Genomic DNA, 57671 nt, shown 5'->3' on the forward strand with positions numbered 1-57671 from the left:
CTTGCTGGTCTCCGGCCACCCCAGCAATTGGGACATTCTGACCGAAGAAGTGGTAATCAACTGTATTAGCATATACTTCAGAAGATGGGCGAACTTCAGGAAGCATTGACTTAGGAACATTCAGCATTTCAAGCAACTCATCGTCCCATTTCAAGTCATATATGTTATACATCATCGTACGAGAAGCATTTGTATAATCCGTCACGTGTGCTTTTCCGCCTGATAGTTTCCAGATCAACCAGGAATCGATTGTACCAAAGAGAAGATCCCCATTCTCAGCCTTCTCGCGTGCACCATCAACATTATCCAGAATCCATTTAACTTTCGTTCCAGAAAAGTAAGCATCGATTAGAAGACCAGTTTTATCTCGAACCATCTCTCCATAACCCTGTTCTTTTAATTCATTGACGATTCCGGCTGTTTGGCGAGACTGCCATACAACTGCATGATAAATTGGCTTACCAGTATTCTTATCCCAAACTACTGTTGTTTCACGTTGATTTGTAATCCCGATGGCTTCAATATCTTTCGCAGACAACTCAGAAGTGGACGAAAGTACTTGAGCCATTACCGAAAGAATTGAGCTCCAGATTTCTTGAGCATCGTGCTCAACCCAACCAGCCTTAGGAAAATACTGCTTAAATTCTTTTTGAGCAACGTTTACAATTTCACCTTTCTTATTAAACAAAATGGCACGTGAACTCGTAGTTCCTTGGTCTAATGATAGAATGAACTTCTCTGACATAATAATTCCTCCCTAAATATAGTTATGAAGATTAATTTTTAGCCTCTGAAGAAGAGTGAACAGAATCTTGAAGTTTATCACTAAGCTGATACAGCACAATAAATAAAATGGCTGTAATCACTGTAGCTATCCAGAAAATCATACCATAACTTGCTTCTGTTACCGCTTTAAAAAGAATGGCTCCATACATTCCCCCACACACTGGCCCTATAACTGGAATCCATGCATATTGCCAATTCGAATCACCTTTACCTGGAATAGGTAAGAAAAAGTGTGCGATTCTTGGACCAAGATCACGAGCAGGGTTAATGGCGTAACCAGTCGTACCGCCTAGTGATAGACCAATCGCTACAATGAGAAAACCAACGATGAATGGATTCAGTCCATCTGTAAATTCATTAGAACCAATCGCTAGTAACCCAATTAACAGCATAGCCGTCCCAATAAACTCACTTAAAAAGTTGCTGAACGTATGCGGTATAGCAGGGTCAGTAGAAAATACAGCTAATTTAAGCGCTTTATCATCTTCTCTACGAAAATGAGGTAGAAAATGAAAATACACAATACATCCACCGAGAAATGCACCAATCATTTGCGCCGCTATGTAGCTCGGTACATCGCTCCATGGAAAATCGCCAACGGAAGCTAGTCCTAATGTTACAGCTGGATTGAGGTGAGCCCCACTAACTTGTCCAACAGCATAAACACCCATCGCAACACCAAGTCCCCAACCGAGGGCTACAACGATCCATCCACCTCCCTGAGCTTTAGAATCTTTTAAGTTAACGTTTGCAACAACGCCACCACCAAAAATAATTAAAATCATAGTTCCTAATATTTCACCAATAAATGGGGTCAATTTAATCACCTTCCTTTGATTTTAGCTAAAACTCTTCTTTGAGTCTATTCCCTCTTTCTGTCGTTCTAAAAGGGAAATTAAAAAAAACCACAACAATCGATCTTATCAATTGATAAGATATGCGTGTGGTTCTCCTCATCTCAGGCACGAGCTATTAACTTATCTACTATTAAACCAAAACAATGTAAGCGATGTCAAGTTGTTTAATCAGGTTGAAAATGTTTCCATAAGTCTTTCTTCGAGGTCGTTACAGCAGCAGCACCACCACTTAACGCCGCTTCCACATCCTCTACTGAACGAATAAATCCTCCTGCGAAAATGGGTACTTTAATTTGTTCATGTAGCTCTTCAAAAACCTGTGGAATGATACCAGGCAATACCTCGACACAGTCTGGCTTCGTATTCCTAACCATACTGTAACTAGTATCAAGAGCCATTGAATCAAGCATAAATAAACGCTGTACAGAAAGAATACCTCTACGTTTAGCTACGGAAAGAACGCTCGATCTTGTAGAAATTAATCCAGCAGGCTTTACTTCCTGACAGAGAAATTCTGCACCGTGTTCATCATTCCTTAACCCTTGAACTAAATCAGCATGAAGAAGAATCTTTTTCCCTGCTCGATTCCCTTCCTTTATCACCGATTTCAACTGACCAATGTGCGTATCTAAAAGCACGATATATGTATACTTACTGTTCAATAATGTTTCAAAATCACGCATCTTCCTAACAGCAGGCAAAATGCTCTGGTTATGAAATGACATGCACACCCCTCCTTTTCTTATTATCTTACCAGAAAAAGCACTTCCGAATGCGACGAAAAACACGCCCTCACAAGAGGGCGTGCTTTTAGGCTTTATTACGAATAGGTTCGATAATCACTTTATCAATTAACAAGTTCAACAAACCTATAATAAGCGCAGCAAGAATGGCCATCATAAAACCATTAATTACGAAAGCTTCTCCCATTAAAAAGGCCGTTATCATAAGCGTAATAGCATTAATGACAATGAGAAACAGACCCAGAGTGACAATCGTAACGGGAAGCGTAAGTAAAATTAAAATCGGCTTCACAAAAACATTCACAATTGCAAGGAGCACGCTTGCCAGTATAGCCGACCCGATTCCTTGAAGGTAAAAACCTTCAAAATATCCTGCTACGACCATTAATACTATACTGTTGACGAGTAAGCTTACAATCCAGTGGCGCATCACGATTCCTCCTTACAATTGACCTTAATAGTATAAACTGTTAATTACACCTTATTCGAGCCATTAAAGATACGACACTGAAATCGAACCAGCAGTCGAATTGGCTTCAATTCGATAATTATGTTCTGATTCTTCTTCTGTTCTAAACTTCTTCAATCGGTGAGAAATTTCTTTCTTCTCGCGAATAATACTCATATGATCAAGGTCAGTCGTAATCGCTCCAATCGTCGATTTTAGATCACCTTTAATATTCATACCCTTCGGCACAACAATTTGAATCGTACCGTTTACTGTTTTAAGGTCTGCACTTCCGCTTACTGGATTGGTAAGAGTATGACGAATAGCTCCGTTCATTGATTGCGCATCCGCTTCAACAAATGTCCCATCAATTGTAATTGGGCCGTTTGCTGTCTCGAGCTCACAAACTTCTCCATTTGTATCTTCTACAGAAATTGCGCCGTTTCCGGTCTCAGCTTCAAGCACTTTCACCGTAGATTTTCGAATGCCAATTTTACCATTCCCTGTTTTTAACTTCGCTTTCGCAGAGTTCATTCCTTCACCGGTAACGTCACCATTGAAGGTCGTTATCCATACACCTTGATATTCTTTTGCAGGAACATAAATAACTAAATTCACTTTCACATCGGCACGTTCTGATTTAAAAGTTACTTTATCATTATCAACGGAAAAGTACGTTTCACGGAGAAGCTTATCCATGGCATCTTTCTGATTAGACACTCTGTAAACATTAGCGCGACAATCAATTTTTACTTCGTTGCGGTCCCAAGTCTGAAATGTAATTTCCCCATTTCGAACATGAACATCAAGTGTATCCGTCGAAACCTCTGATTGTTCAAAAACATGGGAAACCTCTTCAGAAGAACCAAAGTTGAAATCAAGATCCATATCCTTTACTTTTTGAATGAGCGACTCAACGAATTGACCTACTCTATATGCTGGAGCCGACCGATCTGCGTTAGAATCTGAAGACTTCTCTTGCTTCGTTTCTTCGGATTTTTCGTTTGTGCCAAGAGCTTTTAACAGTTTCGCACCCTCATCAGCTGATATTTTACCGTCTTCAATCATTTTCAAAATCATTCTACGTTCTTCATTCATTCAAAACATCTCCTTTTTTAAATTCGTGTGAACCCCTGTACGATTACCAGCGGAGAACCTGAATACCTTTGACAATGTTCCAAACAAACACAATGACATTTAGTAAACTAAACAATAGAAAACCTAAAATGATCACAACTCCTATATCCATCATAAAAACAGCCACTAACGCAAGAAGGATAGTGAGGAATGGAAGGAGATGAGAAACAATCGAGCGCTTCGCATGGTAAGAAACTTCTTCATCCTTCACCACAAAATAAACGATGATTGGGAAAAGAAACGGTGCGAAAAAAACGCTAAAATAACAAAGGGAGGACATCACTTTCTCAACAGACATAATTGCTTCCCCTTTCAATATTCTCTAACTATCTATACGATTCGTCAAAAAGAAAGTTTCAAAAATGAAAAAGAAAAACGAAAAGACAGCGATCGCTGTCTTTTCCAATTATACTGACTGTGTTTGTTCTAATCTTTTCTTCATCCGATTCTTATCACGCTCTAGAATTGGGGCAAGGTAACTTCCCGTATAGGAACGCTCTTCTTTTACAATTTTTTCCGGTGTGCCGGTTGCAATGATTTCACCACCACCGTCGCCACCTTCAGGTCCAAGATCAATGAGGTAATCAGCGGTTTTGATGACATCTAGATTATGCTCAATAATGAGGACAGAATCACCGTTTTCAACAAGTCTCTGTAAAACTTCCAGTAACCTTGAAATATCGTCTACATGTAATCCCGTAGTCGGTTCATCAAGAATATATAGGGTTTTACCCGTTGAACGTTTGTAAAGTTGTGAAGCTAGCTTCACACGCTGTGCTTCACCACCGGATACGGTTGTTGCAGGCTGACCTAATTTAATATAGCTTAACCCGACATCATAAAGCGTTTGTAGCTTACGATTAATCTTTGGAATGTTTTTAAAGAAATCTAGACCATCTTCTACCGTCATCTCAAGAATATCGGCAATATTCATACCCTTGTATTCAATTTCAAGCGTTTCACGATTATAGCGTTTGCCATGACATACTTCACACGGCACATAAACGTCTGGCAAGAAGTGCATTTCAATTTTAATAATCCCATCACCACGACAGGCTTCACAACGTCCACCTTTGACGTTAAAGCTGAATCGTCCCTTCTTATACCCGCGAACTTTCGCTTCATTTGTTTGTGCAAAAACATCACGAATGTCATCAAAAACTCCTGTATATGTTGCAGGATTTGAACGTGGCGTGCGGCCAATTGGAGACTGATCGATATCAATGACTTTATCCACATTCTCGAGTCCATTTATTTTCTTATGCTCACCTGGTTTATCCTTTGCTTTATGGAGTTTCTGAGCAAGTGCCTTATATAAAATTTCATTAATAAGTGTACTTTTACCAGAGCCAGATACACCCGTTACACAGGTGAATAATCCAATTGGAATCTTCGCCTTAGTGTTTTTTAGATTATTTTCTTTTGCGCCTACTATTTCAATATATCGACCGTCTGGTTTTCGACGCTCACTCGGAACAGGGATAAATTTCTTGCCTGATAAATATTCCCCTGTTAAAGAATCCTCGTCATCCATTATTTCAGCAGGCGAGCCTTCTGACGTAATGTATCCACCGTGGGCTCCTGCACCAGGTCCTATATCAATAATATGATCTGCCGCTAACATCGTATCTTCATCATGCTCCACAACGATAAGTGTATTTCCAAGATCCCGCATGTTCTGAAGGGTTGATATTAAACGATCGTTGTCACGCTGATGTAGTCCGATAGACGGTTCATCCAAAATATACAGTACACCCATTAATCTTGATCCTACCTGGGTTGCAAGTCTAATCCGCTGCGCTTCACCTCCGGATAATGTACCAGCTGATCGGTTAAGCGTTAAATAATCCAAACCAACATTGACAAGGAAGCCAAGTCGATCCTGGATTTCTCGTAAAATCATTTTTCCGATTGTAGCTTCTTTTGCAGTTAAATCCAACTGATCAAAAAAGCCAGCAGCATCTTTAATCGCATACTCCGTTGCTTCGCCAATATGTTTCCCATTAATTAAGACTGAGCGAGCTTCTTTCTTTAATCGATAACCTTTACAAGTTGGACAAGGTTTTTGTGCCATATAGGCTTCCATTTGCTCACGGATATAATCAGAACTAGTTTCACGATAGCGTCGTTCAACGTTTGGAATAACTCCTTCAAAAGGAACGTTATTTTCACGAACCTGCCCAAAATCATTTTCATAACGGAAGTAAACTTTTTCCCCATCGCTACCATAAAGCACTTTATCGAGCTGTGCTCTAGGAATTTTGTCTACTGGGGTATCCATATCAATTCCAAAATGATTACAAACACTTTGAAGTAGCTGCGGGTAGTAATTGGAACTTACCGGCTCCCAAGGTGCAATGGCATGTTCTCGAAGGGATTTGTCCCAATCCGGTATGACTAGGTCAAGATCCACTTCAAGTTTCAGTCCTAAGCCGTCACAAGAAGGGCAAGCACCAAATGGACTGTTAAAAGAAAATAATCTCGGCTCCAATTCCCCGATTGAAAAACCACAGTACGGACAGGAATGATGTTGATTGAAAAGAAGCTCTTCCTGCCCCATCACATCTACGATCACCTGGCCACCACCAAGATTAAGGGCGGTTTCAAGTGAATCTGCTAATCTTGATTGAACGCCTTCTTTCACTACAATACGATCAATCACAACTTCAATGGAATGTTTCTTGTTTTTTTCTAGCGAGATCTCATCCGCAACTTCCAACATCTCTCCATCTACTCGTACGCGAACATAGCCTTGCTTCTTAATATCTTCTAATACTTTCACATGCTCACCTTTACGACCTGAAACGACTGGGGATAGAATTTGGAGCTTAGTTCGCTCTTCATAAGTCAGTATCCGATCAACCATTTGCTCGATCGTCTGTGACGTAATTTCTACGCCATGACGTGGACAAACAGGACGTCCGATTCTTGCAAATAGAAGACGGAGGTAGTCATAAATCTCGGTTACCGTTCCAACCGTTGAACGAGGGTTACGACTTGTTGTCTTTTGATCAATGGAAATGGCGGGAGACAGACCTTCAATAGCATCTACATCCGGCTTATCCATCTGTCCAAGGAATTGTCTTGCATATGCTGATAACGATTCAACATACCGTCTCTGTCCTTCTGCATAAATCGTATCAAATGCTAGAGATGATTTCCCTGATCCTGACAAGCCTGTTACAACAACAAGCTTATCTCTTGGGATCGATACATCTATATTTTTTAAATTATGGGCTCTGGCCCCTTTGACGACGATCTCATCGTTTGCCATCTGTTCGTCATCCTTCCGCTTTAAGCTCTAATAGTAGGTCACGAAGTTCTGCAGCACGTTCGAAATTCAGTTCTCGTGCAGCTTCCTTCATTTCAGTTTCCACATTTTCAATCACTTTAGCACGCTCTTGCTTCGTCATCTTACCTTGCTTAGGAATCTTGTATTCTTCTCCATCTTCAGCTGCAACCGTTGCTCTTATACCTTCACGCACTTTCTTTTGAATTGTTGTAGGCGTAATGCCGTATTTTTCGTTGTATTCTTGTTGAATTTCTCTTCTACGACTCGTTTCATTCATTGCCACTTCCATTGAATTGGTGATTTTATCAGCATACAAGATAACATGACCACCTGAATTTCGAGCAGCACGTCCGATTGTTTGAATTAAAGAACGCTCAGATCGTAAGAACCCTTCCTTATCTGCATCTAAAATTGTAACAAGAGATACTTCTGGGATGTCGAGACCTTCCCTTAGAAGGTTAATACCAACAAGAACATCAAATACACCTAATCGGAGATCACGAATAATTTCAATTCTTTCGAGAGTCTTTATTTCAGAGTGAAGGTATCGTACCTTTACCCCCATTTCAAGCAAATAATCCGTTAAATCCTCTGACATCTTTTTCGTGAGCGTCGTCACAAGTACCCGTTCATTACGTGCAGACCGCTGATTGATTTCATCTAATAGGTCATCAATCTGACCTTCGATTGGACGAATTTCAATCGTCGGATCAAGAAGACCGGTTGGGCGAATAATTTGTTCGACGACTTTGGTTGAATGCTCTTCTTCATAGGTCCCTGGCGTTGCAGATACATAAACAAATTGATGAGCCTTCTCTTCAAATTCTTCAAAGCGAAGAGGGCGATTGTCTTTTGCTGATGGTAAGCGGAAGCCATGATCCACTAGCACACCTTTTCTTGCCTGGTCTCCATTGTACATTCCTCTTACTTGGGGAAGCGTAACGTGAGATTCATCAACCATAATTAAGAAATCATCTGGAAAGTAGTCCATTAATGTATATGGCGTTGCTCCTGCTTCTCTTAGTGTCAAATGTCTAGAATAGTTTTCAATTCCTGAACAAAAGCCCATTTCAGCCATCATTTCAATATCGTATCTCGTTCGCTGTTCAAGACGCTGAGCTTCAAGAAGTTTGCCTTCTTCATTTAAAATCTTCAGTCTCTCTTCAAGCTCAGCTTCAATTCGCTGTATCGCGATTTTTAACTTTTCTTCACGGGTAACGAAGTGTGAAGCCGGGAATATAGCCACGTGCTCTCTTTCTCCAAGAATTTCACCTGTTAGGGAATTCACTTCAGTAATTCGATCAATTTCATCTCCAAAAAATTCGACGCGAATACAGTGTTCATCTCGTGAGACAGGGAAAATTTCCACAACGTCTCCTCTAACGCGGAACGTACCACGTGTGAAATTAATATCATTCCGGGAATATTGAATATCGACCATATCGCGCAACAGTTGATCACGATCTTTTTCCATTCCTTTTCGAATTGAAAGTACTAGACTTCTGTATTCCTCTGGATTACCAAGACCATAAATACAAGAAACACTTGCTACAATAATGACGTCATTACGCTCAAACAAACTTGATGTTGCAGAATGTCGTAGTTTATCTATTTCGTCATTAATACTTGCATCTTTTTCGATGAATGTATCCGATTGAGGTATGTACGCTTCTGGTTGATAATAATCATAATAGCTCACAAAATATTCCACAGCGTTATGCGGAAAGTACTCCTTAAATTCACTATATAATTGACCAGCAAGCGTTTTATTGTGCGCAATAATGAGGGTCGGTTTATTCACCTCTTGTATCACGTTAGACATTGTGAACGTTTTACCAGTTCCTGTTGCGCCGAGCAACGTTTGATGGCGTTCATTATTATGAACACCTTGTACAAGTTTCTTAATGGCTTCAGGCTGGTCGCCTTGAGGCTCATAATCAGATACCAACTCGAACTTTTTTTCCACCATCTTCGCCTCCGTTCCTATCATCCATGTCACTTATTATATCACAGAATATGGTTTAAACTTCAATTAAAGCGAACTGATATTCGCATTTTATTTTCAAGGTTATCTTTCTCTTCATACAAAACTATTGTATGCTGTTAAAGGTTGATTCACAGTGTAGCGGAATTCACGCAGTACTAAGTTTTACTACAAAGGAGTTTTAACATTGCTGCTTTTATGGGCTTTACCACTTGGCCTCTCAATCGGTGCTGTCTCAGGATTTTTTGGCGTAGGCGGGGGATTTCTCCTCACACCTATTCTTTTGTTACTTGGTTATTCACCTGCAACAGCAATCACCATTAGCCTTCTTTATAGCATGAGCACTTCGATTTCTGGATCTTTGAAGTATATTCAAAGTAAAAGAATTCTATGGAAAGTGACTCTTTTTCTATCGATTAGTGGCATGATCGGAACACAGGTTGCTAAACCACTTGTCTTATATTTGGAAGAGAGCAAAATCGATGGTCCAGTTATCTCAATCTTATATATCGTTCTTCTCGCATACTTTTCCATATCCATGCTTTCCAAAGGACAAACTATAGATGAAGAAAATGTTTCTATTTCTGTTTCCCCTCTTCGAACAATTTTAATCGGCTTACTAGGCGGATTTATTTCTTCTACTCTTGGAGTGGGGGGCGGTTTTGTCATGGTACCACTATTAATTCATGTACTACGTCTTCCGCCACGACTTGCAGTGGGTACATCTTTAACTTCCATCTTCTTCATTGTATTGACCGGTTTCTTCTCATATATTCAAACGGTTACCATTCCGATCACCCTTGCCATTCTCTTAGTGATTGGAGCGATCATTGGAGCTAGAATCGGAGCAGGAATGACAGATTCTTTCACTGAAACCACATTAAAAAATCTTCTTGGCATTCTTTACTTTTTTACGTTAGTTAGTATTCTATTACAGCTATTCCATCAGTCGATTTCAGGCCTACTCATTCTATTTCTCTATATTATTTGCCTAATGTGTCTCTTCATTTACCAGTATTGGACGAAAAAGAAGCGCCTATTCTTTTTAAAATAGGCGCTACTTCATTTTTTTCTTATTTTGTTTTTGTGTTTTCATTGAAAAATAAAATCCAACAAGCGCTGACAAAATCGTTAAGACAATCAAATGTATCGGATGATCGATTCCACCAAACACAGCCCACATAAATAAAATCGTTAACCCGAAACTAACGTAAGTATTATATGTAACTCGCGTAAACACGACCATGATAATTGCCGGAACGAATAAAGCAATTAATATTCCTTGCATACTGGTAAGTTCCCCTCTCTAATCACAACTTCTCCCCCCATCTTACAACAAGTTAGGGAGAGAATGCTATGATCAGAAAAGAAAACTCATCATTGTAAAGTCGTTTCTTATCACATAGGATAAGAAACGACTTTACAATGTAGTAAACTGAGCTGCATCCCAGGGCTTTGGAGTTCCAAATTCACGAGCTAGCTTTCTACTTTCACCTTTGCGACCTTTACGAATCTCTTTTCGTTCAACAGCTGTTTCATTCAAGAATTTCTCCTCTTCTGTTTCAGGGTAAACACCTGGTACCTCAACTGGATTTCCTTCTTCATCAAGGGCTACAAATGTTAACAGCGCAGTCGCACATACGTGACGTTCACCAGTGAACATTTTCTCTGCAATTGCTTTAACAAAAACCTCCATTGATGTTTTGTGTGTCCACGTCACCATGGATTCAAGACAAACAATGTCTCCTTGATTAATCGGATGAAGAAAATCCACTGAATCAGTTGATGCTGTTACACAGGGTCTTCTTGAATGACGAGTTGCTGAAATAAGAGCAACGTCATCAATGAAGGCCATCAGTTGACCCCCAAATAATGTTCCATGAATATTTGTATGAGTCGGATTGACTACGGTTGCTTTAGCCGTTCTTGACTCATTGGTAGACTTCATATTTGTATCTTCGAATACATTGTCCATTCTAATCACCTTTACTTTCTTAATGGCTCTGCTAATACACTGGGTTCTAGATTTATACCCTAATCGAGTAAATCTGTGTTGTTAGTAACAAATGACAAAATTCAACCCTTTATAGCTTATTTACTATATTTAAATCCTTTTTCACTAATCCGAGTAATAGGATAATCTTTTGACTCTGCGAGCATTTCAAGGATATTAAAAAGGGATGACTTTGAAATAGTGATTCTATAATGCTTCTCTAGTAGATCTGTCAGGTAAAGCGGCCCCATCGCCACTTGAGAACGTTCAAGGGTTTCTACGATTTCGGAAATTGGAGCTCTTGTAACGACAGACGCGCTACCGTGCATTTGATTCATAATTGTCTCACGCTCTATTTCAAACTTTTGAAGCAACTTCATTTCTCTTTCATTAAGATCCATTAATTGTTGCTGCAACTGCTTTTCTCCAGTCATTGCGACATGCTCCTTTACGTTAAGAATGATCAAAGTGTAGCAAGCGTTTTGCTAACATACAAGACATAGAAAATCACTGTAAACGCAATCATCCAAGGGATGAAACGGTTTTCTAACTTCCATATATTTCTTGAATAGAACCTATAACTAAATGGCATAGAAACAAGTACAACTTTATTGTTGAAATAGGTTTAATTCTATAAGTGACAAAGAGAAACATAACTTTTGCTATTTAACGAAAAATAGCATAACAAAAAAGAAGAAAGCCTCAGCCTTCTTCTAACGATTCGTTTATTATTGTGCTTCCTCTTGCTCCTCAAAACGATTTTCTTTTACAAATAGCAAACCAAGCTCATGATGAGTATTATTATAAAGCGCTTTTTGCTCAAACCTAACTTCTCCATTAACATCAAGCACTTCCATTTTACAAAAAGCGGCATTACGTTGAAGAGCCGTATAAAAATCTACACCTTTTCCTAAAGGTAGCCCATTCACCTTAGAAATGACTTCGCCAACTTGTAAGTTCATTTGATCTGCAGGTGAGCCAGGGAGAATTCCGAGAATAACAAGTCCTTTATTTCGTTCATTGAAATAGGCAGGCTTATTTTTACCTCGATGAAGAAGTAAAATACCAGCTCGTCCAAGAATCACTAGAATGATTGCAACTAATGCAATCCATTTATTACTCAAAAAGTAACTCATTAGACCAATTAAGACCGTCGCTCCCCCGAGAAGAGCAACCTGCCTACCATTACTCTTCATCTCTGGAAGGGGTAATGCATGGTGTATAAGCTTTCGAAAGCCAATTGGATATGGCAATAAGATAAAGGCATAGGTGCCAGCACCAAAATCAAGAAGAGGCCACCATGTAAATGATTCAACCTGACCGACTGGAAGGAAGAGGAATAGTGGTAAAAGCCATAGTCTTTGGACTTCATGGGCCCCCACTAACTTTCCACGTTTACTTTCTACGAGTCTTGGTGACGTCTGTTTCCCGGCATTCATCGTAATGAATAACCCTTCCATGAATACTAGAAAGCCAACTAAAATAGCGAGTGCAATCGGCGATGCATTCCCGATCCCCTCTTGCATCGTATTGAGAGTATCGTTACCGAGATCGATTGGAGTATAAAAAAACGTTGCTAGTGTAGGTAAGATGAACACAAAAGCAGGTGATAAAAAACGAATTTGTCCTGTTACTAAAAGCAAAAATGCTCCGAGACTCATTGCTACGGTGGTACTGAAAGGAATCGTTAAACCAAGCAAAAGATTAAGTATCAGAAAAGCGGCTCCAATCAATAATCCAGGTATGATAGCAAATGGAACATCGTCCAAAACATCATGTACTCTTGTGTGAAAATCTCTTCTATCACGTTTTACTCGTGAAAGGCCGAGCATAAATGCTCCAATAATCGTAATATACGTGAGGGGATGAAGGAAAAAACTAATAATTCCCTTAAGTATTGAAAGGCCAAAAGTGTCCATTTTATATTCCTCCATGCTTGTTAGCAGTTACTAAATGACTGGCTATGTTATATGAATGTTCCGCTCTGTCATGAGAGAATTATCGAAAATACCCTAACATTGCCAAATAATCATGAGACAACCAATCTAGTTTACCTCATTTTGAAAATGTCTTCTACTTGTTCAACGTGCTTATCATGGTCGAAAAAAATTCCGCAGGATTTCCTGCGGAATAGCTTCGACATCAACAGTTCATTTCCTTCTTGAAATTATTTAGCAAGGAGCTCCACCGCTGTCTTAAGCTGCACATCGTTATCAGGATTGCGAATGGAATCAATAATTTTTTCCTGAAGTTTCTGCGCAGTTTTTTCATCTATTTTCCCAGTAATATTTATATCATTCGAACGTTGGAAAGCTTTTACTGCTGTAACTGTTTTATCACTAAAATAACCGTCTTTGCGTCCCGGTTCAAAACCAAGGCCTTTGAGCATGATTTGCGCAGACTCTACTTGCTCGCTGTTCTGATCAAATTCTAACGTCTTTTCAGTAGATAATGGATTTACATAGAAGTAATCAGGCTGCTTTGCTTCAACCGTTGGCTCAATTCCTTCTTTATGAATCCAGTTGCCATCTGGTGTTAACCATTTAAACATTGTCAGTTTAATATTACTGCCATCTCCAAGGTCTAGCGTTGATTGAACCGTTCCTTTACCAAATGACGTTTCACCGACCAAATCATAATCGCCTGCTTCTTTAAGCGCTCCGGCAAGAATTTCTGCAGCAGATGCACTCCCACGATCAATAAGTCCTACGACAGGATAATCTTTTTTCTCTTCAAGAGTAGAAACAGAACGCTGCTTCTCTCCTTCACGATCTTCAATTTGAACGTAAGGTTTGTCATTAGGAATCAGTTCTTCCGCCATATCCGAAACAACATTTAACAGGCCTCCTGGATTATTACGAACGTCAAGTACCAAACCATCAATGTCCTGTTTTTCTAATTTAGTCAACTCTTCTGAGAAGCTTTTAGCTGTATCCTCTGAGAATGAAGTGATTTGCAAGACACCGATTGTTTTTCCGTTTTCTTCTACCGTACTTGCACGGACCGTTTCGATAGGAATCTCATCACGAGTCACTTCTACCTTCATAGTCTCTGAAGCGCCTGGGCGTTGAACGCCGAGCGTGACAACCGTGCCTTTCTCCCCACGAATCTTTAATACGGCATCATACAAATCAAGTCCTTCTGTGCTTTCACCGTCGATCGTCATGATTTTATCATTCGGACGGAGGCCTGCTTTCTCAGCAGGTGAATCTTTATAAGGTGACACTATCGTTACTCTTCCCTCAGTCATATTCACTTCCGCCCCGATTCCCTCAAAGGAAGAACCAAGTGATTGGCTAAATTGCTCGGCTGTTTTAGGGTCCATATAGACTGAGTAGGGATCTTCAAGAGTATCTACCATTCCTTTAATAGCTCCATCTAACAACTCTTTTTGATCGACATCATTTACATAGCGATCCTGGATTAATTCATAAGCTTTGTTAATTTTCGTTAGCTCTTCTGTCTCTATTTCATTACCGGAACCAAGAGTTAAAGATTGAGTGCTCCCTTCAGGCTCGTCCTGTAATAAAGTGAAGGCCGCGTATGTACCACCTGAACCGATTACGAGGGCGATCACGACAAGTAAAGCGACAACTTTCCCCTGTATCTTCATTGTACTCACCTCTTCTAATTTGAAGGAAAAGGCACCCCATCATAACGATGCGATGCCTTTTCATCTTATTGTACTATATGATTCAGTTGTTTTCATTATGTTTCCATCTCAAATTGTGAGGGGGAAAGCCCATTGAAGCGAGGCTCATCTAATTATCGAATGTAATTCATTGGGTCAACAGCATTTGACTTACTAGAGTTCCATGAACCTTTGTGAATTTCAAAGTGTAAATGTTGTCCAGTTGAATGACCAGTATTCCCCATTGTACCAAGGTAAGTTCCCTGACTTACTGACTGACCTGTAGAAACTGCGCGATTTTGCAAATGAGCATACACTGTTGTGTACATTTGACCATTGATACTATGCGTCAAGAATACTACATTACCATATGAATCTGAATGATAAGATCTTAATACTGTTCCATCTGCAGCAGCTGATACTGGGTTTTGACCACCTTGAGCAATATCAATTCCTGCGTGGAACGTTCCCCAGCGGCGGCCTAATCCAGATGTAATTGGACCAGCAGCAGGCTTAATGAATGTTGCGTTACTAGAAGGCGCTGGTGCTGGCTCAGGAGTTGGCGCCGGTGCTGAATTTGAACTGCTTGAACTATTTGAACTGCTAGACTTGCTTGAGCTTGCCGCTGCTTCCTTTTTCGCTTGTGCTTCAGCTTCAGCTTTTTCTTTTGCCGCTTTAGCTGCGGCTTTACGCTCTTCTTCAGCTTTACGAGCTGCTTCTTCAGCACGCTTAATCTCTTGCTTTACTGCTTTTTCTTGAGCTGCTAGAAGTTCAGCAGTTTCATTTAAGTCCATCATATGATTATGAAGATCGCCTTCTTCTTCTTCAAGGGACTTCATTAGCTTATCTTTTTGAGCTTTTTTAGAATCAAGCTCTTTTTTAAGATCTTCAAGCTCTGCTTTATTCTCTTCAAGAGAGGCAAGTTTCTCTTCTACTTGAGCTTTCTTTTCTTCTACTGCCTGCTTGTCCGCTTTATGCTCTTCAAGAATCTTTTTGTCTTGATCAGCGATTGTATTAAGAGCAAGAACGCGTTCTACTAGATCACCAAAATCAGTAGCACCAAGTAAAACTTCCATGTAATCAACTGTTCCGCCACCGTTTTGTTGCATAGAGCGAATGCGATCTTTCAATAACTTATCACGCTCAGCAATACGGTCTTCTAAAGCGCTAATTTCTTCTTTCAACTGATCAATTTCAGCATTTGTATCTTTAATTTCCTTCTCTTTCACTGAAATCTTCTCATCCGTTTCAGCTACTTCTTTGTTTAACTGTTCAATTTCTGCTCGAACATCTTCTTGCTCTGCTTTCACGTCCGCAAGTTCAGATTCCTTTTGCTCAAGCTCTTCCTGGTTTGAAGACTGCTTTTCTTTGACATTATTAAGTTGATCATCAAGATTTGCGGCTTCAGTCGTTTGTGGAAGTGCTGCAGTTGTTAGTCCGCTTAAACCTAGAGTCAATGTTAGAGCCGTTGCTAATATTTTACGCTTCAATCTTTGTTCCTCCCCCAAAATAGATGAATCTATTTATCTCTTAATTTTCATTTTAAACTTTTAAGAATTTACGCATTGATGTAAGACTTCCCCATACTCCGATAATCACACCGAGGATAATTAACAACCCTGATAGCTGGTAAACAAACGGTGTTACCGGTAGTAAATCGATGAATAAAGTTGGGAAACGATTTGCTATTAATTCAATTAAATAGTAATAGCCGTAGATTAGAATTCCAATTGGGATAATCGAGCCGAAAATTCCAATTAGGATACCCTCTACTAGGAATGGCCATCGAATGAACCAGTTCGTTGCTCCCACTAGCTTCATAATTTCAATTTCATGACTTCTGGCAACAATTGTTAGTTTAATAGTATTAGAAATGAGGAACATGGCTGTAAATAGTAATCCAACCACAAGGGCCAGTCCAACATTTCGTGCGATCTCAAGAACTTTAAAAAGTCTGTTCACCGTATCTTCTGCAAACTCAACATCTTGTACATTTTCTAGCTGCTTAATCTCTTCAGCAACTGCCGTTACATTCTTAGGATCTTTGGTTTTGACCAGGAATGCGTCACTTAAAGGATTTTCTTCTCTTAATGACTCGAACACTTCACCTTCATCCCCAAGGTTATCAATTAAATTATCCAATCCTTCTTCTTTAGATTGATAAGTAACAGATTCCACTTCAGAAATGTTCTCGATCCTAGACTTAAGTTCATCTTGCTGTTCTTGCTGAGCCGTTAAATCAATAAATGCGCTGATTTCAACATCACTTTCAAGCTGATCACCAAAAGCATTTAAATTAAGAAGCAATGCGAGACAAACGCCGACTAAAAGTAGTGTAACGGTAACCGCAGAAATCGAAGCGAAGGTCATCCAGCCATTTCGACCAAGATTTTTGAAACCTTCTTTTCCGTGGCGACCAAACGTTTTAATTTTCATACCCGTACTCACCTCTTGCTTCATCACGGGTAACTATACCGCCATCAATTGCAATAACACGTTTTCTGAATGTATTCACAATATCCTTATTATGGGTTGCCATAATAACAGTTGTACCGCGATTGTTGATTTGATCTAGTAAATCCATAATGCCCCATGCAGTTTCTGGATCCAGATTCCCGGTAGGCTCATCTGTTAGCAGAATGTGAGGGTTATTGACGATCGCTCTTGCTATTGAAACCCTCTGCTGTTCCCCACCTGAAAGTTCGTCTGGTAAGAACCTTGCTTTGTTTTTCAAATTAACGAGACTTAGCGTTTCCATGACTCGCTTGCGCGTATTTGCTTTACTTTCCTCGATGACTTCAAGAGCAAAAGCGACGTTCTCATAAACGGTTAATCTTGGCAAAAGTTTAAAGTCCTGAAAAACAACGCCGATTTCGCGACGTAGCTTAGGGATGTACTTACTCTTCAATTTGCCAACATCTTTTCCATTAATTACGATTTTTCCACTTGTAGGCTTTTCTTCCCGATACATCATTCTCATAAATGTTGACTTACCGGCGCCACTTGGTCCTACTATGTAGACAAATTCACCTTTATCAATTGTAATATCGATACCGTTTATGGCTTTGATTCCATTGTCGTATGTTTTCCAAACATCTTTCATTTCGATCAAACTGTACCACTTCCTACTTGCTTAAATTCTCGATGCAAATTCTTAGGAGTTAGTTTTATTATTGGTGTTTTTATTTTTGATTAGTTCCTTTACATCTGAAGATATTATAACAAACAAATTCGCTATTTTAAGACAAATTTTTATTACATTTTTATTTCAAGACTCTCTTGATCTGACATCTTCTGCAATAATACATTAATAACTAATAGATTATTACACAATTATCTATGCTTAACTTTGTCAAGAAGGGAAATACAAGAGATACCCTCTCTCCTTCGTAATATTACATCCTCCTTTTTCCAAGTTTATAATCAAAAATACGACAATAAAAAAAGCACTATTCAGTGCTTCTTCTCTACTTATTTCATATCCGCTAGCCAGCTTGCTACGTTTTCTTCCACTTCCGTATCTCCACGTAAAATATTCCCAGGCATTTGCCCTTTCCCGTTTTGAATGACAGAGAGAATCTCATCTTTCGATAACCGTGAGCCTACATTTGAAAGTTGTGGCCCTACTTTCCCCTCAAGGTTGTCTCCATGACAGCTTAAGCAATTCGTTTGATATGTAGCTTCTGCGGCATTAGCATCATATTCACCAGAAGCTTGGCCTGCATTCCCATTTTCTAAGTTACCTTCTTTTGAAGAGCCCTCATTCTTGCTATTTTCATTATTACTCGCACCACATGCAGCTAAACTAAAAATCAGAACAACTACAAACAGAAACCCCATCCACTTCTTCATTATCTTCACTCCTCATATATACTGCCACCCATTGGACAAAGTAAAACCCTCACCTCTAATGGAGCTCACTTTCATTTACAATAGCCGGCTTACTCTCTTTTAAAACCTTCTCCTAGCACTTCAGTGGCGTTGGATACAATCACAAATGCTGAAGGATCAACCCCCTTCACGAGCTCTTTTAGCTTTGTAACCTCATTTTGCGCAACAACAACCATTAAGATGGGACGCTTATCATTGGTGTATCCACCCTGACCTGAAATTCTTGTCACACCTCGATCTATTACAGTGATGATTCCTTCACGCAGTTCTTCTTCTTTATCTGAAATAATAAGAGCCATTTTCGAGTAGCCCAATCCTAGTTGAACAACATCAATTGTTTTACCTGTTAGATACATAGCAATAAGGGCATAAAGTGCTTCTTCTAGGCTGAACACAAACGCTGAAGCAACGACAATTAAGCCATCAATCATAAATACACACGTTCCGAGCGAAACTCCTGTATACTTGTTTACAATTTGTGCAGCAAGGTCCGTACCTCCAGTAGAGGCCTTTCCCCTGAATACAATTCCAAGGCCAATCCCAACTCCAAGACCACCGAAAAGGGCACCTAATAACGGATCTGTTGTCGCTGGTTCTACGTTCTCTGTCAATTTTACGACAAAAGGTAAGAAGAGAGTTCCGACCAAGGTTTTTGGACCATACTTTTTCCCCAGAAAGATTAAACCACTTATAAACAATGGAATATTAAAAGCCCACTGGACATATGCCGGTTTCCAATCAAAGACTCCTTTTGTAATGGTACTGATCCCGCTTACCCCACCAGAAGCTATGCTATTAGGGAGTAGGAAAAGGTTAAAGGCAATCGCCACAAGGGCGGATCCTACCATAACGCTTAAATATTCAAGTATCTTATGTGCTGGTGAAACCTTTCTTGCTGTAAATTTCGCTAACGTTGCTATCATAACTGCATTCACTCACTTACCTCTATGATTTAAGTCACTGCTCATTTCTAAGCAAAAGCCTTCAGTAGTATATCATCGGGCATATGGGGTGTAAACCGCATTGTAGCAGCGCGTTATCAAGTTGAAGCACTTCTTTCTCCCTTTATACTTTGCCCCATTTATGACAGAAACATGAAGAAGCGATTGGTGATCACAAAGGGTAAACGACCGAAAAGTAAACAACGTACACTAACATAGCCTTTAAATAAAAAAAGCCGACCTGATTCTACAGGTAGGCTTGAAGTTAGTTTCAATCATTTAAACGAGAACGGAGAAAAGCATCAATAAATGGATCGAGATCGCCATCCATGACAGATTGAGTGTTCCCAACTTCCATATTTGTACGATGATCTTTTACCATACTATATGGATGGAAAACATAAGATCGAATTTGACTACCCCAGCCAATTTCTTTCTGCTCGCCTCGGATCTCATCGAGCTCTGCTTCTTGTTCTTCAATTTTCAATTGATATAGCTTTGCTTTCAACATTTTCATGGCCTGTTCTCGGTTTTTAATCTGAGAACGTTCTCCCTGACAACTAACAACTACTTTAGTAGGAAGGTGAGTGATTCGAACGGCAGAGTCAGTCGTATTAATGTGCTGACCACCAGCACCACTCGCACGATACGTATCGATCTTCAAATCTTCTGTGCGAATGTCAATCTCAATTTCATCATTAAATTCAGGCATTACTTCGCAAGAAACAAAAGAAGTATGACGTCTGCCGCTTGAGTCAAATGGTGAGATACGAACAAGGCGGTGGACGCCTTTTTCTGCTTTTAAATACCCATAAGCATTATGACCTTTAAAGTTTAACGTAACACTTTTCACACCAGCTTCATCACCAGGGAGGTAATCAAGCGTTTCAACTTTAAATCCTTTTTTCTCACCATAACGCGTATACATTCTAAGAAGCATCGATGCCCAGTCTTGTGATTCTGTACCACCAGCACCCGGGTGAAGTTCAAGAATCGCATTATTTTTATCATGCTCTTCGCTTAGAAGAAGCGTAAGTTCAAATTGATTGACTGCTTTTTTTAGATCTTTAATTTCTACTTCAAGATCTTCAAATAACTCCTGATCGTTTTCTTCTTTCACAAGTTCATAAGAAACTTCCAAGTTCTCATATTCTTCTTGAAGAGAATCGAACTCATTAACAGCTTCTTTTAGAGAATTTGATTCATTGATCACTTTTTGAGCGGCATTTTGATCATTCCAGAAATCTGGATCAGTCATTTGAATGTCTAATTCATCGATACGGGCTCTTTTATTTTCGAGGTCAAAGAGACCCCCTAAAGTCGTTTAATCGTGTTTCAATTGTGTTTAGTTCGCTTCTAATTTCATGCATTTCCATCGTCTGCACCTCAAGTTTTTCGTTATTTTACATAGAATAAGCAGGTGTTCAGCTTTGAACACCTGCCCGGCATTATTCTGCTTTGCCGTGACAATTCTTATATTTCTTGCCACTACCACAAGGACAAGGATCATTTCGTCCAATATCCTGCTTTTTCTTAACAGGTTTTGGCTTCGAGCTTCCTTCTTCTTTTGGATTAACGGCTTTGCCTTCTGCTACTTTTTCTCGCTTTAGATTACTTTCAATCTGAGCTCTCATAATATAGGTAGAGACTTCTTCTTCTATCTCTGTAACCATGTCCTCGAACATTTCAAATCCTTCAAATTGATACTCGCGTAAAGGATCATTTTGTCCGTAAGCGCGCAAGTGAATTCCCTGACGGAGCTGATCCATTGCATCAATGTGATCCATCCATTTACGATCAACACTGCGCAGAAGAATAACTTTTTCGAATTCACGCATGCGTTCCGGTTCGAATGCAGCTTCTTTTTCATCGTAATTTACTTTCATTTTCTCAACAAGAAGTTCTACGATTTCTTCCTTATCAAGGCCTTTGATATCTTTCACTGTTACCTGGCCTTCTTGAAGGAAGATACCTTTCGCGTGATCAATAATTGCTTGATGATCCCACTCTTCTTGAATATCCTCATCACCTGTATGAGCATCAACGATACGTGTAATAACAGAAGTCAGCATCGTTTCGACAATTTCACGTAAATTATCTGATTCAAGTACTTCTGCACGTTGAGCATAAATGATCTCGCGCTGTTGTCTCATCACATCATCATATTGAAGAAGCTGCTTACGAGCATCATAGTTATTACCTTCGACGCGTTTTTGTGCTGACTCCACTGCTCTTGATACAAGCTTGGATTCAATCGGCTGATCCTCTTCCATCCCGAGACGGTTCATCATGTTCATCATATTATCCGAGCCAAACCTTCTCATTAGCTCATCTTCCATAGAAATATAGAACCTTGATTCACCTGGGTCCCCTTGACGTCCTGAACGTCCGCGAAGCTGGTTATCTATTCTTCGGCTTTCATGACGTTCCGTACCTAAGATAAAGAGGCCTCCAAGATCAAGTACACCTGTTCCTAATTTAATATCTGTACCACGTCCAGCCATGTTTGTCGCAATCGTTACCGCACCTTTTTGACCAGCAGATTCAATAATTTCCGCTTCACGAGCATGGTTTTTGGCGTTTAGTATATTGTGAGGAATTCCGCGTTTCTTTAGGAATTGCGAAATCAACTCAGATGTTTCTACCGCCACTGTACCAACAAGAATGGGTTGTCCATGCTTATGACGCTCTTCAATTTCTCTAGAGAGTGCCTGGAATTTACCGTTAGTGGATTTATAAACGAGATCAGGATAGTCCATACGAGCAATTGGCTTATTCGTAGGAATCGCAATAACGTTCATATTGTAGATATTCCGGAATTCTTCTTCCTCGGTTTTGGCTGTACCTGTCATACCAGAAAGCTTTTCATACATTCTAAAATAGTTTTGGAATGTAATCGTAGCTAGCGTCATACTTTCACGTTGGATTACAAGACCTTCCTTCGCTTCAATCGCTTGATGAAGTCCATCGCTATAGCGACGTCCCGCCATTAAACGTCCAGTAAATGAATCAACGATTACAACTTCCTCATCTTGAACAACATAGTCCATATCGAGTTGCATGATAAAATTAGCTTTCATCGCCTGATTAATATGGTGGTTTAGTTGTACATGTTTGTAATCATATAAATTCTCAATAGCGAAGAATTTTTCTGCTTTCGTAATCCCATCTTCCGTTAATTGAACGTTCTTTGTTTTGATATCAACATTATAGTCGTCTTCTTCTTTTAGTGTTCTAACAAATTGGTTCGCTTGAATGTATAAAGTAGTGGACTTCTCAGCACTCCCAGAAATAATAAGGGGTGTTCTTGCTTCATCAATTAACACGGAGTCAACTTCATCAATGATGGCATAATGAAGAGGGCGTTGAACCATTTCTTCTTTATATAAGACCATGTTGTCACGCAAATAATCGAAACCAAATTCATTGTTTGTTCCATACGTAATATCTGCAGCATAAGCTTCGGCTTTTTCTTCTTTTGACAGTCCGCTAATGTTTAGTCCAACTGTTAAACCAAGATAGTGGTAAAGTTCTCCCATTTCTTCAGCGTCACGCTTCGCAAGATATTCGTTGACCGTAATAACGTGTACACCTTTACCAGTTAAGGCATTAAGATAAACAGGCATTGTGGCACTAAGGGTTTTACCTTCACCTGTTTTCATTTCAGCAATATTTCCTTCATGAAGAGACGCCGCTCCCATAATTTGTACTGGAAATGGACGCATACCAAGAACACGTTCAGATGCTTCGCGAACGGTAGCGTACACTTCTGGTAACATTTTATCTAGATCTTCACCTTTTTGAATCCGTTCTTTGTATTCTTCCGTTTTGTTACGGAGCTGATCATCAGATAACTTCTTCATTTCATCTGAGAAAGTCTCTACTTGATCTGCAATCTTCTGTAAGCGACTAACCTGACGTTCATTGCCATTGGGTATGATTTTTCGTAATAAACCTTTCATCAAAACGCTCCTCTTTTGTTGTCAGTAGAGTGCTATCATATATCTAACTAAACTAAGAATTTTTTATACTATGTAGTTATTTTAACAATTAGTTGCTAGAGGCACAAGAAAGTAAAAAACCATGCCTTCTTACAACTATATTAATGTAGATAAAAAAACAAACTTCAGCACATATTTAAAGGGCAGGGGTGATCACCCCTGCCCTTGTTTATTTATTCGTTAATCTTGCTCAATCAATCCGTATTTACCATCTTTACGACGATAGACAACGCCTGTGCTTCCTGTAACAGCGTTTGAGAAAACGAAAAAGCTGTGTCCAAGCATGTCCATCTGAAGAATTGCTTCTTCAACGTCCATCGGCTTGAATGTAAAACGCTTTGTTTTCACTACTTGTAGATCGTCATCCTCATCCATATCAGCTTCAGCAACACTTGTTGTTGTAGGGTTTAATTCATCGCGGAACATATATTTAACGCTACCTTCCTGACGGAATTTGCGATTAACTTTTGTTTTATGCTTGCGAATTTGTCGTTCAAGCTTCTCAACAACTAAATCAATTGCTGCATACATATCCTGATGCTCTTCTTCTGCTCGAAGTAGAAGGTTTGGCATAGGGATGGTTACTTCAATCATTTGTTGATCGTTATAGACCTTCATGTTTACATGAACATCGGTATTAGGTGGAGTATCGAAATACCTTTCAAGTTTACTTACCTTCTTCTCAGTATATTCTCTCATTGCAGGTGTAACTTTAATGTTTTCACCACGGATGTTGAAATTCATCATGTGGCACTCCTCCTTCCATGCTATAACTATATTATTCGTTATACCCCCTCTATTACCCTCTATAAACTTTAAAAAATCACAAATATTTTTACGTTTTTTTCACAAAACACTCTAAATTCCGACATTTTTTAACAAATACATACATATAAGGGCTTATCCTCCTATTATATAACCCGATCGATAAGCTTAATCTAAAAAAACATCAGTATAAACTAAAATAGCTTTTAAAAATAAAAAGCCCCTATCAAATGATAGGAGCTTTAAGCGATTAATTTAATTTAAGATACTTTTTCTACGTTAGCAGCCTGTGGTCCACGAGCTCCATCAACAATCTCGAATTCAACTGTTTGGCCTTCTTCAAGGGATTTGAATCCTTCCCCACTGATTGCTGAAAAATGAACGAATACGTCGTCGCCATCTTCTCTTTCAATAAAGCCAAATCCTTTTTCATTGTTAAACCATTTTACTTTTCCCTGCATCTTGTTCAACATTCCCTTCAAAAATCTTCATGGCAGTGCCACATATTTATTATACGTTTATATTTACACACTGGCAAAGGGGTGTTTTTGTTGATATAACTCGAATGAAGGCGTTTTCTTGAATATTTTTCGACATTGCTTTATCCCCTGCTTAATGTAAGGGAATAAACTTCAGATGCACCTGCATTTCTTAGGGTGAGCGCTGCATAGTGAATGGTTGTTCCCGTTGTATAAAGATCGTCTAATAAAAGTATCTTTTTTCCATTTAGTGCAGATCCTTCTGTTACGCGAAACATGTCTTCTGTACGATTCATTCTTTTTTCTCGGGACAATTTACTTTGCTTTTCTTCGTTTTTGATTCGGATCAGTGGTGACTCTTGTTCAAATGATGTCCCTTCAATCCAAACCTCACATTGATTAAAACCTCTCTCATAGAGTCTTTCCTTACTAGTTGGCATTGGAATAACTTGATCGATAAAGGGATAAGATTTCTTTAACTCTTTTTGAATCAACTGTGAGAATACTCTTCCCACTTCAACATCCCCTCTAAATTTATAAAGAGCAAGCGTGTTTTTCAAAAAAGCATTGTATTCATAAAACGACTTATTATGGATAAGAACTTTTCCCCATCCTTTTTCCTCCCACTTTCTACAATCAGAACAGAACTGATTTTCTACAAATTTACTAGGAAGTTTATTTAGAGGCCGCCCACATTTCCGACATAAGTCTCCCTCAATTAGCACAAGTTGCTTACGGCACAGCTCACAACAATCCGGGTCACTTTTTATTCCGACCAACCAGCTCCAGGATACATTTCGACTTACATCTTCCCCGCACATAGTACAACGATTTAATTGAGCCAACCTTTCTCCCTCGCTTCAACATTCATTTTCTTAATTTGTTTTATAGCCTCTAACATGGCATTTGTTTTACCATAATGAAAAAAGCGAACATCTCCATCTGGGAATCTCTTACTTCTTCCAGCTCTTCCGGCAATTTGCACCAGGGCACTCTCTGTAAATACCTCATCCTCTGCTCCTAGCACGGCTACTGATATATTTTCAATCGTAATGCCTCTTTCGAGAATAGTCGATGAGAGGAGAATAGGGATTTCTTTTTTTCGAAAACGGAGAACTTTTTCGGCTCGATTTTCATCCTCAGAATGAACAGATTCACATCGGAAGTGATTTTTTTCAAATACAGCTTTTGTTTGATTAATGATTTTTATGGATGGAAGAAATAAGAGGACGGGCTTTCGCTCAGATACTTGTTTCTTTGTCCATTCAATTAATATATGAGGAAGGTAACCTTTATTTATTTTCTTTCTCCAATTGCCACTCCAATGACAAGATGGAATAGGAAGTGGGAAACCATGGTACCTTGAGGGAATCCGTACGATTTGTAGATTTTCTTTTTTTAAAATCAACGGTGAAGGTGTTGCTGTTAAATAAATGAGGGAACCGCCTTGTTTTCTCGCTTTTTCAACATTGTATTGAAGAGAAGAATCCACACTATATGGAAACGCATCTACTTCGTCAATGATCATGACATCAAAGTAATTCTTAAAACGCATCAATTGATGCGTCGTAGAAACAACAAAATGAGAATGAGCATCGGAATGACCTGCATATAAGGGAGAAATCACAAGACTAGGGAAGACCTTTTGTAGGCGTGGAGCTAATTCTAATACAACATCTGTACGTGGCGTAGCAATACATACGGACTTTTGATTGGTGAGGGCATGAGCTAATCCATTAAATAACACTTCTGTTTTACCACTACCACAAACAGCCCATACAAGGAGAGTAAGATTATGTTGAATAGCCATGACAACAGCATTAGAAGCTTCTTTTTGACCATCCGACAATGTGCCAGACCACTCTAAAACAGCTTTATCTTCATTTTTTGGTATCCACTTGGATATGGAATATAGTGGAGAACAAAATGTTACCTTTCCCATTCTGATACACTTTCTACAATATTTACAGTTCTTACTATGGCAGCGCGAGCACGCGAAAAATGAAAATGAATCAGTACTTCCACACCTCATACAAGTTGCTTTTCCATCAATGCTTTGAATACCGGGTTCAAAATGAAGATAGCCATTTAAATAGTGTTCATGAAGTTCAAGAAATGAGTAAGGGATTTCATCGATTAATAAATGCCTTCCATATAAAAAATTCATAAGTTGAACATTCGGGTGAAAATCGGGATTTTGCGGTTGAGTGGGAATCGAGTTGAACATACCAATTGGAGCGAAATTGAGGGAGTAAGAAGGTTGATTAAGCAATTCAGGTATATATACTTGCTGGTTATTTAACACATAGGAAGCAAACCTCATGGGTTTGCTTCCTTTTCGATTTTAACGATCATACACGATACCAGCCGAGTCCAAGAGAACCTTCACCGAGGTGTGTAGCAATAACTGGTCCGAAATAACTTAAAATAATGCTTACGTTCGCGTATTTTTCTTCTAATTCAGCTTTCAAAAGCTCTGCTTCTTCTTTATTCGTTGCATAGATGACAGTTGCTTTAATGATACCTCCGCCTTTTGCAGCGTCATCAAATAGCGTCATCAGTTTATTTAATGCTTTTTTTCGAGTTCTAATTTTTTCATATGGAACAATTTTTTTATCTTCAAAAGTTAGTACGGGTTTTATTTGAAGAAGGTTTCCGACTACAAGCTGTGCAGCATTCAACCTGCCACCTCGATGTAAATGGCTAAGATCATCCACAAGGAAATAAGCATTCGTCCCTTGACTTTTTATCTTATGAAGACGATTTAATATTTCTTTACTTTTAAAGCCATCTTGCGCCATTTGTGCTGCTTCTAGAACATAAAAACCCTGCATCATGCAACTGATCTCTGAATCAAAAACATGAACGTCCGCGCCTTCAATCATTCCTCCAGCTGAATGAGCTGACTGATAAGTACCACTGATACCGCTGGAAAGAGTAATCGTAATAATTTCATCATGTGAACGAGCTAATGTTTCATATGCTTCGACAAAACTTCCTATAGAAGGCTGAGAAGTTTTAGGAAGCTCATCTTCTTTCTTTACTTTTTCAAAAAAATCCTCTGCCTGTATTTCTCTTTCTTCTAAATAGGATTCATTACCGAATATTACGCTAAGCGGAACCATCGTCACTTCGTATTCATTTAACATTGATTCAGGTATATAAGCCGTACTATCTGTTACAATAGCAACTGTCTTCATATTAACGCCTCTCTTCAATCTATTAAGTACTTCATACGATTTACGTTAAAAACCAGTCAAGTTAATGATAGAGCATTTTTGGCTTTGTGCCAACAAAAGCTTATAATATTTTTCACATAATTTGTCAACCATTACTCACCATATTTTTTAATGTAAATGTCGTAAAATGAAACTTTTAGTAAATTAGGCAGGTATTCTGTTACATAATTGTAATGTTATATTCATCCTCCTGTTATCTCAATCATGTAAACTAGCAATCGTGATAGAGAAAATAAAAGGTTTTAACTTATAAATCAGGGGGAATTATAATATGTTTAAGAAAGTCGTGATCACTACTACACTCGCAGGTACTCTTTTATTAGCACCAAACGTAAGTGAAGCAGCACTAGGCGACCGTACCCTATACAATGGCATGAGCAACTCTGACGTAACTCAACTACAAAATGAACTTGATAATAAAGGCTATTTTGATTACCATAAAGCAACTGGATATTTCGGAAATATTACTGAAGATGGCGTTCGCGACTTCCAACGTAGCGCAGGCATTAGCGTAGACGGTGTTGTAGGGCCACAAACAGTTAGCGCACTAAAAGGTTCAACTTCATCTAAATCAAGCAGCTCTTCTAATACATACAGCAGCACACTTCGTCACGGTGATCGTGGACAAAGTGTAACAAATCTACAAAGTCAGCTTAAATCAAAAGGCTACTACAACTATTCCGTTGACGGCATTTATGGATCCATTACACAACAAGCAGTACGTAACTTCCAAAGTGCAAATGGTCTTAGCGTCGATGGCATTGCAGGATCAAACACATTTGCAGCACTTAATGGTTCTTCTGTAAGCTCATCTTCTTCATCACAGGTAAAAAGTGCATCAACATCTAACTCTTCTGTCGTATCTATTGCTAAGCAATACATCGGTGTACCATATGTTTGGGCTGGAACTACACCATCTGGTTTTGACTGCAGCGGCTACCTACAATACGTATTCAACAAAGCTGGTAAATCCATCCCACGTACTGTAGCTAGCATCTGGAACGCAACAGACAAAGTTTCTTCACCTTCTGTTGGGGATCTTGTATTCTTTGAAACTTATAAATCCGGCCCGTCTCACGCTGGTATTTATATCGGTAACGGTCAGTTCATTCACTCTTCTTCTTCATACGGAGTAACAATCAGTGACATGGATAACTCTTACTGGTCTCCACGTTACCTCGGTGCAAAGCGCGCATAATGGTACAAAAAATAGCCTCCAAAATTGGAGGCTATTTTTTTGTCTTCATTTTGTTTTCTCTTTACCTTTACCTCTCATAACAAGTAGAATACCCCAAAGAAAAAAGGCACGCCTCAGCGCACCTTAACCCATCCTTTTTTAATTGCCTCTACTACCGCTTGAGTACGGTCGTTTACATTCATTTTTTGCAAAATATTGGAAACATGGTTTTTTACCGTTTTTTCACTAATATAAAGGTCTTCACCTATAGAGCGATTGCTTTTTCCGTCTGTTAGCAGTTGAAGAACTTCGCATTCTCGACGTGTTAAAATATGAAGTGGTTTACGATACTCAACTTCTTTGTAACCAATTTGAGTCGATGGTCTTTTACCTTCCGTAGCAAGACGACGATATTCATTCACAAGATTATGCGTTACTTTAGGATGAATATAAGCTCCACCAGATGCAACAACCTTAACAGCCTCAACAAGAGAGTTTGCATCCATTTCTTTCAATAGATACCCTGCTGCCCCTGTTTTCACTGCGTGCGTGACATATGTTTCATCATCATGAATTGATAAAATAATGACTTTTGTCTCCGGTACTTGTTCAATAAGCTGTCTTGTTGCTTCTACCCCATTCACATGCGGCATATTAATATCCATTAAGACCACGTCAGGTTTATTTTCTTCGACAAGACGAAGTGCCTCATCTCCATCATCACCTTCAGCGATCACTTCAAAATCATCTTCCATGTCTAAAATACGTTTAACTCCCTCGCGAAACAAGCGATGGTCATCTATTATTATAATTTTCGTTTTGGTTTTAGCTGCATACATCTCTTACACGCCCTCCTGTTCATGAATCGGGATTCTTATCAATATATATGTACCCTTGTTCGGCGTTGATTGAACCTGAATTGTCCCATTTAATAAACCGACACGCTCTTTCATTCCAATCAATCCAAAAGATTGATCTTTACGAACGTTCACATCAAAGCCAATTCCATTATCTTCAATGGTTACCACAATCTTATCACCATCAAGATTCAGGTCAACACTTATTTCAGTTGCATCAGCATGCTTCAGCGCATTTTGCACCGCTTCTTGTACAAGTCGAAAGATCGCTGCCTCAAGCCGAACGTGAAGTCGTTGGATCCCTTCAAAATAATCGAAATATATCGTTGCCTCTGAGCGATCATCCACTTTATTTAAATACTTTAATAACGTAGGCACTAGACCTAGGTCATCCAAAGCCATTGGACGAAGATCATAAATAAGTCGCCTAACTTCTTTTAAAGCATCCTCAATTAAGGATCTCATATCCTTTATTTCCTTGAATGCTTCATCTTTTCCCTTTTTCTCATAAATTCGTTCAATTAATTGTGACCTTAATAACACATTCGCAAGAACTTGGGCCGGACCATCATGAATTTCTCTTGAGAGACGCTTTCTCTCTTCTTCCTGTGCTTCAATAATTTTAAGCCCATACTCTTGTTTTCTTCTAGCGTCTTCAATGACCTCACCATAGAGTCTTAGCTCTCCTCCAAGATAACTAAGAACTGTTGAGATTTGGCTCATAAAAGACTCGGCTTTTTCCGACGTATTTTGCAGTGAAGAAATCCGCTGTTCTAGATCTGCAATCTGGTCTTTAAGGCGCGATTCCTTCTCCATACTAACAGATAGCTTAATTTGGGCTTCTGAAGCCTTCTCATAAGCGTTTCTAATCTCCGGCTCTCCATAGTCTTGAAAGTTCTTACTAATCTTTACAAGCTCAGCTCGAGCGATTCTGTCCATATGAAGCCTTTCTTGCCTGAGACCCTGAACGGTCTCTAATTCTTCTTTTAATAATTGAAGTTGATTATTGATCTGCTGACATTCGTCATGAGACAGCTCTCCAATTTCGAACAATTTTGATTTACTTGTGTTAATACTCTCCATTGTCCTGTCAAGAATGACATCTAATGAATTTGGATCAAGCTTCTGAAAATCCAAGCTAACCCCTCCATTCCTTCAAGGGACGGACACTAAGAAAAGATAGTCCAAAAGTACTTCTTTTACAAAATTCGTATCTGACCGTCTTTTTATGACTTGAGGATATATATTTGATGGATTAATTTAAGAAACTTATAATAAGAAAGACACTAACCGGCCTTATTACTTTCCCTCTTAAATCACAATCTTTAATTATGTACTATTCGATGGTAAGAAACAAATCCCTTTCATTCTAAAGAATGTTCAATGATTATCTTGGAGGTTAACCAAATGCTTACTTCATATTATACAGTCAAAGGTGATGGAAAAAACGAAATCACTATACAAAAATCACGATTTATTGCACATGTAAAAAGGACGCCAACCGAAGAGGAAGCGCAAGAATTCATCCAATCGATCAAAAAAGAGCATGCAAGTGCTACGCACAATTGCTCAGCTTATTTAATTGGAGAGCAAGACCTTATCCAGAAAGCTAACGACGATGGAGAACCATCGGGCACAGCAGGTGTACCAATGCTTGAAGTGTTAAAAAAACGAAACCTAAAAGATACTACGGTAGTCGTTACCCGCTACTTTGGTGGAATTAAACTAGGCGCAGGCGGTTTAATTCGCGCTTACGGTCAATCGGTTTCAGAAGGGCTGAATGCGACTGGAATCGTAGAGCGAAGACTAATGGAAAAAATGACAACAGAAATTGATTATTCTTTATTAGGGAAAGTCGAAAATGAAATTCGTTCATCGAATTACTTATTAGATCAGATTGATTATATGGAGAATGTACAAGTTCAAACTCTTATCCAAAGCGGATTAGAAGAGCAGTTTACTGAATGGATGACGAATATTACAAGTGGACAGGCGAAAATCCTTTCAAATGGACAACTCTATAAAGAATATGATGTCTAAAAAGATTACTTATTAATTCTAAAGGGTATTGGTAATTAAATGTACCTCTATCATTCAACATGAAAGTCCCTTATTCGGGAAAGATAGTAATGCCATGAGTGATTTTGAAAGAATGCACGCTAAGAAACCTCTTGCAATACACACTTATTTTGATATGATATGAAAGGAATGAATTACTATTCCTCAGTTAGAGGGGGATTTTATTGTATTCGTTAACAGAGTATATCATAGCGTTTATCATCTCTATAACCGTCGCTATCATTGCTACACCAATTGTTAAATATGTATCACTTAAATTTAAAATAGCCGATAAACCAAATCAACGGAAAGTTCATAAAGGGCTTATGCCTTCAGCTGGCGGACTTGCTATTTTTGCAGGTACTGTCGCAGGCTTTTTATATCTTAGTCCTTATTCACCGTATATGCCAGAAATTATTATCGCTGGAACACTCATTATTGTTTTAGGCGTTTTTGATGATAAACTGGCTGTTTCACCGAAAGTTAAACTTGTTGGTCAAATTATTGCCGCTATCATTGTTGCCTCATCGGGACTTCAGGTTGAATTCGTTTCACTTCCATTCGTAGGTAGAATTGAGTTCGGATTTATGAGCTTTTTTATTACAGTATTGTGGATTGTTGGGGTAACGAATTCCATTAATTTAATCGACGGTCTTGATGGATTAGCTGCAGGTGTATCCACTATCGCCTTAGGTTCTATTTTAACAATGGCCATTCTTGACCATCAACTTGTAGTCATTGCACTAGCCGTGATTTTAATAGGTAGTACTCTTGGCTTCCTGATCTTCAACTTTCACCCTGCAAGCATTTTCATGGGAGATACCGGAGCTCTTTTTCTTGGGTTTGCCATCTCAGTAATGTCTATGCTAGGATTATTCAAAAGTGTGACGGTGTTTAGTTTGATCATCCCTGTTATCATTCTTGCAGTCCCCATTTTTGACACATTCTTTGCTATCATTAGACGAATATTAAGAAAGCAAAAAATCTCAACGCCTGATAAATTTCACATCCATCATTGTTTACTAGCTATTGGATTTTCTCACCAATCAACCGTGATCATTATTTATCTTCTCAGCTTTTTCTTTGGTATTACTGCCATTCTATTCTCAGCGTCTACGCTGTGGGGATCACTTTTCTTGCTTATCTTATTGCTTGTTGTGATTCAGTTTACGGCAGAACTCATTGGTTTAATTGGGAATCAGCGGAAACCTTTAATCAATACATTAAAAAAACTACTTGTTTTTACAAGTACAATGAAACGTTAAAAAGCATCCATAAGCGGATGCTTTTTTTCATTTATTTAGTTGAATTTAAAGTAGCATTTAGTTGCTGACTAAGTGAAGCTACACTTTCTTCATCTGGTTTAAAATAATACACATTGTTAATCCTTTCATCCGAACCATCAATTGTAAGGCTTTCGATATCAGATGAGCTTACACCAGAATAAGCTTTTTGAAGAGCAAATAATTCAGTTGGCTTCAAGTTCGTTTCGATGTTATTTCCAATGTGCTGAGCAATGTCGTCCAACTTTAGTAAACCAGATGCTGTTGAAACTTCGTCCATCGCAGCTTTTATAACCTGCTTCTGTCGATCACTTCGACCGAAATCACCGCGAGGATCATCCTTACGCATTCGTGCATAAGCTAGTGCCTCTGTTCCATCGAGGTTCATTGGGCCTTCTGTGAACGTTGCTCTACCACCTGGTACATCGGTATGCGCAATGAAATCGAATGGGACGTCCACCGTTATACCGCCGATTTCATCGATCACATCTTTAAATCCTTCAAAGTTCACTTTCACATAATAATCAATTGGAATATTCAAGAAATTCTCTACAGTGTTAATCGTCATTTCTGTTCCACCATAAGCGTGAGCGTGAGTAATTTTATCCTCAATCCCTTTACCAACAATCTCTACTCTCGAATCTCTAGGGATACTTAGTAATTTGACTTTTTTTGAATCTGGATCAACTGTCGCTACCATTAGCGTATCGGTCCGACCATTTTCGCCGCCTGTAGAATAATCCTCTATTCCCATGATTAATATCGAAATCGGATCCTTCGTTACTGCAACCTCCGCATCACGAAGGGCTGATTTTTCTCCTCGAGATAATCCCTGATAGGAGCCAGATGCTGCATCATAGGCATTATAGGCAAGATAAGCACCATAACCAATAAGGACAAGAACGATCAACAGTGCAAACGTTAACAGTCTGCGAAATAAGCTTTTCTTCCGTCTTCTTTTTATTCTTGATTGCTTTTTCATTAAAATTCCCCGCTTCTTTCAAGCTTCTCCAATTTCACCGCTACCTTGTTAATAAAGCATGGTAAAATTCAAGCAGTTTTTTTTCCTCGCAAGACCAATTGTACGTATTTTCAAAGGCTCTTCTGGCATTTTCACCGAGCTCTTTTGTTTTACTCGGGGAACTAAGAAGTTGATTTAGTTTCATGGCTATATCTTTAGAATCTTCGGGATTAATAACTAAGCCACCCTGACTATTCTCGATTACTTTCGCATAGTGCGAGAAATTTGATGCGATAATAGCATTACTAGCAGCCATATATTCAAATAACTTGTTAGGAAGGGCAACAAGATGGTTGGGGTAAGGTAGATACGGAAGAACCCCAATGGCAGAACGTTCGACATATGTCGATATCTGTTCGTATGGTACCCTGCTGATGAACGTTACATTCAGATCAATACCCAACTTGTTTATAAGTTGATCTACTTCCTCTTTAAATGCAGTCGATTCAAAACTACCAAGAAAGAGCAATTTCGCATAAGGAGCTTTTTTCACAACTTCTCCAAAACCTTCAAGCAGCTGCAATACCCCCCTAATTTTCGTAATTCCCCCCAAATAGATAATTTGGTTTTTATCTTTTTCTTTAGCTGCTTCTGGAAACATTTGTTTGAGAGGGTAATTTTCAATCTTACACCCATTATAGTGGCGATAACGACGACCAATTTCTTCTGTGGTATAAATCACACCGCTCATTTTCATTAACGCCAATTTTTCAATGCCAACATAGGCATATTTCATAGGGACTTTCACTAAATAAGGAATATATTCCCTCCCCATGATTGTATTCGGGTAATGCTCATGCACATCATAAATAACTGGCTTTTTAAGAAACACCTCGATCATAACCCCTACAATCATAAGCTCAGGGTCGTGAAAATGATAAAGATCCGCCTTTGTTTTTTTCGCAAGTTTATACAAATGAAAAGTTGACTTAAGACGCTCCTTTACACCTGAAGGACGTTTAAAGGTAATGAGAGGAATTTCTTCAGATTCAGCCACCTCAGGCTCTGGAGCAATTAACACAACGTCATAGCCTGCTCTTTTTAAGCTTTTGCATTGCTTATGATAAATACGTCCATCATATGGAGAATGAATAGACGTGATGACACACACTTTTTTCATTGCGACCAACCTTTTACATTGTCCTGAGTAGATTCTAATAAGTGAGCCAGGTTCTTGGATAGCTCCTGACGATTATATTTTAACAACATTTTACTTCGTACATCTTTCTCTAATAACTCCATAATTTTAGGATTAGAAGTCGCTTCTAACACAACGTTCGCAAGCGACTCAGCATTTTCTGGTTCAAAAAAGAGTCCAGCATTTAAACTTTTGACAATTTCTTTTGACTCTCCACCAATTCCTAATAGAATCGGTTTATTCATAGCCAAACAATCAAATAGTTTTGAAGGAATCGTGATTTCAAACAGCGGATGATTCTTTAAAATAACAAGACATAAATCAGCAGCCGCATAAAAGCCGTTCAATTCCTGTTTCGCACGGCTGTCGAGGATCAGAACATTCTGAAGAGCTTTATCCTTTTGATACTGTTGCAAACGTTCTTTCTCAGCCCCTTCACCAATAAGAACAAAGGTAATCGAAGAGACATCTTTCAGAAAATTCGCCGCTTCAAGTACAGTTTTCAAGCCTTGAGCAATTCCCATGTTACCCGCATATAAAATAATGAACTGATTCTCCAGACCGTGCTCAGCACGAATCCTCACTCCCTCTTCAGGTACTAGAACTCCTGTCTCAGTTGGATTAACACCGTTAGTAATCACATCGATTTTATTTTCAGGGATCCCCTTTTCAATAAGGTATTGTTTGTACCCATGCGTAACTACAACAATATGATCAGCTTGCTTAAAAAGAAACCATTCTAATTTCCGAGCCAGCGTTAATAATTTTTTATTATTAATTTGATTTAAAACTTCTGCAAAATCCACCCATAAATCTCGAACTTCAATCACGAATTTGGCACGTTTCAGTTTACTTAATACATAACCGGAAAGCCCAACAAAAAGTTGAGGGGTAGTAGCAAAGACGACGTCAGGTTTTTTAGCAAATAATCCGGCTATGATAGAGGTTGTCATAAATGAAAAGTAATTCAGCATTCTTCTGAGCTTGCTCTTTTTTGTATCTTGTACGACAAAAGTACGAATAACATTTAAACCAAGGTGCTTGCTCGATTGAAATATTTTTTTGGAAGAAACATGATTAGGAAATGATGTAACTACTGTTACATCGCAACCTTCTTCTACCAAGTTCATTGACATATCATAGGCGCGCGCCTGAGCTGCACCTATCTCGGGCGGGAAATGTTGAGATATATATAAAATCTTCATAATGAATCCTTTCCCTCTTAACCAGAATACGACATAAAAACACTTCTTTCATTATACTTCGTTATGATTCGAAAGAAAAGTTGATTGAGGAATGGATCAGAAGTGTAAACAAAAATTTACACTCAGTTCATAATTCCTATTGTTAAATTTGTTCCATCCACTATTTTTGCTAACAACAATAGCTATTTACGAGTAGAAGCGGACGACATACAAAAAGCCCGGTATTTTACCAGACTTTTTGAACAGTAGATAATGTTTGAAGTAGCTCAAAGTATTGGGTGACGACTTGATTAATTGAATAGTGTTTTTGTACCTTTTGAATTCCCTTTTGAATTTGCTCATTTCGTTCCTTTTCATTATCAAGGAGACTATCCACAATAGACTCACACGCTACCAAATCGTGTAATTCATATGTTAGGCGCCCTAAATCCCCCAGATATATTTCAGGAATAGCTCCAACCCTCGGTGCTACTGCAGGGCATCCACAAGCCATCGCTTCAATCAAACTCATCCCAAACGATTCTCCTTTGGAAGTGCTCACTGTACAACCACCGCTTTTGGCCACCATTGCATACAGCTTTGGCATTTCACTATACTCCATCCGGTCTATCCAGTGAATACTGAGCTCTCGCTTGTTTGCTTCCTGAAAAAGGTGCTTAGTTGCTTTTGACGAAGCAGTCTCTCCACCGACAATCCAAAAAACGCAGTCATCTCTCTTCTGAGAAATTCGTGCTGCGAGGTCCAAAAAACCTTGCCAATTTTTATGATCATTGAGTTTTCCAACCCAACAAATGATCTTTTTATTTGTAATCGGTTCTACTTCTTTGGGGGAAAACAATGTCGTATCTAGACAGTTTGGAATGACATATGTTCGCTCTTCGGGTGCAGAATAATCTTCTATAATTCTGTTTTTACTATAATTCGAAGGCACAATATACCCCTGGAAATGGCGTTGATCCTCTTCTACTAAATAATTTAGCTTATAAGATATACCATGTACTTCTTGAATAATGGGGGTCTTGCAATGAACTTCTATTAAGTAGTCCGTTATTTCCTTCGTGTCAATTGCAATAATTAAATCGAAATCATGTTCTTTTATATACTGATAGATGGTCAATGGTTCTGTCATAACATGGATTTTCTCGTAATCTCCAAAGGCCGTCTGTCCCCCATGATCGGATAGAAAGATAAGGTGGGGATCACTAATCGATTTTAGAAACCCAAGTCTATTCGCAAGTTGTGTCGTCACTCCACCTAGTAATAAATAGCGATAAATATAGAGGATTTTCAACGAGCGTTCCTCCCCTCTAAGTGTAAGACAGCTTCCTCTAACAAGACACTGACTTTCTCTCCACTACCATAAGAAATAACTTCCTGATCTTCTAGTGGAGCACTCCATTCTTTAAAATGAAATATAGGAATGCCTAAGCTTTCCATCTTTACAAGCGCGGAGGTTGACGCCGAATATCGAAATGGAAGGATGCCACCTGTCCATCTTCCGACTCTTTTCATTAAATCAACATCGTTTGCATACTCTCTGATCGTAAGTCTTTTCGAGTTGATAGGCTTTGAATCTGGTAGATTGTACCCTATTAACTCTATACCTAGACCTTTGTTTTCCACGAGCAAATCTTTGATTGCTTGATAATCAATGCAGTTTTTTCCAAGATCACCAACAAAACCGATTACAATACGAGAAGATTCATTAGTTAATGTGTTCACTACAGGATTTTCTTCCCTTAATTTAATGGGATGCATGCGTCCCATTGACACTAGAAAGTGACTTGGATCAAGACTATTCATCAGAAATAAGTGAGCATCACGATCTACTATCTTTTCTGGTAAATAGAAGATACTCCATTTCTTCCACTGCAATCGCCCCATTCTTTTGGCTATTTGGAGATCAGAATGAGTAATATACATTTCTGGCTCTTCAAATAAATGGAGGCTTCTCCAGAATTCAGAAGTTGAAATTTGTAAGAACCTCGATCCATCAAGGTGAATGGGATTTATCAATTCGTTTTCCTCTTCATAGACGTAAACGACATTTTTACCCCTATTCCTCAGTGTTTCCACTAACTGATGTGCAAGCTTAAGACTATTTTTTCTATATACTTCGGAATCCCAATAGACAATTGTCATTTTTCCTAACGTTGAAAAATGAGCTAATTGCTCTTCAGGTCTCATTTTGTTAAGTTTCACTATCGTTTCTTCCGGCTCTTGAAGAATGCGCTTTTTCTCATCACTCGTTAACTGGATTTGATCAATTCGCGCTTCGTGCTTTTTCTTGATAATAGGGAGCAGCATAAGAAGTTTATTCTTTTCTTCAAGCCTAACTACTTCCTCATTTCTTTTCGTTTCTAGCTCTTTTTGTAACAAGGCAGCACGCTTAGCTTTCTTTTTCACTATGACTTTTCTTATTTCTTCAAGAAAAGCTTTCCCTGCCTCCCCATAATCTGTAGGGGGATTTACAACATTTCGTCCAACCCAACTCACGTAGTGTTCATCAATGCGCATATCAATTTCTTCAAAGTTATGAAATAGTGTTTCCCACTCATCTCTTAATTCTCCTGCATGTTCTAATGCTTCAGTTACAATTATTTTCCCATTCGGTTTAAGTAATCTCTGGACTTCTTTATTCTGCGAAGACATAACTTCGATTAACGTGTCTTCCGTAATAATGGCATCGAAGTAATTCATAGGAAAAGGAATCTCGCTCTTCAAATCCCCCGACCAAAAGGTACTTACACAATCTTTACTTAGTGGATGAGTAAGAACTACCGAGTCTTCACTAGCGAAAATATTTACAACATCTAGCTGAGGATCTTGATTAATGATCGAGAGAATACCTGGTTTTTGACTAATGTGAAGTATATGTTGCCCTGAAGCTCTAGACCCACACCACCTTAGTCTGGAGCGTTGAGATTCAGGAATGGTAAATGACTCATTTTGTAAATGTGTTAATTGATTTTTCAACATACCATTCTCCTGATTCTACTGCCAAAGCAGCTGATTAATTGAATACCATTTATTTGAATTATATATGATTCCACATGATCAAAAAAGGATTAAATGGTAAATTTCGAATGTTTTACATCTTTCCTTAAAGCTACTGTTAAAAAATGAGGTGGCATTCTTTATTATGAAATCAATCGCATGAAGGGTTCTTGCTTCTATTTACAAATAAGCTTCCACTTATTTTATCGCTATTTTCTAAGTCGCTTTCATTTAGCGCATAAACACCAAGAACTATTAGTAAAAAAAGCCGTCGGCACAACCCGACAGCTTTTCATACAAACGTTTATCCCCAGAAATTACGGAGAATTTGATTTTTTTCATTCTCATCTTCAACTAATCCATCGATGTAGCGATTTTCAAATGATGTAGACATGTTATTCGAGTGAATAACTTGCACATAGTTTCTTGGCTCTAACAATTCATGTTTCAGGCTGTGCACCGATAAATGCCCTTTTACAGGGTGGCGCTTTCCTTCTAAATATTCAGCAACGTTATAAATAAGTGTATAAAAAGGTGGTGATTTGATTTTGGCAGTTGCTACTTTATCTGAATACTCGTCATAAAAATAGCCATACTGGTTGATAAGTGCCTCAGTACCTTCAACTGGCTGATGATCTTTTAGAAAATCAAAATAACCTTTGTGGTACATATCATCAGAATCAATGCGGGCGAAGTACACTTCATCATAGTCCTGAATTTCACGTTCTAATGTTTTGTTATAGGCATTCTTAGGCACGAATCTAATATTATCTGGAAGTGGATCGTGCTGTTTAAGAGCGTTCATCACATGCTCTTCTGAACGCTGATCATACTGAAGAATTGTAGTGAAATCCTGGTTCGTTTGGGCTTTAAGACTTTTGCATGTGTATTTCATGAAAATCTCCATACGATGGTCAATCCATTCTTTCGTTAAACGACTCTCATTCACATCTGTTAAAGCCCAGTTATTAAATGCGATTGGCACTAGAATTTTTCGTTTCATCATCTTCACTCTCCCAAATCCAATTCTATTTATTAGCTGCTACATTCTGAACAATCATTTCAGCCATTTGCTGTGCTCCATTCTCCTTCATAAGTGAAAGAGCACTTTTCCTCATATTTCGATTGTTCTCTTCATCAAGAGCTTCTCGAATCGCTTTTTCAAAATCAGTAGCGCCTGGATCTCTTAAGACGATTGCAGCCCCAGCGTCTCCAGCGATCATGGCTCTTGCCACCTGATCATCTGTTTTTGTATTCTCATTGGGAATTAAGATCGATGGCACTCCAAAATACATCACTTCGTGGAATGTATTATAGCCAGTAGCTGTAACGATGAGATCAAAAGCATTGAAGTAAATCGAATTCGGATAGTCTCTTAGTGTCAGAACACGATCCATTTTTAAATCCATTCGATTACCAATAATGGATTCCCCAATTACCACGAAAACATCATCTCTCTTTAGCAGTTCATTAAGAAGAATAGAAATCGTTGAATGAATGTCATTGATTTTACCTGCTCCAAGCTGAACATACACCATCTTCATACCTTCTGGGATATTCCATTGTCGACGAACACTCTCACGATCCTTTAGCTCTTCTCGATCAAGATATAACACTGGCTCACAGTACGTTTTCATTCCTTCTTTTCGCATACTGTTTTCCCCACCAGCTTCACCTGGAACATAAACCTCGTCGAATTCTGCTTCTTTCGATTCCACTAACTCTGCTTTACCTTCTTTATGCTGTCCTCGCTTCACCCAGATCTTTCTCAATCCGTCTTTTTTACGCATTGAGGCAACAAGACCCGCATAAGGAAACGCACCATCAAAAACAATCGTTTCTGGCTGGTGAATACTAATAACCGTTTCAAGATGATCACGTAGCATCGCATTCCACTGCTTTGCGCTCATTTCTTTAGGAAAGAGCATTTTGGAAGGTAAGTGGTAACCTAGAAACCCTTCTTGCAATATCAAGTGCATGGCTGAACTCGTCGTATGAAAAATAATTTTCTTAGATGGGTCAATACGCTTTACTCGTCTTGCAATAGCCAGTAATCTCGTGAGATGTCCAAGACCCGCCCCGTTAGTTGGTACAAAGAGAATGGCATTTCCATCATCGATCGGTTCAATCTCAAATGATCCAGAACCATTCTTAATTCGACCTAATTTACCATTTTTAGCGTCCCTGTAAATTTGAACAAGTCGCTTCGGAAGTCGAATGGCTCGACCGAATGATTTTGTTGATCCCATGACAGCATCACCAATTAAATATCTAGCCGACGCATTTGAATCCAAGTGGTTTACGATGTGCTGAGCACGGTTGTATTTCTTTGTGATCTGAGTAATCTGTTTTTCTTTCTTTTTTGAATCATTTTTAAGAACCTTAAGCTGTTCACTAAGCTCTCGAATTTGAAACTGTTGCTGAATCATTTGATCAAGATTCTGATTTGCCACCGCTTTTGCAATCTCATCATTTTCTTGATTGTCACTCTTTTCTTGGACCACAGGATGACTTTGATTCAACTTTTGGAGTGCTTTCTCAAGTTTCAAAATCGCAGCTAGTAGGCCACTTGTAACCTCTTGCTTGATCCGTTCTTCAGGAAGTGCAGTCCGGGGTTCTCCCAGGAAAAAGAAATAACCATCTTCAAACCCCGTAGAAGTTGCTATGAAAAATTGGTTTAAGCAAAGAACAACTTCTGAAATGTCCTCTGTAATTTCTTCATTCATTGGTAATTTGACTGCAATCGTACCATTGATGTCTTCGGAAACTAAACCATGTAACGTTCCAAGAAATGCTTCTTCAAAGAACCTTTTTGTAAAGCTTCCTTCTAAAAGCACCATGTCTGTTTGGTATGAGCTTAGCTCTTCTGAACGATAGAAATTCGCTTTTTGAATTATGATATTTTCCTGAAGCTCTCGTGGCAGTGATTGATATGACTCACTCTTTCGTTGCAGTTCCTCATCAAAACGAACAAGCTCCTTCACACGTTGATCAAGTCTTGCTAGTTCTAATGAAGCTTGTGTTTCCCCATTACCAGAAAGAATAAGAAGGGAATTTGCTTTTCTTCCGCTTGCGATCATTTTGTTGTTTAAGCAACCCTCATTAATAGAAACCTCGATATTTTCTGTATAAAATGGGCTAACATCAAATTTCATGTAGAATTCTCCTTTTACTTCAATTACTTAGGATTCACACTTGAGTTTTCTTCAACATTCGTCGGTAGATCAAAGTTCTGCTGTCCACCTAGTAGCGTCACTTTACCTTTCGAATCTTTGTAGTTCTTTGTTACATTCCGTGTGTCATAAATGAGCTTAGAACGATCAATGACATAATCATAATCTACTGTTGTGTGATCAGTCGCGATGACAACGAGATCAGCGTCATCAAGGTTCTGGTCGTTGAGCTCAACGGAATAAACAACTTCTTCTCCATTCTTAAAGCTTGAAACAAACGGATCATGATAATACACGTGTGCTCCCTTATCTTCAAGAAGGCGATAAATTTCAAGTGCTGGAGATTCACGTAGGTCATCGATGTTTTTCTTATATGCCATACCTAAAATAAAGATTTTAGATCCTTTAATGGACTTCTCATTATCATTTAAAATATCTGCAGCTTGATTAAGCGCATAGCGTGGCATGTTTCCATTCACATCACTTGCAAGTTCAATGAAACGGTTATAGAAATTAAACATCTTTGCTTTCCACGAAAGATAAGCTGGATCAAGCGGAATACAGTGTCCACCAATTCCTGGACCAGGATAGAAAGGCATATAGCCAAATGGCTTCGTAGCTGCTGCATCAATAACTTCCCAAGCATTGATTCCCATTCGATCACACATCATCGTTAGCTCGTTCACAAGACCGATATTAACGCTACGGAAAGTGTTTTCAAGAAGCTTAACCATTTCAGCAACGCTTGTTGAGCTAACAGGAACGATGTTTTCAAGGAACGAGCTATAAAGAGAGACTCCGAGTTCAAGACATGGCTTTGTTGCACCACCGAGCACTTTAGGTGTGTTTTTTGTATTAAACTGCTGGTTACCTGGATCGACACGCTCAGGTGAGAAACAAAGGAAGAAATCTTCACCCGCACGGAAAGAAGTCTTTTCTTCAATGACAGCTTTAATCAATTCATCTGTTGTTCCTGGATAAGTTGTACTTTCAAGAACAACTAGCGTTCCTTCTGTCATAAACTCAACCAATTTTTCAACAACGGCATTGATGTAAGAAACGTCTGGCTCTTTTGTTTTAGCAAGAGGTGTTGGGACACAAATACTAACAGCATCCAATTTAGAGATAACTGAAAAATCATCTCCAGGGAAGAAGTTCTTACCAATAATGGCCTCTACTTGGTTATCAGAAATGTCCATTACATAACTCTTCCCGTTATTTAGAATGTCCATTTTTTCTTTAGATACATCGATTCCATATACTTCAAAACCCTTTTGTGCCATTTCAACCGCAAGGGGAAGTCCTACATAGCCAAGTCCAATAACTCCTACACGTGCATTACCTGTTTCAAACTTCGTTAACAATGCTTCCTTCATCTCATTCATCCTTTATAAATGTAATAAATTCGTGTTGATTTGGGATTCCCCTACTTTTTCATAACGGAAGCCAGCACTCTCTGCCTGCTCCTTATTTATTAAATTCTTCGTATCATAAAGCAACGTATGACGCATCAAAGGAGCTAGAGATTTAAGGTCTAACGCCTTATATTCATTATGATCTGTTAAAATAATGAGACAATCTGAATGGCGTACAGTTTCTTCTACTGTATCAAATTGGTTTTTAATCCGCTTATCGACTACGTATGGATCATGAACTGCACACTCAATTTCCATATCTTCAAGTTCCTGCAATATAGTCAGTGATGGACTTTCACGCGCATCACCAATATTTCCTTTATAAGCAAGTCCAAGTAAAGATACTTTTGGGTTTGCAACTCCTTCAGTTCGCTCCTTAATTTGGTTGGCGATCCTTTTCGGGACATCATCATTGATTGCTCGCGCTGTTTGAATCAACTTAGCATCTCCTGGGCTTGCTTCAACTAGAAACCAGGGGTCAACTGCGATGCAGTGCCCTCCAACACCTGGGCCAGGTGAGTGTACGTTAACCCTTGGATGGCAGTTAGCCAACTCGACAGCTTTCCAAATATCGCATCCCACCTGTTCTGCAATACGCGCCAATTCGTTAGCTAACGCAATATTCACATCCCGATACGTATTCTCCATTAATTTTACCATTTCTGCCGTAGTTGCATCAGTCTGGTGAATCATTCCTTTTACAAAGATTTTGTAAATTCTCTCCGTCATGATACTCGAGTCACCATTCACGCCGCCTACTATTCGATTATTATGAACAAGTTCATCCAGTAATTTACCCGGCAATACCCGCTCTGGAGAATAAGCAACATACAAATCTTTTCCGACTTTTAAGCCCGATGACTCTAGAATAGGTGACAGCACCTTCAGCGTCGTGCCAGGAGGGCTTGTTGATTCAAGAATGACCAGGTTCCCTTCCTTTAGTAAAGGCTGAATCATTTTAGCCGCCGATCGCACATAATTTAAGTTCGCCGTTTTATCAGGATTAACTGGCGTTGGTACAGCAATAATAAAACCATCTGCTGACACCGGTTCTGTTCCAAAAGTTAAATGACCTGAATCAATTGCTTCAACCAGCATCTCACCTAGACCAGGCTCTTCAATGTGAAGCGTCTTATTTTTTAACGTTTCGATCACGTGCTCATTAATATCCACGCCATGCACTTGAACGCCGTGCCTTGCAAACATGACAGCAGTCGGTAACCCGATGTATCCAAGGCCCATTACGACAAGTTTCATAATTACAACTCCTCACTCACAGTAACTTCAGAAATTAAGATCTACGAATTCTCCTTACTTACTTCGAAAATAATTCACCATACATTTGAATTAACTTTCGGGATTCATTCGGCCAATTCAATACTTTACTCGCTTCATTACATTTTTGTACGTAATAATCGCTTCTTTGCTGAATAGCTTCAATACCTTTTACAATGGCTAGTTCATCTTCTGCAACAGGTAAACCAAAGTCATATTCTTCTAATAAATAGGCTTTCCCTGGATGGTTAGAAGATACTACTGGAAGCCCCATTAACATATATTCGAATATTTTATTCGGTGTAGAATAATAGTTATTTTCGCTTACATTTTCGTACATCACGAGTCCAATGTCTGCTTCCTTTGTTAGTGAAAGTATTTCTGAAGGCGGTACTTTAGGATGAAAATGCACTCTTGAGGTGAGCTTCTGTTCGTCCACTAAACGCTCAAGTGCTCCCTTTATATCGCCATCGCCAAGCAAAACAAGGTGATACGGATCAGGCAAATGATTCATGGCTCTGACACAAAGCTCAATTCCGCGATTTTTCGAGAACCCTCCTTGATATAGAAGAATGATCTTATCAGTAGGTATCCCAAAAAGATGATGAAAATAATGATCATTTTTACGCTCTTGTTCCAAACGAAGGAGCGGTATATTCTGCAAATAAATTGAGGGTGGTAGTTCGCCATAGCGTTTATTGAATTTATCGATCAAAAACGGATTTACGGTAATAAAACGATCAACATGTTTCATTAACTTGCCTTCCAAATAATAACCAAAACGTCGATCAAGCGGATTGCGACCGGTCATTTCATTAAAAAGTTCATGGGAGTCGTAAATCAACTTGCTATGAAAATGTTCTGCTAAACGCTTACCGGTATCGAGCGTATTTAAATCGTGACAGTGAATCGCATGAATGGTTTCAGAAGCCATCGTTCCCTTTACTTTTTTGTAAAACTCGTAGCTGGCATATTGATCCTTCGCCAGCTTCACGGCTGGATTTCTAACCATTTTCGCTACAACAGATGGTTTTCGCGACGGTCCAGTAGCCATTCCCTTCTTTGCCTGTTTTGTTGAAATGGCTAGCTTATTAATCTTGATCAATTCATGCAAAAAAGGCGGATCAGTATCAAATTCATTTAAACAGCAAATGGTTACCTGATAGCCACTTTCGGCAAGCGCAATGGCTTCACGTTGAACCCGTGCATCGTAATCAATGTCTTTAAAAAGAACCATTAAGATGTGCTTCATTTTTTCTTAGCCTTCATAAATTCATCATACTGCTCGACAATTTCTTTCGTATCTCCAACCGCTTTTTGCTCACCGCGGTGAATCCAGACAACCCGATCACAGATCTGCTTCACAAGACCTGATGAATGCGTAACGAGAATAACGGTCCGATCCTGTTGGATTTTCTCTAATATGGCATCTTTACATTTTTTCTGGAACGCAGAGTCCCCTACCCCGAGAACTTCATCAATCAATAGAATTTCTGGGTCAAGCATAATAGCAGTAGAGAACGCAAGTCTTGCTCTCATACCGGATGAATACGTTCTTACCGGTTTATAAATAAAGTCGTCTAGCTCGGAAAATTCAATAATCGCTTCAAGGTTATCATCGATTTTCTTTTTGCGATTTCCTAACAGAAGGGCATTTAGGTAAATATTCTCGATTCCGGATAACTCAGGTTGAAACCCTGCACCAAGAGAGAGTAGCATCGGCCGCTTCCCTTCAACATGATAAGCTCCCTGATCTGGTTCAATTAAGCCACTCATTAGCTTTAAAAGGGTACTCTTTCCTGAGCCATTTCGACCAATAATACCAAGAACTTCACCTTTCTTTACAGTGAAATCTAGACCCTTTAATGCCCAAAACTGCTTTTTTTCTTTGCTAAGCAATTGTTTCAATGGATTATCTGAATGCTCAGGATAAGAAACCCAAATATCTTTAAGTTCAATAATGTCCTTTTTCAATTAAATCACCTTGGCATATTGTTTGTCGTATTTGTTCAAAATGCGTAGTCCAATAAACAATAGGACTAGTGAAATCGCTAATATGATGAAGAGATTATCCCACAGTGGCTGGCCTTTATAAAGTAAGATACTTCTATAGGAAACTAGAAAATCTGTAAAAGGATTTAAGTAAAGAAGACCTCTTATATTTTCAGGCACCGATTCCATTCGAAAGAGTACTGGAGATAGATAAAGCAATGTGCGCGAAATGTATTGCATCATGTTCTTAATATCTTTTAAGTACACGCCAATATGAGCCATAATAATCATGATTGGTAGCAATAAAAGAAGGTTCAATACGATTAATATAAAGAAATTCAATGCGTTAACTGTCAACTCCACTCCACTAAAGTAGAGGAACAAAATCATAATGACAGAGCTCACAAGAAACTTAAATGTGTTAACACCAAGTCTCACTAGAATAAAGGTTAGCTTCGGCACATAGACCTGCTGCAAAATTCGCGCTTTTGAAGAAATCGCCGTAGTCGCATCTACCATACAAGCGGTTGCCCATTTAAGCGGGATTAAACCTGTAAAAAGATAAACAGCGTAATCGTCTCCACCTCGATCTAACACAATCCCTACGAGAAAATAATAAATCGCCATATACAGAATCGGATCGACAATCCACCATAATGTTCCAAGATATGTTCTAGCTGTATTCGATTTCAGCTCGGATACGGTTAGGTGATAAAGCAAATCTTTGTTGTTTCGCCAATCATTAAGTAATTTTTTAATCATTCGCTTGTTAACTCCTAATCTAACTGCATTTATATTTCCAAACGTCATATTATATTTTATATAATTCCGCTCCTGTCGTCTACCAATATCAGAAGCGTGGCATCCTAGGTAATAACCCTTGCTATATCGACTTTTCTCTACACTTTTTCGCTCATCTCCCCCTTTATTCAACCGTAATTTACAAAATCTTAACGTTTCTCAAAAAGTAGAAACGATTAACTTATTCTTTCATAATTCAACCTGAATTGCCATCTTTTGTCGAATAACTTTTGGAGTTCTCCCACAATAAAAAAGCAGCCCAGTCGGCTGCTTTTTATTGTCTTATTCGATTTTGGTTAATTCCGCTATTTCTCTTTCAGCGTTTTCTTCTGTTGTTTCATATACTTGCTTAATCATTCCCACACTTTTTGCATAGAAAATCGTCATGATCATTTGATCTTGCCTTTTAGTAACTTGAATTACGTCATGAAAGCTGCCATAAGGAACTTCAACTTTATCCACCGTTGTTATTTCTATTCCATCTTGTTTTTCGGAACGATCGAACAGCGTCTCTACTTCCTCTAATGACTCGTATCCATTTAGTACACTTTCCTTACTACTTGATTGACTTTCTTCTACGATGGAAGCTCGATCTTTCGTCCATTGAACTACCTGAGTCGTTTCCATGTCACCAAGGGTAATAACTCTTTGAATATATTCTTCATTTTGATCAACAATGTATTCTGTAAAGAGCTGTTTCCCTTGTGACTTGAACGTTTTTGTTACACCTGTTTCAGGTCGATACATCATAAAATTCATTTCGCTACTTTCGCTCGTTTCTCCGCTGACCTTACTCGTTTCACTTGAGCCATTTTTCAATGACGCTGTCCCACACCCAGTCGTAAGAAGTATCACTAGAAGTAAACTTATTCCTATTTTTTTCATATCGGCCTCCATACTTAAAATAACTATAAAAGTCCTTAATTAGTACAATCGATTAGCCACCTGGTTTTTAGGCTTATCCTGAACTTTTCCACCTACAGTGAACAGTGATGTTACCCGATTCTTCATTCCAAATTCAAATAGAGCATCTTGAACAGATGAATTCAATTCATCGTGTACAAGTATTAGCGGCGAACCTTTTTGTGAAGCAATCGCGGAAGAAACCAGGGCATCCGGGAAGTCCTGACCTATTGAAAGGAGCACGGTGTCTGATGCCATTTCATCACTGAATTCATTTAAAATAGCAGAAAGCGTTTCATATCTTGTTTCGCCAGCCAAACGCTTCACAGTAGTGCCATTCAAGTTTCTCAACTGTTCTTCTAGATTTGAAGAAATTGCAGCTTCGCCACCAAGGATAGCTGTTCTCTTTCCTTTTACATACGAGAGAGCTTCCGCTGTTATTTTTTTCTTATCAGTTAGAATAATCGCCCAATCGGTTGATGAAGCGATTGGTGCGCTTGCCAGCGCATCTGCATAGCTCAAGCCATTCGCTACAAACACACCTTCAACATGATCAAGTTTCTCATTAATCATAGAGTTTGTTTCATACCGATCGATTCCACCAATTCGTTCTACTGATACCCCTAATTGTTTCACTTGCGTTTCAACCTTATCTGAAATCGCATTTTCTCCACCAACCAAAAGGGCTTTATTAGCACCCAATCGATTGATTTCTTTTTCGGAAAAGGGGTCAAGTGAAGAGCCTCTAGTTAACAGGATAGGCGCGTTTCCTAGTTGGGCAGCAAGAGGGCCAACAGAAAGGGCATCTGCATAACCTAATCCATTCGTAAGGACAACTGTCTTTTCTTCTTTACTACTTTTAAATCCATTAGGATAAATTTCTTTTGATATTTTTACAGCTGTTTCAAATCGGTCGCTTCCAAAGAGGGCTTTACTATTAAGAGTCTTTGTAACATTTTCTCCGGAAATGTTCGTCCAAAGAATATCAGAAGACGATCGATTGATCACTTTTACATTTTTCATTACTTTAGCCGCTGCAATGGCCTGACCCTTTTCATAATAATTACCGTGACTTGAGCCATCGTTGCTCTGGATTTGATAAGGGCGCGTTAAATAATTCGACCACTCGACCGTGCCTTGCTTCTTATCAATCACTTTCGTATTTTTTCGCTCTTTTGCATAAATAATGGCATCCGAAAGCTCAGTAAAAGACTCAGCTTCGGCTTTTCCTTTACTAAACACCTCATAGTTTACTTTAGTAGAATCATAGATCGTTTCCTGCTTATCTTTATCAAATACCGTGACATTCTTAAGCGTCTTAGCGAAGGTTATCGCATCATCTCGTGAAGTGAATTGCTTAATTTCATTTCCGCTACTGTCTTTCACTTCAAACACTTTAAAGAATTTAATTGCAGCCTGAGCAAGCGCATCAGCTGCATCATTTTGGAAACGGGTTGTTTTGATCAGATTTTCTTCTGAAGGATTCGACATATAGCCAAGTTCTACGAGCACAGACGGCATCTGTGCATTTCGAATAACAAAGAAAGCCTGATCATTTTGGATACCCTTATCGAGCAACCCGGTTTTACTCAGCACTTGCGGGTGAACGATACTCGCTAACCTGCGACTTTCGGATTCAAAGTTAACTTGAATGGGATCTGGTGGGTATTCCTCATCCCATGCTGCCGCTTTACTATAATAGTAGGTTTCATATCCTTTTACGAGCGTGCTAAAAGGGTAGGCATTGTGATGAATGGAGATAAAAAGTGAATTGTCATTATTCCCCTTTACGTAATTGTTTGCGATTTTCGTTCTTTCAATCAAATCTTCCTTTGAATCTTGCGCAAAATCTCGATCCGTTTGTCTTGTCATAAATACCTTGATATCGGTTCCTTGCAATTTTTCTTTTAGTTTTAAACCGATTTCAAGTGTCCCAACTTTTTCATAAAAGCCTGTTTGGTCCCCAGAATAACCAGACGTACCTGTAAAACGTCCCCCATGTCCAGGATCAATAACTATGTATTTTTCTGCTGCAGCAAATGACGGACTGAACAAAAACACGATCAACAAAAGAAAAAAATGAACAATTAACCTTTTCTTCATATCCCACTCTCCTATCATGGTAATCTATTACATTTTATTATAGTATGACTGGAACTTCTATGCTCCTTGACAAATTATTCTAAAATGTGTGATTTGGACGATATAACATTAGCATCAAAAAAGCCTTTCTGCACTCTAAGCAGAAAGGCTTTTCATCATTTATTCAACAAATGGGGCGGGCTTCGTTTCAGATACTCCATAATAATATAAAATCGCTTCAACGATTCGCTTAGATGCTTCACCGTCTCCATAAGGATTAGATGCTTGAGACATTTTGTAATACTCTTCCTTACTTGTGAGAAGAGTTGATGCCGTGGAATAGATCGTCTCTTCATCCGTTCCAACAAGTTTTAGTGTACCCGCTGATACGCCTTCAGGTCTTTCCGTATTTTCTCTTAATACAAGAACAGGTGAACCAAGAGATGGAGCTTCTTCTTGCACACCACCCGAATCCGTTAAGATCAACGTAGCTCTTGATGCAAAATTATGAAAATCAATCACATCAAGAGGTTCAGTTAAATGAACACGTGACTGTCCACCTAGCACTTCATCCGCTAACTGTCTAATAGCTGGATTTAAATGAACAGGAAATACCACATGCACATCATCATATTCATTTATAATGCGGCGAACTGCTTGAAAAATATTCCTCATTGGTTCTCCATGATTTTCACGTCGGTGTGAAGTAAGCAGGATCATTCTCTTGCCATCAATTTGTTCTAAAAGTGGATGAGAATAATCCTCTTTCACAGTATGCTTCAAAGCGTCAATTGCTGTATTTCCAGTAATATAAATACGTTCTGTTACTTTTCCTTCATTATATAAATTATCAAATGCTCGCATCGTCGGTGCAAAATGCAAATCAGCAAGTACACCGGTCATCATACGATTCATTTCTTCTGGATATGGCGACATCTTATTAAAAGACCTTAGACCAGCTTCCACGTGACCGACAGCTACTTGATTGTAAAAAGCAGCTAGGCTTGCAGCAAACGTCGTCGTGGTATCACCATGAACAAGTACGAGATCGGGCTTTTCTTCCTTCATGATTGAATCTAGACCATTTAAGGCTCTCGTTGTAATATCAGCAAGCGTCTGTTTGCTTTTCATGATATTGAGATCATAATCTGGCTCTATCTCAAAGATAGATAAAACTTGATCAAGCATTTCTCGATGTTGCGCTGTTACAGCAACAAGTGGCGTAATAAATTGTGGATGCTTTTTTAATTCGTTCACTAGCGGCGCCATTTTTATCGCTTCAGGTCTTGTCCCAAATACACTCATTACTTTAACAGGTGCCATGTTGACTCTCCTTTTGGTCGAATGATGGTGCATGTTCAGTACCATCTTATTAAAACACACATAAAAAAGCAAAAGCCTTCCTATTCATAAGGAAGGCTACCTATTTAGTGACCACTGAAATAATCCACGATAAATTCTCCCCAAACTTCAAAGCCTTTATCATTTGGCCTTGAGTCTACTAAATAGTCTTCTATTTCTGTACTATCAACAGCTGGCCAGACTGACCAGTGATCTAAATAAATGAGGTCATTCGCTTCAGCATAATTTCCTAACGCATTGATTTGAATATTATAATAGCCGGGGTCCGCAATTGGGTTAGAGGGCATTAGCATAATGCTCACACCAGGTAACGACTCGTTTAACTCTGACATAACAGTCGAAAGATTCTGGTGCCCTTCATCAATAATAACCTTCCCATTGTCATTTAACGTAAAGGCTTCTAATACAACAATATCTGGATTTTCGTCGATAACATCATCATATAACTCATCCTGAACAATCGTCTTTGTTGTGGCTTCTTCAAAGGTGAACGCCTTCACAGTAAAAGCCCCTTTCCAAAACGACTCTTCCAAACCTTTTTCAACGCTTTGCTTGAGTCCATTTTTCTTTGTTCCAATCGATTCAGACCCAACAATAGCGACTGAAATCGGATCAATAGAAGACATTATTTTTTCCTGTACCTGCTCTGGAAAATTGGAAACAAGTTTTTCTAAATCCTTATCACTTACCGGCTTTTCATTAAGTTCACTATTTCGAGTATCTAAATTCGAGTTTGAATCGACTTCTGCACTAACACTCTCACCTGTTTGAGCAATCTTATCGTCCCAATGAAATTTTCCTGATATTACAAGTGCTAGACACCCAATGATCGCAATCAATAATACTACATTCTTCATACATTCCCCCCTGAAATCTGTCGAATAATGGTATCTATTAATATTATTGTAATAAAGGGAAAATGATTGCAAGTATAAATTAAAAAAGCCGCTCTTTTTTAGGAGAGCGGCTTTTTGGGATAATTACTTATTTAACCATTTGTTTAGTTGATTCTTCACATCTTTGTTCACGGCATTTTCTCCACCAAGAACTTTAGCTCCAGATACATCCGTTGTTGTAAAGTACTTAACAAGATAAGATTCAATCTCTTTCGGGATTTCATCACTCTTCACAAGGAACATACTACCTTGATCTTTCACAACAAGTGGTGCAGCTGCAAGTGCATCCGGGAAGTTCATTCCATTAGCAACAAACAGTTGATCTGTATTTGTACCTAGTTCTTTATGAATTTCAACAAGCGTACCAAAACGGTTTGCTCCGGCAAGGCGTTTTGTCGTAAGCGATAGTTCATCAGTCATATCAACTACCTCATCTGAGATTACCGCGTCTCCACCAAGAACATATACTTGCTTACCTTTCATTAGCTTTTTCGCATCTTCAGTAAGCGTTTTTCCATCAGTCAGTACAATTGGCATATCGTTAGCACCAGCAATGGAAGCTGCACTTAGGGCGTCTGCGAAGTTTTTACCAGTAGCAAGGAAGACCGCTTTACTAGTTGAACCTTTTTCAGCAAGCTTATTAATAATTTGAACGTTCGTATCATAACGAGTGTCTCCGCTAAGGCGCTCGATATCAGCTGTACTTACGCCTATGTTTGCAAGCTGCGTGTTTACTTTCTTCGAGATTGCATTTTCGCCACCAAGAATCATCACATTTTTAGCTTTTAGGCGAGAAATTTCGTTTAGAACTTCATCTGAAAGCATACCATCTTTATTAGCAAGTAAAATTGGTGCATCGTAAGCACTTGCTAATGGTCCAGCAGATAGTGCATCCGGGAAATTAAATCCAGTTGCGATGAATACTGTATCAGCAGTAGTTCCTTCTGGGTACATTTGCTTTGATACTTCAATAGCCGTTTCAAAGCGATTGTCCCCTGCTACCACTTCTACCATATCGCCATCTGTTTCAACAGGCACGATTGAAAGAACTTCACCAGTCGCTTTATCTTTCAAGAATACTCCAGCTGTATATTTACCACTATTTTCTGGTGTCGTAATTTTCACATCCGTCGTTGCTTTCTTACCTACCCCTAAATCAAAGCTAGACTTACCAGTAACTTCAATCTTACCGGCACCTTTTTCACCAGCTTCAAGCACCTTCGCTTCTGTAACAGAGAGATCGAAATCTGTAGTATCTCCAACCGTTGAATAACCTTCTACACGGATTGTATATTCACCATCTGGAAGATTTTTAACAGAGAACGATTCTTCAGAATCTCCGTCTGCATCAATGGCAATATAATCCCCAATCGTTTTACCATCTTTTGAACGATAAAGGTAAAGATCAAGATCATCGCCCGCATCACTCGTATTGCCGATTGCTACATCGAGAGAAATATTATTCTTCAAGGTCATTGTCTTATCATAGACGCCGCCCTCACCTTTGACTGTTTCACGGCTTTTCATTGTTTCAGGCTTACTAAATGCGCCGCCTACTACTTCTACTGAGCGTTTCGTAGATAAGTAGTTTTCAAATGTGACAGATTTAGATACTTCACTTCCCGGCATAGCGCTACCAAGCGCAATTCTTCCTGGGCTAGATACAATATCCTGAACGAATGCTTCTAGTTTAAATTTGTTCATATCAAGGTCGTCTTTTGGAGCTGCAGTACCATAGACCGCTACTTCCCAAACACCAGACTTAGGACTTTTCGCAACATAGTCTTCTACGCCAATACCATCATAACCAGCATACCCCTGGAATGCGTTAACCTGATCGCCATCAGGATTCATAACAAGCATGCGAACACGTCCCTGGAATTCATCGTTTTCTTTAAGAGCTTCCAAGGCAAATCGCACTTCTTGTGCGCCTTCTTCAACGTTAAAGAAATAACTCTTCGTCTTCGAAGACTGCACTTCATCTTCATGTGTTAAACGGAAACGATCTTCAGAAGTAAAGTCTTCTCCAAGTATGATGGTTTGGAAAGAACGTGCTTCTGCATAAGCGGTATCTGGATCATCGATCAAAAGTGTGCCTGCATTAACACCAATATTCATCTTGCTCTTATCATACTTCACAGTCATTTCCTTAAATTCACCTGGTGCAAGTTTGATGCTTTTCACAGAAGGAGTAAACCAATCAGAGTTTGATGAAATATTAAGGTTTTTCGTCTCATCTGTTGGGTTTTCTACCGTTACTTTAACTTCTTCAGGTACTTCTTTGTTTCGAACATAAAGTCCTGGTCCACCAGAAACTTTCTCACCGTGGTAAACCGTTACATTGACTTCTTTTACTTCATTAATAAAATGCTTGCGAATGTATTCATAGGCTGCGGGTACATCAATTAGACCAGCACCTTCTTGAACACGCGTGTAGCCGTCCACATGAACAGCTGTTTGAATAAGTGCTTCACGAGCAAGCTCGTAATCGAACGGAATGCGATCTTTAAGGGCAGCTTGCTTTAGTGTTGCTACCGCTCCAGCTACATATGGAGAAGACATACTTGTTCCTTGAAGAACTTCGTAATTACCTAAATGCTCTGGGAAAGAAGCATAAGCAGATCCTGGTGCTACGAAGTCTGGTTTTTGTTGACCGTCTTCAGTTGGACCGTTTGCTGAGAAGTACCATAGACCTTCACCTTGTACTGGAGATCCATCTGCATTTTTCCCATATGGGTAGTATCCATACTCAGTTGCCCACATCTTACTGTTAATGTATGCTCCAATCGAAAGAGCTTTCACTCCATCACCAGGAGCACCTACAGAATCCACGCCGGGTCCATCATTACCAGCAGAAGTGACATAAATCGTATCGAATAGCTCGCCCATATCTTCAATGATTTTCGCATAAGCACCGGATCCATCATTAAGGTCTGGTGAGGAGCCAAGACTCATGTTTACGACATCTGTACCAAATCCACCTAACTCTTCAGGTACAGCAGCAAGATACATTGCATTCGCAATACTCCAGCCGTAAGTTCTGCCGGCGGAGTCAAATACTTTTAGACCGTATAGATCTGCCCCAGGTGCTACACCTTCAGCTGCTACAGCGCCAGTTTCATTTTCTCGGTCTGGCCCATTTGCAGCCGTAATACCAGATACGTGTGTACCATGACCGTCACCATCAAAGAAAATTGTTGCAACTGGGAATGGATACAATGTTGAATCCGGGAATTGATGACCTTGATAAGTAGGACTAGGACTTGCAATTCTAAAGTTAGCACCAGCTACTTTGTCTTCGGGGTTAAGGTCCATGTTATCAACATCGCCCTCGCCATATGCTTTTTCGTCAGTGAAATCTTTGTCCTGATCGATATCGATATAGACTTTGTCATCTACGAGAAGAACATCGAAATTAGCATCTCCTGTTCCATCTCCATTTAAGTCTCTATACAACGGCTTGCCTTTTCCATCTACATCATAAGATGCTGGATTCAACGTACCGAAATAATATGTATCGTCTTCCGCATCAATACCTTCTGTTTTATATGTGTCTTCTTCTACAGTAATAGAGTCGCCTTCAGCTGCTTCCTGCTGAAACCACACGTCTCCTTCTCCTACTGTATCTACGACGCCTTTAATTTTAGAAGAAATAATTTCGCCTTTTTCATTATATTGAGTAAAGGCTTCGTGGCCTGGATCGACTCCAGTGTCAATAATCCCTACTTTCACTCCTGATCCATCGTACTTGTCGTGGAATTCATCAACACCGGTTGCTGAGTGAGTTTCTTCGGTTGCAGGTTTAACAACATCTTCAGGGTTTTTCACTTTCGGTTTAAGATCAGTATC

General features: G+C 39.0%; 48 protein-coding genes (2 of these 48 cut by a window edge). 4 read left to right on the top strand and 44 right to left on the bottom strand.

Annotated elements, in window-relative coordinates; all coding sequences use genetic code 11:
- The 8 genes from glpK to uvrB form a co-directional block, all read right to left on the bottom strand.
- A protein-coding gene (gene glpK, locus AC0VYH_RS18905) for a glycerol kinase GlpK (protein WP_430244932.1) crosses the window boundary here: on the bottom strand, positions 1–745 show its start. It extends 752 nt beyond the left edge of the window; only the first 745 of its 1497 coding nucleotides appear in the window; the start codon lies at positions 743–745; the stop codon falls past the left edge of the window.
- Between the two features lie 31 nt (positions 746–776).
- Complete coding sequence (locus AC0VYH_RS18910; protein ID WP_475367520.1) at positions 777–1604, bottom strand: MIP/aquaporin family protein; 828 nt, start codon at positions 1602–1604, stop codon at positions 777–779.
- Positions 1605–1807: 203 nt separating this feature from the next.
- Complete coding sequence (locus tag AC0VYH_RS18915) at positions 1808–2368, bottom strand: glycerol-3-phosphate responsive antiterminator (RefSeq protein WP_430244934.1); 561 nt, start codon at positions 2366–2368, stop codon at positions 1808–1810.
- 85 nt (positions 2369–2453) lie between these two features.
- On the bottom strand, positions 2454–2816 hold the full coding sequence (locus AC0VYH_RS18920; protein ID WP_430244936.1) for a phage holin family protein: 363 nt from the start codon (positions 2814–2816) through the stop codon (positions 2454–2456).
- Between the two features lie 63 nt (positions 2817–2879).
- Entirely contained in the window at positions 2880–3932 is a 1053-nt protein-coding gene (locus AC0VYH_RS18925) for a DUF4097 family beta strand repeat-containing protein (protein WP_475372919.1), read from the bottom strand.
- A 43-nt stretch (positions 3933–3975) separates the two neighbouring features.
- Entirely contained in the window at positions 3976–4269 is a 294-nt protein-coding gene (locus tag AC0VYH_RS18930) for a magnetosome magnetite crystal formation protein family (protein WP_194218760.1), read from the bottom strand.
- A gap of 108 nt (positions 4270–4377) precedes the next feature.
- Entirely contained in the window at positions 4378–7245 is a 2868-nt protein-coding gene (gene uvrA, locus AC0VYH_RS18935) for an excinuclease ABC subunit UvrA (protein ID WP_475367969.1), read from the bottom strand.
- A gap of 7 nt (positions 7246–7252) precedes the next feature.
- Positions 7253–9229: an excinuclease ABC subunit UvrB gene (gene uvrB / locus AC0VYH_RS18940; RefSeq protein WP_430244942.1), complete on the bottom strand. Its 1977-nt coding sequence runs from the start codon at positions 9227–9229 to the stop codon at positions 7253–7255.
- 205 nt (positions 9230–9434) lie between these two features.
- On the opposite strand from uvrB, the gene AC0VYH_RS18945 reads away from it, so the two are divergent.
- On the top strand, positions 9435–10301 hold the full coding sequence (locus AC0VYH_RS18945) for a sulfite exporter TauE/SafE family protein (RefSeq protein WP_194218758.1): 867 nt from the start codon (positions 9435–9437) through the stop codon (positions 10299–10301).
- Between the two features lie 3 nt (positions 10302–10304).
- Here the strand turns inward: AC0VYH_RS18945 and AC0VYH_RS18950 are convergent, their stop codons facing one another.
- From AC0VYH_RS18950 to AC0VYH_RS19030, 17 genes are all read right to left on the bottom strand, one after another.
- Positions 10305–10535 carry a DUF2198 family protein gene (locus AC0VYH_RS18950; RefSeq protein WP_430244947.1) on the bottom strand — a complete coding sequence of 77 codons (231 nt, stop codon included), beginning with the start codon at positions 10533–10535 and terminating at the stop codon, positions 10305–10307.
- 132 nt (positions 10536–10667) lie between these two features.
- Positions 10668–11222 (bottom strand): acyl-CoA thioesterase, encoded by a 555-nt coding sequence (locus AC0VYH_RS18955; protein WP_242057229.1) that lies wholly within the window; start codon positions 11220–11222, stop codon positions 10668–10670.
- A gap of 116 nt (positions 11223–11338) precedes the next feature.
- Positions 11339–11674 carry a hypothetical protein gene (locus AC0VYH_RS18960; RefSeq protein ID WP_226615289.1) on the bottom strand — a complete coding sequence of 112 codons (336 nt, stop codon included), beginning with the start codon at positions 11672–11674 and terminating at the stop codon, positions 11339–11341.
- 294 nt (positions 11675–11968) lie between these two features.
- Complete coding sequence (locus tag AC0VYH_RS18965; protein ID WP_475365856.1) at positions 11969–13159, bottom strand: PDZ domain-containing protein; 1191 nt, start codon at positions 13157–13159, stop codon at positions 11969–11971.
- 248 nt (positions 13160–13407) lie between these two features.
- The gene (locus AC0VYH_RS18970; protein ID WP_430245880.1) at positions 13408–14847 is read right to left on the bottom strand and encodes a S41 family peptidase; all 1440 of its coding nucleotides are present in this window, start codon (positions 14845–14847) and stop codon (positions 13408–13410) included.
- A gap of 158 nt (positions 14848–15005) precedes the next feature.
- Positions 15006–16361, bottom strand: a complete 1356-nt coding sequence (locus tag AC0VYH_RS18975) for a murein hydrolase activator EnvC family protein (protein ID WP_475372920.1) — start codon at positions 16359–16361, stop codon at positions 15006–15008.
- Positions 16362–16413: 52 nt separating this feature from the next.
- Entirely contained in the window at positions 16414–17307 is an 894-nt protein-coding gene (ftsX, locus tag AC0VYH_RS18980) for a permease-like cell division protein FtsX (protein ID WP_430245873.1), read from the bottom strand.
- Positions 17297–17983 carry a cell division ATP-binding protein FtsE gene (ftsE, locus tag AC0VYH_RS18985; RefSeq protein ID WP_430245871.1) on the bottom strand — a complete coding sequence of 229 codons (687 nt, stop codon included), beginning with the start codon at positions 17981–17983 and terminating at the stop codon, positions 17297–17299. Before ftsE ends, ftsX begins: the two co-directional genes overlap by 11 nt.
- Before the next feature lie 359 nt (positions 17984–18342).
- Entirely contained in the window at positions 18343–18723 is a 381-nt protein-coding gene (locus AC0VYH_RS18990; protein ID WP_430245869.1) for a c-type cytochrome, read from the bottom strand.
- An 89-nt stretch (positions 18724–18812) separates the two neighbouring features.
- Positions 18813–19685 carry a YitT family protein gene (locus AC0VYH_RS18995; RefSeq protein ID WP_303534350.1) on the bottom strand — a complete coding sequence of 291 codons (873 nt, stop codon included), beginning with the start codon at positions 19683–19685 and terminating at the stop codon, positions 18813–18815.
- Between the two features lie 289 nt (positions 19686–19974).
- A protein-coding gene (gene prfB / locus AC0VYH_RS19000; RefSeq protein ID WP_430245867.1) for a peptide chain release factor 2 occupies positions 19975–21079 on the bottom strand; the annotation gives its coding sequence in 2 pieces (ribosomal slippage) (positions 19975–21006 and positions 21008–21079; 1104 coding nt in all).
- Between the two features lie 72 nt (positions 21080–21151).
- Positions 21152–23665 (bottom strand): preprotein translocase subunit SecA, encoded by a 2514-nt coding sequence (gene secA, locus AC0VYH_RS19005; RefSeq protein ID WP_430245865.1) that lies wholly within the window; start codon positions 23663–23665, stop codon positions 21152–21154.
- 219 nt (positions 23666–23884) lie between these two features.
- Positions 23885–24448, bottom strand: a complete 564-nt coding sequence (gene hpf / locus AC0VYH_RS19010) for a ribosome hibernation-promoting factor, HPF/YfiA family (RefSeq protein WP_194218748.1) — start codon at positions 24446–24448, stop codon at positions 23885–23887.
- 281 nt (positions 24449–24729) lie between these two features.
- On the bottom strand, positions 24730–24930 hold the full coding sequence (locus tag AC0VYH_RS19015) for a cold shock domain-containing protein (RefSeq protein ID WP_194218747.1): 201 nt from the start codon (positions 24928–24930) through the stop codon (positions 24730–24732).
- A gap of 140 nt (positions 24931–25070) precedes the next feature.
- Positions 25071–25463: a ComF family protein gene (locus AC0VYH_RS19020; RefSeq protein ID WP_475365857.1), complete on the bottom strand. Its 393-nt coding sequence runs from the start codon at positions 25461–25463 to the stop codon at positions 25071–25073.
- A 317-nt stretch (positions 25464–25780) separates the two neighbouring features.
- Positions 25781–26890, bottom strand: coding sequence for an ATP-dependent helicase ComFA (locus AC0VYH_RS19025; protein ID WP_475372921.1), 1110 nt, complete (start codon positions 26888–26890; stop codon positions 25781–25783).
- A gap of 409 nt (positions 26891–27299) precedes the next feature.
- Positions 27300–28148 carry a DegV family protein gene (locus AC0VYH_RS19030; RefSeq protein ID WP_430245857.1) on the bottom strand — a complete coding sequence of 283 codons (849 nt, stop codon included), beginning with the start codon at positions 28146–28148 and terminating at the stop codon, positions 27300–27302.
- Positions 28149–28458: 310 nt separating this feature from the next.
- Here AC0VYH_RS19030 and AC0VYH_RS19035 point away from each other — a divergent pair, with 310 nt between their 5' ends.
- Complete coding sequence (locus AC0VYH_RS19035) at positions 28459–29385, top strand: C40 family peptidase (RefSeq protein WP_404683329.1); 927 nt, start codon at positions 28459–28461, stop codon at positions 29383–29385.
- Between the two features lie 113 nt (positions 29386–29498).
- On the opposite strand, the gene AC0VYH_RS19040 is transcribed toward AC0VYH_RS19035, so the two are convergent.
- Together AC0VYH_RS19040 and AC0VYH_RS19045 are read right to left on the bottom strand one after the other, a co-directional pair.
- Positions 29499–30203, bottom strand: a complete 705-nt coding sequence (locus AC0VYH_RS19040) for a response regulator (RefSeq protein ID WP_159785070.1) — start codon at positions 30201–30203, stop codon at positions 29499–29501.
- 3 nt (positions 30204–30206) lie between these two features.
- Complete coding sequence (locus AC0VYH_RS19045) at positions 30207–31358, bottom strand: sensor histidine kinase (RefSeq protein WP_430245854.1); 1152 nt, start codon at positions 31356–31358, stop codon at positions 30207–30209.
- Positions 31359–31628: 270 nt separating this feature from the next.
- Here AC0VYH_RS19045 and AC0VYH_RS19050 point away from each other — a divergent pair, with 270 nt between their 5' ends.
- Both AC0VYH_RS19050 and AC0VYH_RS19055 read left to right on the top strand, forming a co-directional pair.
- A complete protein-coding gene (locus tag AC0VYH_RS19050) occupies positions 31629–32261 on the top strand; it encodes a YigZ family protein (RefSeq protein ID WP_430245852.1) in 633 nt (210 codons plus the stop codon).
- Between the two features lie 203 nt (positions 32262–32464).
- A complete protein-coding gene (locus tag AC0VYH_RS19055) occupies positions 32465–33544 on the top strand; it encodes a glycosyltransferase family 4 protein (RefSeq protein ID WP_226615308.1) in 1080 nt (359 codons plus the stop codon).
- A 31-nt stretch (positions 33545–33575) separates the two neighbouring features.
- Here the strand turns inward: AC0VYH_RS19055 and AC0VYH_RS19060 are convergent, their stop codons facing one another.
- The 17 genes from AC0VYH_RS19060 to AC0VYH_RS19140 all read right to left on the bottom strand — a co-directional run.
- Positions 33576–34544 carry an LCP family protein gene (locus AC0VYH_RS19060; RefSeq protein WP_475372922.1) on the bottom strand — a complete coding sequence of 323 codons (969 nt, stop codon included), beginning with the start codon at positions 34542–34544 and terminating at the stop codon, positions 33576–33578.
- Positions 34545–34584: 40 nt separating this feature from the next.
- Complete coding sequence (locus AC0VYH_RS19065) at positions 34585–35703, bottom strand: glycosyltransferase family 4 protein (protein WP_475372923.1); 1119 nt, start codon at positions 35701–35703, stop codon at positions 34585–34587.
- Positions 35700–36926 carry a glycosyltransferase family 4 protein gene (locus tag AC0VYH_RS19070; protein ID WP_475372924.1) on the bottom strand — a complete coding sequence of 409 codons (1227 nt, stop codon included), beginning with the start codon at positions 36924–36926 and terminating at the stop codon, positions 35700–35702. The genes AC0VYH_RS19065 and AC0VYH_RS19070 overlap by 4 nt, the downstream gene beginning before the upstream one ends.
- 226 nt (positions 36927–37152) lie before the next feature.
- The gene (locus AC0VYH_RS19075; RefSeq protein ID WP_475372925.1) at positions 37153–38217 is read right to left on the bottom strand and encodes a glycosyltransferase family 4 protein; all 1065 of its coding nucleotides are present in this window, start codon (positions 38215–38217) and stop codon (positions 37153–37155) included.
- Positions 38214–39902, bottom strand: coding sequence for a class I SAM-dependent methyltransferase (locus tag AC0VYH_RS19080; protein ID WP_475372926.1), 1689 nt, complete (start codon positions 39900–39902; stop codon positions 38214–38216). The genes AC0VYH_RS19075 and AC0VYH_RS19080 overlap by 4 nt, the downstream gene beginning before the upstream one ends.
- Before the next feature lie 325 nt (positions 39903–40227).
- Positions 40228–40929, bottom strand: coding sequence for a glycosyltransferase (locus AC0VYH_RS19085; RefSeq protein WP_206759423.1), 702 nt, complete (start codon positions 40927–40929; stop codon positions 40228–40230).
- Between the two features lie 22 nt (positions 40930–40951).
- Entirely contained in the window at positions 40952–43078 is a 2127-nt protein-coding gene (locus AC0VYH_RS19090; RefSeq protein WP_475372927.1) for a glycosyltransferase, read from the bottom strand.
- 23 nt (positions 43079–43101) lie between these two features.
- The gene (locus AC0VYH_RS19095) at positions 43102–44472 is read right to left on the bottom strand and encodes a nucleotide sugar dehydrogenase (protein WP_194218733.1); all 1371 of its coding nucleotides are present in this window, start codon (positions 44470–44472) and stop codon (positions 43102–43104) included.
- A gap of 12 nt (positions 44473–44484) precedes the next feature.
- Positions 44485–45768, bottom strand: coding sequence for a nucleotide sugar dehydrogenase (locus AC0VYH_RS19100; RefSeq protein WP_475372928.1), 1284 nt, complete (start codon positions 45766–45768; stop codon positions 44485–44487).
- A 58-nt stretch (positions 45769–45826) separates the two neighbouring features.
- A complete protein-coding gene (locus tag AC0VYH_RS19105; RefSeq protein WP_475365865.1) occupies positions 45827–47038 on the bottom strand; it encodes a glycosyltransferase in 1212 nt (403 codons plus the stop codon).
- The gene (locus AC0VYH_RS19110) at positions 47035–47760 is read right to left on the bottom strand and encodes an ABC transporter ATP-binding protein (protein ID WP_194218730.1); all 726 of its coding nucleotides are present in this window, start codon (positions 47758–47760) and stop codon (positions 47035–47037) included. Before AC0VYH_RS19110 ends, AC0VYH_RS19105 begins: the two co-directional genes overlap by 4 nt.
- Positions 47761–48540 (bottom strand): ABC transporter permease, encoded by a 780-nt coding sequence (locus AC0VYH_RS19115; protein ID WP_475367979.1) that lies wholly within the window; start codon positions 48538–48540, stop codon positions 47761–47763. It abuts the gene before it with no gap.
- Between the two features lie 321 nt (positions 48541–48861).
- A complete protein-coding gene (locus AC0VYH_RS19120; protein ID WP_430245828.1) occupies positions 48862–49464 on the bottom strand; it encodes a hypothetical protein in 603 nt (200 codons plus the stop codon).
- A 39-nt stretch (positions 49465–49503) separates the two neighbouring features.
- On the bottom strand, positions 49504–51585 hold the full coding sequence (locus AC0VYH_RS19125; protein WP_475367980.1) for a cell wall-binding repeat-containing protein: 2082 nt from the start codon (positions 51583–51585) through the stop codon (positions 49504–49506).
- Positions 51586–51744: 159 nt separating this feature from the next.
- Positions 51745–52887 (bottom strand): non-hydrolyzing UDP-N-acetylglucosamine 2-epimerase, encoded by a 1143-nt coding sequence (gene wecB, locus AC0VYH_RS19130; RefSeq protein ID WP_475365868.1) that lies wholly within the window; start codon positions 52885–52887, stop codon positions 51745–51747.
- A 104-nt stretch (positions 52888–52991) separates the two neighbouring features.
- Entirely contained in the window at positions 52992–53783 is a 792-nt protein-coding gene (locus tag AC0VYH_RS19135; RefSeq protein ID WP_475367981.1) for an SGNH/GDSL hydrolase family protein, read from the bottom strand.
- 123 nt (positions 53784–53906) lie between these two features.
- Positions 53907–57671: the 3' portion of a cell wall-binding repeat-containing protein gene (locus tag AC0VYH_RS19140; RefSeq protein WP_475367982.1), read on the bottom strand. 387 nt of this gene lie beyond the right edge of the window; the window shows 3765 of its 4152 coding nt (coding positions 388–4152); its start codon lies beyond the right edge, outside the window; it ends in the stop codon at positions 53907–53909.

The organism is Anaerobacillus sp. QJM3NY_32 (genome assembly GCF_056173645.1).

Bases quoted from the DNA above. Each gene is read 5' to 3' on its own strand.
- AC0VYH_RS18915 (WP_430244934.1), bottom strand. From the start codon at position 2,368: ATGTCATTTCATAACCAGAGCATTTTGCCTGCTGTTAGGAAGATGCGT.
- AC0VYH_RS18920 (WP_430244936.1), bottom strand. From the start codon at position 2,816: ATGCGCCACTGGATTGTAAGCTTACTCGTCAACAGTATAGTATTAATG.
- AC0VYH_RS18925 (WP_475372919.1), bottom strand. From the start codon at position 3,932: ATGAATGAAGAACGTAGAATGATTTTGAAAATGATTGAAGACGGTAAA.
- AC0VYH_RS18930 (WP_194218760.1), bottom strand. From the start codon at position 4,269: ATGTCTGTTGAGAAAGTGATGTCCTCCCTTTGTTATTTTAGCGTTTTT.
- uvrA (WP_475367969.1), bottom strand. From the start codon at position 7,245: ATGGCAAACGATGAGATCGTCGTCAAAGGGGCCAGAGCCCATAATTTA.
- AC0VYH_RS18950 (WP_430244947.1), bottom strand. From the start codon at position 10,535: ATGCAAGGAATATTAATTGCTTTATTCGTTCCGGCAATTATCATGGTC.
- AC0VYH_RS18955 (WP_242057229.1), bottom strand. From the start codon at position 11,222: ATGGACAATGTATTCGAAGATACAAATATGAAGTCTACCAATGAGTCA.
- AC0VYH_RS18960 (WP_226615289.1), bottom strand. From the start codon at position 11,674: ATGACTGGAGAAAAGCAGTTGCAGCAACAATTAATGGATCTTAATGAA.
- AC0VYH_RS18965 (WP_475365856.1), bottom strand. From the start codon at position 13,159: ATGGACACTTTTGGCCTTTCAATACTTAAGGGAATTATTAGTTTTTTC.
- ftsX (WP_430245873.1), bottom strand. From the start codon at position 17,307: ATGAAAATTAAAACGTTTGGTCGCCACGGAAAAGAAGGTTTCAAAAAT.
- AC0VYH_RS18990 (WP_430245869.1), bottom strand. From the start codon at position 18,723: ATGAAGAAGTGGATGGGGTTTCTGTTTGTAGTTGTTCTGATTTTTAGT.
- AC0VYH_RS18995 (WP_303534350.1), bottom strand. From the start codon at position 19,685: ATGATAGCAACGTTAGCGAAATTTACAGCAAGAAAGGTTTCACCAGCA.
- secA (WP_430245865.1), bottom strand. From the start codon at position 23,665: ATGAAAGGTTTATTACGAAAAATCATACCCAATGGCAATGAACGTCAG.
- hpf (WP_194218748.1), bottom strand. From the start codon at position 24,448: ATGAATTTCAACATCCGTGGTGAAAACATTAAAGTTACACCTGCAATG.
- AC0VYH_RS19015 (WP_194218747.1), bottom strand. From the start codon at position 24,930: ATGCAGGGAAAAGTAAAATGGTTTAACAATGAAAAAGGATTTGGCTTT.
- AC0VYH_RS19025 (WP_475372921.1), bottom strand. From the start codon at position 26,890: ATGGGAAAGGTAACATTTTGTTCTCCACTATATTCCATATCCAAGTGG.
- AC0VYH_RS19030 (WP_430245857.1), bottom strand. From the start codon at position 28,148: ATGAAGACAGTTGCTATTGTAACAGATAGTACGGCTTATATACCTGAA.
- AC0VYH_RS19035 (WP_404683329.1), top strand. From the start codon at position 28,459: ATGTTTAAGAAAGTCGTGATCACTACTACACTCGCAGGTACTCTTTTA.
- AC0VYH_RS19040 (WP_159785070.1), bottom strand. From the start codon at position 30,203: ATGTATGCAGCTAAAACCAAAACGAAAATTATAATAATAGATGACCAT.
- AC0VYH_RS19050 (WP_430245852.1), top strand. From the start codon at position 31,629: ATGCTTACTTCATATTATACAGTCAAAGGTGATGGAAAAAACGAAATC.
- AC0VYH_RS19060 (WP_475372922.1), bottom strand. From the start codon at position 34,544: ATGAAAAAGCAATCAAGAATAAAAAGAAGACGGAAGAAAAGCTTATTT.
- AC0VYH_RS19065 (WP_475372923.1), bottom strand. From the start codon at position 35,703: ATGAAAAAAGTGTGTGTCATCACGTCTATTCATTCTCCATATGATGGA.
- AC0VYH_RS19070 (WP_475372924.1), bottom strand. From the start codon at position 36,926: ATGAAGATTTTATATATATCTCAACATTTCCCGCCCGAGATAGGTGCA.
- AC0VYH_RS19085 (WP_206759423.1), bottom strand. From the start codon at position 40,929: ATGATGAAACGAAAAATTCTAGTGCCAATCGCATTTAATAACTGGGCT.
- AC0VYH_RS19090 (WP_475372927.1), bottom strand. From the start codon at position 43,078: ATGAAATTTGATGTTAGCCCATTTTATACAGAAAATATCGAGGTTTCT.
- AC0VYH_RS19095 (WP_194218733.1), bottom strand. From the start codon at position 44,472: ATGAAGGAAGCATTGTTAACGAAGTTTGAAACAGGTAATGCACGTGTA.
- AC0VYH_RS19100 (WP_475372928.1), bottom strand. From the start codon at position 45,768: ATGAAACTTGTCGTAATGGGCCTTGGATACATCGGGTTACCGACTGCT.
- AC0VYH_RS19105 (WP_475365865.1), bottom strand. From the start codon at position 47,038: ATGAAGCACATCTTAATGGTTCTTTTTAAAGACATTGATTACGATGCA.
- AC0VYH_RS19115 (WP_475367979.1), bottom strand. From the start codon at position 48,540: ATGATTAAAAAATTACTTAATGATTGGCGAAACAACAAAGATTTGCTT.
- AC0VYH_RS19120 (WP_430245828.1), bottom strand. From the start codon at position 49,464: ATGAAAAAAATAGGAATAAGTTTACTTCTAGTGATACTTCTTACGACT.
- AC0VYH_RS19125 (WP_475367980.1), bottom strand. From the start codon at position 51,585: ATGAAGAAAAGGTTAATTGTTCATTTTTTTCTTTTGTTGATCGTGTTT.
- wecB (WP_475365868.1), bottom strand. From the start codon at position 52,887: ATGGCACCTGTTAAAGTAATGAGTGTATTTGGGACAAGACCTGAAGCG.
- AC0VYH_RS19135 (WP_475367981.1), bottom strand. From the start codon at position 53,783: ATGAAGAATGTAGTATTATTGATTGCGATCATTGGGTGTCTAGCACTT.